This window comes from Streptomyces sp. BB1-1-1 (genome assembly GCF_031597775.1).
Classification (GTDB): Bacteria; Actinomycetota; Actinomycetes; order Streptomycetales; family Streptomycetaceae; genus Streptomyces; species Streptomyces thinghirensis.
This window is the reverse complement of record NZ_CP134203.1, coordinates 5992171-6047684: the sequence shown is the minus strand read 5'-3', so window position 1 is coordinate 6047684 and position 55514 is coordinate 5992171. Positions and strand designations below refer to the sequence as shown.

General features: G+C 71.2%; 56 protein-coding genes and 1 tRNA gene (2 of these 57 only partly in view). 33 read left to right on the top strand and 24 right to left on the bottom strand.

The window, feature by feature from the left end; genetic code table 11:
- From RI578_RS27675 to RI578_RS27660, 4 genes are all read left to right on the top strand, one after another.
- On the top strand, positions 1-53 hold the final stretch of the coding sequence (locus tag RI578_RS27675) for an HNH endonuclease family protein (protein WP_310873601.1). The gene continues 592 nt to the left of window position 1, outside the view; only the last 53 of its 645 coding nucleotides appear in the window; its start codon lies off the left edge, out of view; its stop codon occupies positions 51-53.
- 88 nt (positions 54-141) lie between these two features.
- Positions 142-1776: an alkaline phosphatase D family protein gene (locus RI578_RS27670; RefSeq protein WP_310873600.1), complete on the top strand. Its 1635-nt coding sequence runs from the start codon at positions 142-144 to the stop codon at positions 1774-1776.
- 230 nt (positions 1777-2006) lie between these two features.
- Positions 2007-2462, top strand: coding sequence for a DoxX family protein (locus RI578_RS27665; protein ID WP_310873599.1), 456 nt, complete (start codon positions 2007-2009; stop codon positions 2460-2462).
- 282 nt (positions 2463-2744) lie between these two features.
- Positions 2745-3383 (top strand): DedA family protein, encoded by a 639-nt coding sequence (locus tag RI578_RS27660; RefSeq protein WP_210958613.1) that lies wholly within the window; start codon positions 2745-2747, stop codon positions 3381-3383.
- A 61-nt stretch (positions 3384-3444) separates the two neighbouring features.
- Here RI578_RS27660 and RI578_RS27655 read toward each other — a convergent pair whose 3' ends face one another.
- Together RI578_RS27655 and RI578_RS27650 are read right to left on the bottom strand one after the other, a co-directional pair.
- Positions 3445-3672 (bottom strand): DUF2277 domain-containing protein, encoded by a 228-nt coding sequence (locus RI578_RS27655; RefSeq protein ID WP_310873598.1) that lies wholly within the window; start codon positions 3670-3672, stop codon positions 3445-3447.
- Positions 3673-3676: 4 nt separating this feature from the next.
- Complete coding sequence (locus RI578_RS27650) at positions 3677-4222, bottom strand: GNAT family N-acetyltransferase (RefSeq protein ID WP_310873597.1); 546 nt, start codon at positions 4220-4222, stop codon at positions 3677-3679.
- Positions 4223-4338: 116 nt separating this feature from the next.
- On the opposite strand from RI578_RS27650, the gene RI578_RS27645 reads away from it, so the two are divergent.
- A complete protein-coding gene (locus tag RI578_RS27645) occupies positions 4339-4695 on the top strand; it encodes a hypothetical protein (protein ID WP_310873596.1) in 357 nt (118 codons plus the stop codon).
- Positions 4696-4802: 107 nt separating this feature from the next.
- On the opposite strand, the gene RI578_RS27640 is transcribed toward RI578_RS27645, so the two are convergent.
- Positions 4803-4877: transfer RNA gene (locus tag RI578_RS27640), tRNA-Val, on the bottom strand.
- Positions 4878-5099: 222 nt separating this feature from the next.
- On the opposite strand from RI578_RS27640, the gene RI578_RS27635 reads away from it, so the two are divergent.
- The 3 genes from RI578_RS27635 to RI578_RS27625 all read left to right on the top strand — a co-directional run bounded on the left by RI578_RS27635 (position 5100) and on the right by RI578_RS27625 (position 7659).
- A complete protein-coding gene (locus RI578_RS27635) occupies positions 5100-5870 on the top strand; it encodes a DUF4097 family beta strand repeat-containing protein (RefSeq protein WP_310873595.1) in 771 nt (256 codons plus the stop codon).
- A gap of 71 nt (positions 5871-5941) precedes the next feature.
- The gene (locus RI578_RS27630) at positions 5942-7348 is read left to right on the top strand and encodes a hypothetical protein (RefSeq protein WP_310873594.1); all 1407 of its coding nucleotides are present in this window, start codon (positions 5942-5944) and stop codon (positions 7346-7348) included.
- Between the two features lie 92 nt (positions 7349-7440).
- Entirely contained in the window at positions 7441-7659 is a 219-nt protein-coding gene (locus tag RI578_RS27625) for a zinc ribbon domain-containing protein (protein WP_164410144.1), read from the top strand.
- Positions 7660-7745: 86 nt separating this feature from the next.
- Here RI578_RS27625 and RI578_RS27620 read toward each other — a convergent pair whose 3' ends face one another.
- Both RI578_RS27620 and RI578_RS27615 read right to left on the bottom strand, forming a co-directional pair.
- Entirely contained in the window at positions 7746-8390 is a 645-nt protein-coding gene (locus tag RI578_RS27620) for a response regulator transcription factor (protein WP_193776226.1), read from the bottom strand.
- Complete coding sequence (locus RI578_RS27615; protein WP_310873593.1) at positions 8381-9523, bottom strand: sensor histidine kinase; 1143 nt, start codon at positions 9521-9523, stop codon at positions 8381-8383. Before RI578_RS27615 ends, RI578_RS27620 begins: the two co-directional genes overlap by 10 nt.
- Before the next feature lie 132 nt (positions 9524-9655).
- Between RI578_RS27615 and RI578_RS27610 the strand changes: the two genes are divergently transcribed.
- Positions 9656-10498, top strand: coding sequence for a DedA family protein (locus RI578_RS27610; RefSeq protein WP_310873592.1), 843 nt, complete (start codon positions 9656-9658; stop codon positions 10496-10498).
- On the opposite strand, the gene RI578_RS27605 is transcribed toward RI578_RS27610, so the two are convergent.
- From RI578_RS27605 to RI578_RS27595, 3 genes are all read right to left on the bottom strand, one after another.
- Positions 10416-11228: an HAD family hydrolase gene (locus RI578_RS27605; protein ID WP_310873591.1), complete on the bottom strand. Its 813-nt coding sequence runs from the start codon at positions 11226-11228 to the stop codon at positions 10416-10418. The genes RI578_RS27610 and RI578_RS27605 overlap by 83 nt on opposite strands.
- Positions 11228-13738: a phosphoribosyltransferase gene (locus RI578_RS27600; protein ID WP_310875874.1), complete on the bottom strand. Its 2511-nt coding sequence runs from the start codon at positions 13736-13738 to the stop codon at positions 11228-11230. Before RI578_RS27600 ends, RI578_RS27605 begins: the two co-directional genes overlap by 1 nt.
- 81 nt (positions 13739-13819) lie before the next feature.
- Positions 13820-14986 carry an HpcH/HpaI aldolase/citrate lyase family protein gene (locus RI578_RS27595; RefSeq protein ID WP_310873590.1) on the bottom strand — a complete coding sequence of 389 codons (1167 nt, stop codon included), beginning with the start codon at positions 14984-14986 and terminating at the stop codon, positions 13820-13822.
- A gap of 208 nt (positions 14987-15194) precedes the next feature.
- On the opposite strand from RI578_RS27595, the gene RI578_RS27590 reads away from it, so the two are divergent.
- Positions 15195-16127, top strand: a complete 933-nt coding sequence (locus tag RI578_RS27590; RefSeq protein ID WP_310873589.1) for a TerD family protein — start codon at positions 15195-15197, stop codon at positions 16125-16127.
- A gap of 46 nt (positions 16128-16173) precedes the next feature.
- Here the strand turns inward: RI578_RS27590 and RI578_RS27585 are convergent, their stop codons facing one another.
- The 6 genes from RI578_RS27585 to RI578_RS27560 form a co-directional block, all read right to left on the bottom strand.
- Positions 16174-16911, bottom strand: coding sequence for a Tellurium resistance (locus RI578_RS27585; RefSeq protein ID WP_310873588.1), 738 nt, complete (start codon positions 16909-16911; stop codon positions 16174-16176).
- Between the two features lie 167 nt (positions 16912-17078).
- Positions 17079-18221: a DUF475 domain-containing protein gene (locus tag RI578_RS27580; RefSeq protein WP_310873587.1), complete on the bottom strand. Its 1143-nt coding sequence runs from the start codon at positions 18219-18221 to the stop codon at positions 17079-17081.
- A gap of 49 nt (positions 18222-18270) precedes the next feature.
- Entirely contained in the window at positions 18271-18846 is a 576-nt protein-coding gene (locus tag RI578_RS27575) for a TerD family protein (protein WP_121746764.1), read from the bottom strand.
- A gap of 109 nt (positions 18847-18955) precedes the next feature.
- On the bottom strand, positions 18956-19531 hold the full coding sequence (locus tag RI578_RS27570) for a calcium homeostasis/redox stress adaptation protein (RefSeq protein WP_310873586.1): 576 nt from the start codon (positions 19529-19531) through the stop codon (positions 18956-18958).
- A 138-nt stretch (positions 19532-19669) separates the two neighbouring features.
- Positions 19670-20128: a peroxiredoxin gene (locus RI578_RS27565; RefSeq protein ID WP_310873585.1), complete on the bottom strand. Its 459-nt coding sequence runs from the start codon at positions 20126-20128 to the stop codon at positions 19670-19672.
- Positions 20129-20254: 126 nt separating this feature from the next.
- Positions 20255-20692: a DUF3052 domain-containing protein gene (locus RI578_RS27560; protein ID WP_055416717.1), complete on the bottom strand. Its 438-nt coding sequence runs from the start codon at positions 20690-20692 to the stop codon at positions 20255-20257.
- Positions 20693-21078: 386 nt separating this feature from the next.
- Between RI578_RS27560 and aceE the strand changes: the two genes are divergently transcribed.
- Both aceE and RI578_RS27550 read left to right on the top strand, forming a co-directional pair.
- Positions 21079-23835 carry a pyruvate dehydrogenase (acetyl-transferring), homodimeric type gene (aceE, locus tag RI578_RS27555; RefSeq protein WP_310873584.1) on the top strand — a complete coding sequence of 919 codons (2757 nt, stop codon included), beginning with the start codon at positions 21079-21081 and terminating at the stop codon, positions 23833-23835.
- Positions 23836-23918: 83 nt separating this feature from the next.
- A complete protein-coding gene (locus RI578_RS27550) occupies positions 23919-24779 on the top strand; it encodes a potassium channel family protein (protein ID WP_310873583.1) in 861 nt (286 codons plus the stop codon).
- Here RI578_RS27550 and RI578_RS27545 read toward each other — a convergent pair.
- Both RI578_RS27545 and RI578_RS27540 read right to left on the bottom strand, forming a co-directional pair.
- A complete protein-coding gene (locus tag RI578_RS27545; RefSeq protein WP_310873582.1) occupies positions 24764-25069 on the bottom strand; it encodes a small hydrophobic protein in 306 nt (101 codons plus the stop codon). The genes RI578_RS27550 and RI578_RS27545 overlap by 16 nt on opposite strands.
- Before the next feature lie 310 nt (positions 25070-25379).
- Entirely contained in the window at positions 25380-27002 is a 1623-nt protein-coding gene (locus RI578_RS27540) for an MFS transporter (RefSeq protein ID WP_310873581.1), read from the bottom strand.
- A 145-nt stretch (positions 27003-27147) separates the two neighbouring features.
- On the opposite strand from RI578_RS27540, the gene RI578_RS27535 reads away from it, so the two are divergent.
- From RI578_RS27535 to RI578_RS27525, 3 genes are all read left to right on the top strand, one after another.
- A complete protein-coding gene (locus RI578_RS27535) occupies positions 27148-27840 on the top strand; it encodes a TetR family transcriptional regulator (RefSeq protein WP_310873580.1) in 693 nt (230 codons plus the stop codon).
- Between the two features lie 72 nt (positions 27841-27912).
- Positions 27913-29130 carry an alpha/beta hydrolase gene (locus tag RI578_RS27530; protein ID WP_310873579.1) on the top strand — a complete coding sequence of 406 codons (1218 nt, stop codon included), beginning with the start codon at positions 27913-27915 and terminating at the stop codon, positions 29128-29130.
- 65 nt (positions 29131-29195) lie between these two features.
- On the top strand, positions 29196-30044 hold the full coding sequence (locus RI578_RS27525) for a DUF4429 domain-containing protein (protein WP_310873578.1): 849 nt from the start codon (positions 29196-29198) through the stop codon (positions 30042-30044).
- Here RI578_RS27525 and RI578_RS27520 read toward each other — a convergent pair whose 3' ends face one another.
- Both RI578_RS27520 and RI578_RS27515 read right to left on the bottom strand, forming a co-directional pair.
- Positions 30045-31061 (bottom strand): aldo/keto reductase, encoded by a 1017-nt coding sequence (locus RI578_RS27520; RefSeq protein ID WP_310873577.1) that lies wholly within the window; start codon positions 31059-31061, stop codon positions 30045-30047.
- Positions 31058-31543, bottom strand: coding sequence for a MerR family transcriptional regulator (locus RI578_RS27515; RefSeq protein WP_310873576.1), 486 nt, complete (start codon positions 31541-31543; stop codon positions 31058-31060). The genes RI578_RS27520 and RI578_RS27515 overlap by 4 nt, the downstream gene beginning before the upstream one ends.
- 124 nt (positions 31544-31667) lie before the next feature.
- On the opposite strand from RI578_RS27515, the gene RI578_RS27510 reads away from it, so the two are divergent.
- Positions 31668-32135 (top strand): GNAT family N-acetyltransferase, encoded by a 468-nt coding sequence (locus tag RI578_RS27510; protein WP_310873575.1) that lies wholly within the window; start codon positions 31668-31670, stop codon positions 32133-32135.
- A 17-nt stretch (positions 32136-32152) separates the two neighbouring features.
- Entirely contained in the window at positions 32153-32977 is an 825-nt protein-coding gene (locus RI578_RS27505; protein ID WP_310873574.1) for a serine hydrolase domain-containing protein, read from the top strand.
- On the opposite strand, the gene RI578_RS27500 is transcribed toward RI578_RS27505, so the two are convergent.
- Positions 32974-33624 carry a pirin family protein gene (locus RI578_RS27500; protein WP_310875873.1) on the bottom strand — a complete coding sequence of 217 codons (651 nt, stop codon included), beginning with the start codon at positions 33622-33624 and terminating at the stop codon, positions 32974-32976. The genes RI578_RS27505 and RI578_RS27500 overlap by 4 nt on opposite strands.
- A 62-nt stretch (positions 33625-33686) precedes the next feature.
- Between RI578_RS27500 and fasR the strand changes: the two genes are divergently transcribed.
- The 5 genes from fasR (at position 33687) to RI578_RS27475 (ending at position 38684) form a co-directional block, all read left to right on the top strand.
- Entirely contained in the window at positions 33687-34892 is a 1206-nt protein-coding gene (fasR, locus tag RI578_RS27495) for a fatty acid biosynthesis transcriptional regulator FasR (RefSeq protein ID WP_375919894.1), read from the top strand.
- Between the two features lie 89 nt (positions 34893-34981).
- Positions 34982-35911 carry an ACP S-malonyltransferase gene (locus RI578_RS27490; protein WP_310873573.1) on the top strand — a complete coding sequence of 310 codons (930 nt, stop codon included), beginning with the start codon at positions 34982-34984 and terminating at the stop codon, positions 35909-35911.
- A 16-nt stretch (positions 35912-35927) separates the two neighbouring features.
- Positions 35928-36959 (top strand): ketoacyl-ACP synthase III, encoded by a 1032-nt coding sequence (locus RI578_RS27485; RefSeq protein ID WP_219177424.1) that lies wholly within the window; start codon positions 35928-35930, stop codon positions 36957-36959.
- Between the two features lie 102 nt (positions 36960-37061).
- The gene (locus tag RI578_RS27480) at positions 37062-37310 is read left to right on the top strand and encodes an acyl carrier protein (RefSeq protein WP_310873572.1); all 249 of its coding nucleotides are present in this window, start codon (positions 37062-37064) and stop codon (positions 37308-37310) included.
- An 87-nt stretch (positions 37311-37397) separates the two neighbouring features.
- On the top strand, positions 37398-38684 hold the full coding sequence (locus RI578_RS27475) for a beta-ketoacyl-[acyl-carrier-protein] synthase family protein (protein ID WP_310873571.1): 1287 nt from the start codon (positions 37398-37400) through the stop codon (positions 38682-38684).
- A 152-nt stretch (positions 38685-38836) separates the two neighbouring features.
- Here RI578_RS27475 and RI578_RS27470 read toward each other — a convergent pair whose 3' ends face one another.
- Entirely contained in the window at positions 38837-39331 is a 495-nt protein-coding gene (locus RI578_RS27470) for a DUF3145 domain-containing protein (protein WP_121746779.1), read from the bottom strand.
- A gap of 257 nt (positions 39332-39588) precedes the next feature.
- On the opposite strand from RI578_RS27470, the gene RI578_RS27465 reads away from it, so the two are divergent.
- The 3 genes from RI578_RS27465 to RI578_RS27455 all read left to right on the top strand — a co-directional run bounded on the left by RI578_RS27465 (position 39589) and on the right by RI578_RS27455 (position 43201).
- Positions 39589-40536 (top strand): SGNH/GDSL hydrolase family protein, encoded by a 948-nt coding sequence (locus tag RI578_RS27465; RefSeq protein WP_310873570.1) that lies wholly within the window; start codon positions 39589-39591, stop codon positions 40534-40536.
- Between the two features lie 49 nt (positions 40537-40585).
- The gene (locus RI578_RS27460) at positions 40586-41572 is read left to right on the top strand and encodes an aldose epimerase family protein (RefSeq protein WP_310873569.1); all 987 of its coding nucleotides are present in this window, start codon (positions 40586-40588) and stop codon (positions 41570-41572) included.
- 291 nt (positions 41573-41863) lie between these two features.
- Positions 41864-43201, top strand: coding sequence for a pyroglutamyl peptidase (locus RI578_RS27455; RefSeq protein WP_310873568.1), 1338 nt, complete (start codon positions 41864-41866; stop codon positions 43199-43201).
- Here RI578_RS27455 and RI578_RS27450 read toward each other — a convergent pair.
- A complete protein-coding gene (locus RI578_RS27450; RefSeq protein WP_310873567.1) occupies positions 43137-43997 on the bottom strand; it encodes an EI24 domain-containing protein in 861 nt (286 codons plus the stop codon). The two genes, RI578_RS27455 and RI578_RS27450, sit on opposite strands and share 65 nt — an antisense overlap.
- A 146-nt stretch (positions 43998-44143) precedes the next feature.
- On the opposite strand from RI578_RS27450, the gene RI578_RS27445 reads away from it, so the two are divergent.
- Positions 44144-45310 (top strand): serine hydrolase domain-containing protein, encoded by a 1167-nt coding sequence (locus RI578_RS27445; RefSeq protein ID WP_310873566.1) that lies wholly within the window; start codon positions 44144-44146, stop codon positions 45308-45310.
- A 13-nt stretch (positions 45311-45323) separates the two neighbouring features.
- Here the strand turns inward: RI578_RS27445 and RI578_RS27440 are convergent, their stop codons facing one another.
- Both RI578_RS27440 and RI578_RS27435 read right to left on the bottom strand, forming a co-directional pair.
- Positions 45324-45743, bottom strand: coding sequence for an organic hydroperoxide resistance protein (locus tag RI578_RS27440; protein ID WP_310873565.1), 420 nt, complete (start codon positions 45741-45743; stop codon positions 45324-45326).
- Positions 45744-45871: 128 nt separating this feature from the next.
- On the bottom strand, positions 45872-46894 hold the full coding sequence (locus RI578_RS27435) for an NADP-dependent oxidoreductase (RefSeq protein ID WP_310873564.1): 1023 nt from the start codon (positions 46892-46894) through the stop codon (positions 45872-45874).
- A 101-nt stretch (positions 46895-46995) separates the two neighbouring features.
- Between RI578_RS27435 and RI578_RS27430 the strand changes: the two genes are divergently transcribed.
- Positions 46996-47436 (top strand): MarR family transcriptional regulator, encoded by a 441-nt coding sequence (locus tag RI578_RS27430; protein ID WP_310873563.1) that lies wholly within the window; start codon positions 46996-46998, stop codon positions 47434-47436.
- Between the two features lie 35 nt (positions 47437-47471).
- On the opposite strand, the gene RI578_RS27425 is transcribed toward RI578_RS27430, so the two are convergent.
- Complete coding sequence (locus RI578_RS27425; RefSeq protein ID WP_310873562.1) at positions 47472-48311, bottom strand: hypothetical protein; 840 nt, start codon at positions 48309-48311, stop codon at positions 47472-47474.
- Between the two features lie 215 nt (positions 48312-48526).
- Here RI578_RS27425 and RI578_RS27420 point away from each other — a divergent pair, with 215 nt between their 5' ends.
- From RI578_RS27420 to mmsB, 6 genes are all read left to right on the top strand, one after another.
- On the top strand, positions 48527-49693 hold the full coding sequence (locus RI578_RS27420; protein WP_121746787.1) for a mandelate racemase/muconate lactonizing enzyme family protein: 1167 nt from the start codon (positions 48527-48529) through the stop codon (positions 49691-49693).
- On the top strand, positions 49690-50694 hold the full coding sequence (locus tag RI578_RS27415; RefSeq protein WP_310873561.1) for an alcohol dehydrogenase catalytic domain-containing protein: 1005 nt from the start codon (positions 49690-49692) through the stop codon (positions 50692-50694). Before RI578_RS27420 ends, RI578_RS27415 begins: the two co-directional genes overlap by 4 nt.
- A 135-nt stretch (positions 50695-50829) precedes the next feature.
- Positions 50830-51801: a hypothetical protein gene (locus tag RI578_RS27410; RefSeq protein ID WP_310873560.1), complete on the top strand. Its 972-nt coding sequence runs from the start codon at positions 50830-50832 to the stop codon at positions 51799-51801.
- A gap of 142 nt (positions 51802-51943) precedes the next feature.
- Positions 51944-53056 (top strand): multiple monosaccharide ABC transporter substrate-binding protein, encoded by a 1113-nt coding sequence (gene chvE, locus RI578_RS27405; protein WP_310873559.1) that lies wholly within the window; start codon positions 51944-51946, stop codon positions 53054-53056.
- 31 nt (positions 53057-53087) lie between these two features.
- A complete protein-coding gene (gene mmsA / locus RI578_RS27400) occupies positions 53088-54647 on the top strand; it encodes a multiple monosaccharide ABC transporter ATP-binding protein (protein ID WP_310873558.1) in 1560 nt (519 codons plus the stop codon).
- Positions 54644-55514, top strand: the 5' portion of a protein-coding gene (mmsB, locus tag RI578_RS27395) for a multiple monosaccharide ABC transporter permease (RefSeq protein ID WP_310873557.1). 374 nt of this gene lie beyond the right edge of the window; only the first 871 of its 1245 coding nucleotides appear in the window; it begins with the start codon at positions 54644-54646; the stop codon falls past the right edge of the window. The genes mmsA and mmsB overlap by 4 nt, the downstream gene beginning before the upstream one ends.

Genomic DNA, 55514 nt, shown 5'->3' with positions numbered 1-55514 from the left:
CGGTCGACTCCGCCGAGAAGTCGGCGCTCCAGAACAACCTCGCGAACTGCTGACGCCCCGTCCATCGCGTGTTCGGCGCGGAGCCTCCCCGCCGGCCTCCGTCGTTCCGTACCGTACGGGGCGACGGAGGAGGGGATCACCATGGCCGGACTGCGCCTGGGACCACTGCTGAGATACACCGACGGCTCGTCGGCGACCATCTGGGTCGAGACGAACCGGCCCTGCACCACCGAGGTGCGCTGCGCCGACGGCTCCCGCGGCACGACCCGCACCTTCCAGGTCGCGGGCCACCACTACGCCCTGGTCCCGGTGACCGGCCTGACACCGGGCACGGCGACCGAGTACGAGGTGCTCCTCGACGGAGCCCGCGTATGGCCGCCGCCGGACTCGCCGTTCCCTCCCTCGGTGATCGCCACGCCCCCGGCGGACGAGGGCATGCGCATCGCCTTCGGCTCCTGCCGCTGGGCGTCGCCGCCGGCCGGCGAGAAGGACCCGGTGGGCCCGGACGCGCTGGACACCCTCTCCGGCCGCATCGCGGCCGACCCGGAGGGCACCCGCCCCGACGTGCTGCTCCTGCTCGGCGACCAGGTGTACGCTGACGAGATCTCTGACGCCACGCGCCGCTGGATCGCGGGCCGCCGCGACCTGGCGGAGCCTCCCGGCGAACAGATCGCGGACTACGAGGAGTACACCCGCCTCTACGACGAGTCGTGGAGCGACCCCCAGGTGCGCTGGCTGCTGTCCACCGTGCCCAGCTGCATGATCTTCGACGACCACGACGTCATCGACGACTGGAACACCTCCGCCGCCTGGCTCGCCGACATGCGGGCCACGGACTGGTGGCGTGAGCGGCTGCTGAGCGGGCTGATGTCCTACTGGGTGTACCAGCAGCTGGGCAACCTCTCCCCGGACGAGCTGGCCGCCGACCCCCTCTACGCGGCCGTCCGCGAGGCCCCCGACGGCACCGACGTGCTCCGTACGTTCGCCGCGCGGGCCGACGCCGACCCGGCCTCCGTCCGCTGGAGCTACCGGCGCGACTTCGGCCGCGTACGGCTGGTGATGGTGGACTCCCGCGCGGCCCGCGTCCTCCAGGAGGACCGCCGCACGATGCTCGACCCGGGCGAGGCCGCCTGGCTGCGCGAACAGGTCATGGAGGAACGCGACTCCTACGACCACCTGCTGATCGGCACCTCCCTGCCCTGGCTGCTGCCCCACCTCGTGCACGACGTGGAGGCGTGGAGCGCCGCGATGTGCGTCGGCGAACGGGGCGCACGCTGGGCACGGCGCGGGGAGCGGATCAGGCGCGGGGCCGACCTGGAGCACTGGTCGGCCTTCCCGACCTCCTTCGACTCCCTCGCGGACCTGATCGCCGAGGCCGGTACGGGGCCCGGGGCGCCCGCGACCGTGAGCGTGCTGTCGGGCGACGTCCACCACGCCTACGTGGCCGAGCCGTCCTGGCCCGGCCGCGCGCCCGACGCCACGGTGGCCCAGCTGACCTGTTCCCCCGTCCACAACTCCGTGCCGCTCTCCATCCGTCTCGGCTTCCGCTTCGGCTGGAGCGCCCCGGCACGTGCCCTCGGGCGGCGCATCGCCCGGCACGGACGCTGTGGGCCGCCGGCGGTGGGCTGGCGCAAGACCGGCGGGCCCTGGTTCGGCAATCAGCTCATGACGCTGACCCTGCGGGGGAGATCGGCCCGGCTGCGCCTGGAGCAGGCGCGGGCGGAGCGCGACGGGACGACCGCCCTGCGGACGGTCACGGAGAGGGAGCTGGCGTAGGCGGGGGGCGGAGCCGGGTATGAATCAAGACACACCGGCGGGCTCCGCTGTCTGCGTGGGAGCGCTCCCACCTGCGGCGGCCGTCGCGGCGGAAGGGTGACCATGCGCCAAGCCATGGCCAAATGTTGAACTTGCAAGTACTCGTTAGGCTCACCTAACGTGGGCGGCCCACTCGGTTTCGTCCCCCACCGGCCTCGACGGGCCGGCCCGACCGAAGGAGCTCCCCCCACATGTCCGGACGCCTCAACAGCGCCCAGCCCTACGCCCTCGGCCTCTTCCGCATCGTCGTCGGCCTCCTCTTCGCCTGCCACGGCGCCGCCTCCCTGTTCGGCGTCCTCGGCGGCGCGTCGGGAAGCGGCGGCACGATCGAGACCGGAACCTGGCCGGGCTGGTACGCGGCCGTGATCCAGTTGGTCGGCGGCGGCCTCGTCATGCTCGGCCTCGGCACCCGCGCCGCCGCGGTCGTCTCCTCGGGCTCCATGGCCTACGCGTACTTCAAGGTGCACCAGCCGGGCGCCCTGTGGCCGATGGAGAACGGCGGCGAGGCCTCCGCCATGTTCTGCTGGGCCTTCCTGCTGCTGGCCTTCACCGGCTCCGGCGCCTTCGGCCTGGACCGGCTGTTCGCCCGGCGCACGTCGGAGCAGGAGAAGACCTCCACCGAGAGGCAGACACCGGTCGCGGCCTGACCCGGACAGGAGCGGCGCCTTCCCCGAACCGGGGGGCGCCGTTCACGCTCTTCCCGGCGACCGGCGACCGGCGACCGGACGACCGCGGGGGCGCGGGTACCGAGGCCGAGCGTCGGGCGTGAACGCCCACTCGCGAGTGAACGCTCCGTGGCGAACACACGAGGCCCCTGTGAACCGTCCGTCACACCCCCGGCGTACGCTGTATGGCTGTCATCGGCCGCTCCTGCCGTCCCCGCGTCTCGCGGCATGGCCCGGCCCACGGGGGAGTAACGGGGAGTTGTGGTGGTCGAGAGTCTCGGCAGTATCGGTTCGCTGGTCAGCAGCCCATGGATCTATGCGCTGGTCGCCGTCTCGGTGCTCCTCGACATCTTTCTGCCGGTGCTGCCGAGCGGTGTCCTTGTGATCACGGCGGCCACGGCGGCGGCCGCGGGCTCGGGCGCGGCGGCCGCCGGGCGGGTTCCGGACGACGTCCCCGACATCCTGGTCCTGACGCTGTGCGCGGCGACCGCCTCGGTCCTCGGCGACCTGGCGGTCTACCGCCTCGCGTGGCGCGGCGGGCCTCGCCTGGACCGCGCGATCGCCCGTTCCCGTCGGCTGACCACGGCGCAGGAACGTCTCGGCGGGGCTCTCGCCCGAGGCGGCGGCGCCCTCGTCGTCCTGGCCCGGTTCGCCCCCGCCGGCCGCTCGGTCGTCTCTCTCGTCGCCGGTACCGCCCACCGCCGGATCCGCGAGTTCCTCCCCTGGTCCGCCCTCGCCGGACTGGCCTGGGCCGCCTACAGCGTGGCCCTCGGCTACTTCGGCGGTCAGTGGCTGGGGGCGACCTGGCTGGCGGCGGGGGTGTCGCTGGTGGCGCTGTTCGGCGCGGGGGCGGGGGCCGCGTACCTGATGCGCCGCCAGCCCCGGGCGACGGAGGCTTCGTGATCGCCGAGGCCGGCCGCCGCGCGGCGCGCGTGTAGGCCTCGCGGCAACGGACCAGGGGATGTCACGAGGCCCGTCGCGCGCCTCCCCGCACCTCCAGGCCGGCCAGCAGGTCAGCCGTGGCCCCGGCGACGGCCTCCACCGCCTGTTCGAAGACCTCCCGGTTGTGCGCGGCCGGCGCACGGAACCCGGAGATCTTGCGCACGTACTGCAGGGCGGCGGCCCTGATCTCGTCCTCCGTGGCCTCCTCGGCCAGCACGGGCGGACGCAGTGTCTTGATGCTGCGGCACATGACGTCAGTCTCCCTTCTCCAGGTCCACCCGCCAGTCGTTCGATCTGATCCAGTGGCCCTTCGGATACTCGAAGTCGGCCTGTCCGAGCAGGGCGAAACCGGCCCCGCGGCAGACCGCGTTGGAGGCGGCGTGGTCGACGCTCGGGAACGCGTGCAGATAGCGGTGCGTCCCCTCGGCACGGGCCGCCTCGCGCACCGCACGGGCCGCCCGCACGGCGAGCCCCTTCCCCTGGAACTCCGGCAGCACCGCCCATCCGGTCTCCCAGACCTCCGCGCCCTGCCAGGTCCGCTGCCAGTACCCGATCGAGCCGACGGTCTCACCGCCGTCCGCCAGGGCGACCCGGTACATCCGCCCCGGGCCCGGCTCGGCGTACCGCCGATGCCGGGCCGCGAGCTGCTCCTCGGTCTCCGGGCCGCCCAGGTGCGCGGTCATCTCGGGGCTGTTGGTCCTGCGCAGCAGCCACAGATCCGCCTCCGCCCAGGGGACCAGACACACCCGCTCCCCGCCCCGCGCCCTGTCCTCCACCGCCCGCTCGTCCACGCCTTCCATGCTCTTCACGGTAGGGCAGGGGTCTGACAGTCGGCCCCGGCGGCGACGGCCACACTTTCGCGTGAACCATCGAAGGGAACGCGCGCCTCAAAATCGAACAGGCGTATCATTGGCGCGTGGCTACGACCTATGATTTCCCCAGTGACCTCCTCGCCGGTCAGGAGGAACTGCATCAGGTCCGGGCCGAGCTGTCGGCCCTGCTGAAGAGACTTCCCTGGTCCGTCGAACCGCTCGACGGATTCAGCGACAAGAACGGCTGGCGCAAGGTCGAGCGCCCGGCCTCCCCCGGCTGGTCGGCGGACGAGCAGGCCGAGGTGGAGAAGCTCCGGCGGCGCGAGCGCGAACTCGCCGTGTTCGTCAGCACCCATCGCTACTGGTCGGAGATCACCGGCCCGGACCAGGTGAGCGCCCGCTCGGAGCTGAAACGCGCCCACGAGGCCCCGGCCGGGGAGACCCCGCCTGCGTCTCAGTGATCTCGGTGCTGTGGGGTTCATCCGGGAAAGACCGCCGGCGGGCACACGCGAGAGGCCCCCGGAAGATCTCCGGGGGCCTCTGGCACCGACGACAGCGGCGCCGGTCCTGGTGGGCGCGGACGGTTTCGAACCGCCGACATCCTGCTTGTAAGGCAGGCGCTCTACCCCTGAGCTACGCACCCAGGACGAGTCGACAGCCTACATGGCCCGGGCCACTGCCCGGCAAACGTGTTGACGCCGCTACCGCCTCGGCCGGGGGTTAACCCCACCCCCGATCCGGTAGTGGCCCGGATCCCGGCGCGGGCCCGTGCTCCGTACGGTCGAAGAGCCTCGTCGACGAGGGCCGCTTCCGCTCCGGGAGGGCCGGGCGCGGCACCTCGTAGCCGTCCCAGGGGGAGATCGTCATGGCCGCCCGCACCGTTTCCGTTCGCACGTTCGCCGCCGTCGGCGCCGTCGCCGTTCTCGTGGCGGGTCTCGGCGCCTGTGCCTCCGCCTCGGACGACAAGGACCCCGAGCACCGGTCCTTCGCCCTTCAGGGCCGCACCCTCACCGTCGACTCCGACGACTCCGCCCTGGAGATCGTCGCCTCGGACGACCACACGTCCGGGAAGGTCGAGGTCACCCGGTGGTTCTCCGGATCGGTCGCCGTCGGTTCGGATCCCGAAGTGACCTGGAAGATGGACGACGACCGGCTGGTGCTGCGCATGGACTGCTCCGGCGTGGTCGCCGACTGCGCGGCCAGGCACCGCATCGAGGTGCCGCGGGGCATCGCCGTCCAGGTGAAGGAAGGGGACGGCAGCGTACGGGCGCGGGGCTTCCGGGACGCGCTGAACATCCGTACCGGCGACGGGTCCGTGCACGTCACCGACTCCACCGGCCCTCTGGAGCTGCGCACCGGCGACGGATCCGTGCGCGCGGAGGTCTCTTCGCGCCGGGTGAACGCGCACACCGAAGACGGCTCGGTCCGTCTCGAACTCGGCACCGTTCCCGACCTGGTGGAGTCCCGCACCGGCGACGGTTCCGTGACGATCACGCTGCCCCGGGCCACGTACAAGGTGTCCACCGAAACCGGTGACGGCGGGGTCGACGTGTCGGTGCCGCGGGACGACGCCAGCAGCCATGTGGTGAGCGCCCGAACCGGTGACGGCAAAGTCACGGTCCGAACCGCGAACTGACCGGCCCGTGTGTTCGTCCCTTACGGGTGGGAGAATGAACCCGGGCAGGACGGACGACACGGGAGAGGGATGTGACGGCGACACCATCGCAGCCGTACTCGCCGATGGTGGCGCGCGCGCAGCGCCTGCCGCACCGCTCCCACCGCCGTCGCGCGCCCGGCGCGGGCCGTGATGTGCTCTTCCTCGTGGGCCTGCCGCTGCTCGCCGTGCTCGCGCTGCCCGCAGCGTTCGCCGGGGGCGGCACCCGGCGCTGGTTCGGCGGGCGGGCCGAGAGCCAGCGGGCGGAGGCGCAGGCCGCGAAGGACGACGCGGCGGCCGCCTTCTACGACCTGGACACCGCTCAACGGGACCTGCGGATCTCGATAGAGACGATCGCCGCCGTCGATGCCTCCCCCGCCGCCCGGCGCGCGGTCACCGACTTCGAGGCGCTCGGCCGGCGGATCGACGAGGTCAGCCACCAGTACATCGGCGCCGTCGACGCCCATGACCTGGACCGGGACGATCTGGAGGCGTCGGCCGCCTCCCGCGCCCGCGGCGAACTGACCGCCGCCAAGAACGAGCTGGGCCGCGTCAAGCAGGAACTGGACCGCTTCGCCGACGGCCTCGGCCCGCTGCTCGGCAAGGCCGAGACCCAGCTGGCCCGGCTGGCGCCCACCGTCGAACGCGCCCGGCAGGCCCTCCTCGCCGCCTCCAACGCCTTGGACGCCGCGCGGGAAGCCGGGCTGAGGGCGGACGACCTCGCCGCCCGGCTCGCCGCCCTCGGTCCGGAGCTGACCCGGCTGAACCAGGGCGCGGGACAGCACGGCGTGCCACAGACCCTCGAGCGGGCCGAACGGGTCACCCGAGCGGCCGAGTCGGTCCGCGCCGAGGCCGAGCGCCTGCCCGAGCACGCCGCCGAGATCGACCACCGGCTGGTCTCCCTGCGTACCCGCGCCCAGGCCCTGACCACCCGCACCGAACAGGTCGAACCGGTCCTGAGCGAGCTGCGGCGGCGCTTCACCGCGGCCTGCTGGCAGGACCTCCAGCAGGTGCCGGACCAGGCCACCGAATCGGTCCGGCAGGCCGAGCGGAAACTGACCGAGGCCCAGACCGCCCGCGACGAACAGCGCTGGCCCGACGCGACCGCCCTCCTGTCGACGGTGCGGGCGCTGCTGAATGGCACCGACGAGGCCGTCTCGGCCGCCGGAGACCGGCTGCGGCAGCTGAACGCCGTGCAGAAGGACCCCCAGCAGGAGATCGAGCGCACCCGTTTCGCCATCCGTGACGCCCAGCGGCTGGCCATGGCGGGCCGCAACACCCCCGACCCCCGTCACGCGCGCCCGCTGGACGACGCCGTGGCCCGGCTGGAACGGGCGATCACCACGCTGGAGGGCCGCCACCCCGACTACTGGCACTTCCTGACGGAGACCGAAGCGGTCCGGCAGACGGTGGCCGGCGTGGTCACCCGGATCCGGGAGGAGCGCGGGGCCGGCCACTGACCGCCGAGCGACTGACGGTGATCAGGCTCCGGACCGGACCGGGTTTTCGCCGTCGGGCCTGGCCGCTGGGCCGGGCCGGTTAACCTGTGCGCATGCCTCGCTACGAGTACCGCTGCCGGAGCTGCGGCGACACCTTCGAACTGAGCCGTCCCATGGCCGAGTCCTCCGCTCCCGCCGCCTGTCCGGCGGGCCACGACGACACGGTGAAGCTGCTGTCGACGGTCGCGGTCGGCGGGTCGGCCTCCGCGTCGGCCCCGGCACCCTCGTCGGGTGGCGGAGGCGGCTGCTGCGGCGGAGGCTGCTGCGGCTGACCCACCGGCCCGGGTGATGGCCCGCGCCGGTGCGACCGCGCCGGCGCTTCGGCCCCGCTCGGCTGCCTCCGGCCCCTTCCCCCCTCTCAGCTCCCCAGATAGCGCAGCACCGCCAGAACTCTGCGCGAATAGCCCTCACCCCCGGTCAGCTCCAGCTTGTCGAAGATCGCGTTGATGTGCTTCTCCACCGCGCTCTGGGAGATGTGCAGCCGCCGCGCGATCGCCGCGTTGGTGTGGCCCTGCGCCATCTCGGCCAGCACGTCCCGCTCCCGCGCGGTGAGCCGGGCGAGCAGGTCGGTGTGTGTCGTGCGGCCGAGCAGCTGGCGGACGACCTCCGGATCGAAGGCCGCGCGGCCGGCGGCCACCCGCTCCAGCGCGTCCAGGAACTCGTCGACCTGGACCACCCGGTCCTTGAGCAGATAACCCACTCCTTCCGTCTCACCGGTCAGCAACTCCGTCGCGTACCGCTTCTCGACGTACTGCGAGAGCACCAGCACCCCGACTTCCGGCCAGCGCTCGCGTATCTCCAGGGCCGCGCGCAGGCCCTCGTCCGTGTGCGTGGGCGGCATCCGGACATCGGCGACGACCACGTCCGGCGGGTCCTCGGCGACCGCCTTCAGCAGCAGCTCGGCATTGCCGACGGCCCCGAGCACCTCGTGCCCCTCCTCCGCCAGCAGCCGCACCAGCCCCTCCCGCAGCAGGGTCGAGTCCTCGGCGAGGATCACCCGCATGGCAGCTCCGCGGCCACGAGGGTGGGCCCGCCCGGCGGACTGACCACACTGAGGCTGCCGTCGAGAGCCGCGACTCGCCGGGCGAGCCCGAACAGTCCGCTGCCGGCGGCGTTCGCCCCACCGCAGCCGTCGTCCTGGACGCTCACGAACATCCGTTCCTCCTCCGCTCTGACCGCGACGCTTATCCGGGTCGGCGCCGCGTGTTTGACCGCGTTCGTGACCGCCTCGCAGACGACGAAGTACGCGACGGTCGCCACGGCCTGCTCGGGCTCCTCGGCCAGGTCGTACTCCACCCCCACCGGCACGGACGCCCGCTCGGCGACCGTCTCCAGTGCCGCGCGCAGCCCCGCCTCGTCCAGCGTGGTCGGATAGATCCGCCAGGCCACCTCACGGAGCTCGTCCAAGGCGCGGCGACTCTCGTCGTGTGCCTGGCCCAGCAGCCGGTCCCGACGATCGGCGTCCTGGCTGCGGCGGGCCCGGCCGAGCAGCATGCCCAGGGCGACGAGACGCTGCTGAACGCCGTCGTGCAGGTCCCGCTCGATGCGGCGTCGTTCGTCGTTCACCGCGTCGACGACGGCGGCGCGGCTGGCGGACAGCTCGGCGATCCGCCGCTCCAGCTCCTCCTGGTGGCGGGGGCCGAGGAAATGACGCGCCAGCTGCCCCTCCAGTCCGACCACACCGAATATTCCTTGCACGGCGAGGAACACGAGGAAGAAGCCACCGAGACTGCCGAGGACGAACGATCCGGGGTTGCGTATGCCGTCCAGCAGGATCCAGCCGTACAGCCCGAAGGTGCCGTACCCGAGGCCGATGGCGGCGGTCAGCATCACCACCCCACCCAGGACGCCCAGGGCCCAGTGGCAGGCCACGTACCGCAGCGCCCGCACGTCCTCGTACGCGGGCGTGACACGGAGGTCCAGCCACATCGCCAGCCGACTCCGCTCCAACTCCGCCAGTCTCCGCGCGCCCGCGAGGACCGGGCGCAGTACGGCACGCCGGCCGGCCGGCCAGGCCGCCACCGGCAGCAGGGCGGCGCCGGCGAGCAGGGCGAAGAGCAGCTCGACGGCGGCCGCGGCGGCCCCCATGATGAGGCCCACCCCGCACCGCACTACGCGTCGCGCCATGTCTCGCATGATCGCGAGGCTAGCCGGGCGCGGCAGCGGCGCACACTGCGGAAAACCGCAATTCCCGACTGCGGTGCACCGCAGTCGATCCTGCGGTCTTCCTCAGTCTCCCTTCAGCTGCGATTTTCTAGCGTGGTCGTCATGACAGCCATCGCAGCGCAGACGGCCGCGGACAGCGGTGCGGCACCGCAGTGGATCAACGACCTCATGGACGCGCTCGGCGCACCGGGCGCCGGCCTCGCCATCGCTCTGGAGAACCTCTTCCCTCCCCTGCCGAGCGAGGTGATCCTGCCGCTCGCCGGGTTCGCGGCGAGTTCCGGCCGGATGAACCTGATCGCCGTCCTGCTGTGGACGACGGCGGGTTCGGTGATCGGCGCGCTCGCGCTGTACGGGGTCGGCGCGCTGCTCGGCCGGGACCGGACGGTGGCGATAGCGGGGAAGCTGCCACTGGTGAAGGTGTCCGACATAGAGAAGACGGAGGCCTGGTTCCTGAAGCACGGGACCAAGGCGGTGTTCTTCGGCCGGATGATCCCGATCTTCCGCAGTCTGATCTCCGTACCGGCGGGTGTGGAGCGGATGCGGCTGCCCGTCTTCCTCGCTCTGACCACGCTGGGCAGCGCGATCTGGAACACCGTGTTCGTCCTCGCGGGCTACGCGCTGGGGGACAACTGGTCCGAGGTCTCGGGCATCGCCTCCACGTACTCGAAGGTGATCCTCGCGATCGCCGCCCTGGCGCTGCTGGTCTTCATCGGCATGCGTCTGATGCGGCCGGGGGCCGGCCACCGCAGGCGGGGCCGGGGCCGCGACCGCGACCGCGGACAGGACATACGGCCGTCGGCCGATGACGACGACCACCCCGGCACCCGGGGCGGGGCCGGTGCCGGGGTGGCGGACGGAGGGGTCAGCGAGCCGGGCTCACCGCACGCAGGAACTCCCGAAGGATCCGCTCACCGGCCAGGACACCGCGCTCGGGCAAGGCGCTGATCGCCGGAGCCGTCCAGTCGGAGTCGGCCAGCTCGCCGTGGCCGGGGCGCCATCCCCGGTCGGCGGCGAGCAGCAGGTCGGCGTCGAGGAGGGAGTCGCCGGCGGCGAGGGTGAGATCGGCGCCCGTGCGGCGGGCGACCTCGTACACGGCGGCGCTCTTGGTGAGCGGCTTGGGGACGGCGTAGATCTTGCGGCCCTGGAGGGACACGGTCCAGCCGCGGTTCTCGGCCCACACGGCGAGTTCTTTCACCCACTCCTCGGGCAGCAGTTCGCGCTCGACGACGAGGTAGGCGAAGAGGTCCTCGGCGACCCGGTGCTTGCGCACCCACAGCGGGTCGGCGGTGTTCATCAGGTGGTCGCGGACCTCGGCCAGCGAGGCGCACTCGTCGGCCAGCCGCGCGGTCACCCGCGCGTGCCAGTCGGGGTCGGAGACGCCGTCCACGAGCAGGTGACCGCCGTTGGCGCAGATCGCGTACTTCGCCGGAGGGCCGGGGAGGTTGATGCGCTGGTACTGCTTGCGGGTCCGGGTCGTGGTCGGCACGAAGACCGCCGTGTCACCGAGGTCGGTCAGCAGCCCGGCCGCCGTCTCGGTCATGTAGGAGAGGGGCTTGCTCTCGTAGACCTCGACGCACAGCAGCCGGGGTGCCCGCAGGTCGGGCATGGTCAGCCCGAGTGCGGCGGCCGAGTAGATGAGCGTGCGGTCGAGGTCGCTTGCGACGAGCACCGGCATCAGAGTGCCACCGCCTTGCCGTCGGCGCCGGTCGCGCCCCGCGTGTACTTGGGGTGGATCAGCCCGACACAGGTGTAGGGGAGGTCATCGACCTCCTCGACGGGTACGCCCCGCTGTTCGGCCAGCAGGCGTACATGGTCGAGGTCGGCTCCGGCGCCGGCCCGGGCCAGGACCTTCCACGGCACGCGGCGCAGCATCACGCGAGTGGTCTCGCCGACGCCGGGCTTGACGAGGTTCACGTCGTGGATGCCGTACTCCTCGCTGATGCGCTCGACGGCGGCCCAGCCCTCCCAGGTAGGGGTGCGGTCGGCGGAGAGCAGCTCCTTGGCCTGGGCGTCGACCGTGTCGGCGACGTCCGGGAAGCGGGCGGAGACGGCGTCGAGGAAGTCCGGTGACAGGTCGGCGCCGGCGAGTTCACGGTAGAACTTCGCGCCGTGGAAGTCGTGCGGGCCGACCAGGTCGGCGCGGAGCACGGTGCGGGATATCAGGCCGGAGACGGTGGAGTTGAGGCAGGCGGAAGGGATGAGGAAGTCGTCGCGGGTGCCGTAGGTGCGTACACAGGAACCGGGGTCGGCGAGCACGGCGATCTCCGGGTCGAAGCCGGTGACGCCGTCGGAGACCTCGAAGTCGCTCAGGGCGGCGGCGAGTTCGCGAGTGATGGCGCCCTTGCCGGTCCAGCCGTCGACGAAGACGACGTCGGCGGGGTCGTGACGGTCGGCCAGCCAGCGCAGCGCGTTGGCGTCGATGCCGCGGCCCCGGACGATCGACACGGCGTAGTGAGGGAGGTCGAGACCATGACGGAACTGCGCCCAGCGGCGCATGAGAACCCCGACGGGTGTGCCCGCGCGGGCGAGGGAGACCAGGACGGGGCGGGGCGACCGCTCGGCGAGCACGATCTCCGTGACGGCGCCGACCGCGCGGGCCAGCCGGGTCGCGGACGTCGCCAGCGCCGCGTGGAACAGCTCCTGGTACTGCTCGCTGGGCTGGTACTCCACGGGGAGCGACTCCGCGTAGTGCGCGCCGCCGCTCTGGATCGCCTCCTCGCGCTCCTCGGTGGGTGCCTCCAGCGTGACGTCCGAGAGGTCCTGGAGCAGCCAGCCGACCTCGTCGGGCGCGTACGAGGAGAAGTCGGGGCCGCGCAGGGGCTCGGGCAGCATGGAGGGCCTTTCGGAGACGTGCGGGGCTTGCGGGGCCTCTGGGACGTACGACGGGACGACCGCCAGCAGCACGTGCGGGACGTGGGCGGCGAGCCGGGCCAGCAGTCCGTCGGGCGCGTGCAGCGCGGACGTGTCGGCGGCCGAGTCGACGACGGCGACGACGGCGTCGAAGCCGGCGCCCGCGACGTTGTAGGCGTAGCGCTCGCCGGGGCCGTCGGCCGGGTCGTCGTGTGCGGGGAAGACCAGGCGGGTGCGTATCGCGTAGCCGGGGTCGTCGACCGCGAGGACGGGAGAGCGGGTGGTGGTGGAGTAGCGCACGTCGGCGTCGGTGGTCTGCTCCAGCGTGTGGGCCAGGCGCAGCGGGGCGTACATCAGTTCCTCGAAGCCGAGGACGAGCACGCGGCGGGCGCCGGTGGGCAGCGCTTCGGCGATCCGTTCGGCCATGCCGGGCAGGGCGCTCTCCAGCCGGTCGCGCTGGGCGGCCGTGAACCCGTGCCGTCCACCGTCGGGGACCCCGCCGGGCCAGCGCAGGTCGACGCGCCCGACGGATCCGGACGGGCGGGCCGGGCCGGGCTCGGCGGCAGAGCCGGACGGGCGGGCCGGGGCCGGCTCGGCGGTTCGCGTCTCGTACCGGGCGACGAGGTCCTGTCCCTTCTCCAGTACGCCCTCCGGCAGCCGGACCGTGCCCGAGGCGGCCGTCACCAGGTCCACGCGGGCGCCGATGTCGTGGGCGAATTCCTCCAGCCGGCCGGCGTCGGCGGGCGAGCGCATGTCGACGAGGGCCACCACGACGTACCGCTTGCGGGGATAGCGCTCGTGCAGAGCGCGGACGGTGTTGAGCACCGTGTTGCCGGTGGAGAACTCGTCGTCGACGAGGACCAGCGGCCCGTCGCCGGCCAGCAGCGCCGGGTCCTCGGGCAGCAGGAGGTGGGAGGTCGCGTGCGAGTGGGACTCCTCGAAGCCGCCCGCCCGGACGACGCCGGTGACCGGACGGCGGGTGGAGTGCAGGTACGGGGCGGGGCCGAGGCCGTCGGCGACCGAGTGGCCGAGGCCGGTGGCGGTCTCCGCGTAGCCGAGGACGACCGCGCGCGCGGCCGCTTCGGCGCCGAGCAGTTCGCGGACGCGCCTGCCGAGGGCGACGCCGTGGCCGTACACGACGGAGGGCGACTGCGGGACGTGCTTGCCGAGCACGTTCGAGACGAGCAGGTGCGCCCGCTTGGGGTTGCGGCGCAGGGCGAGCCCCAGCAGGCCGGTCAGCGTGTCGTCACCGGCGAGCTCGACGCCGAGCCGCTCGGCGACCCAGCTGCCGGACCAGACTCCGGCGCGCCCCTCGGCGCGCGCCCTCTCGGTCATGTACTCGTGCCTCCCGTTGTCCACCGCGGCGTGGGCCCTTGCGTCGGTCATGGATTCCTTGCGTTCAGTCGGACAGGGCGGTCAGTCGGACAGGCCGGCGGCGAGGAGTTCCACGAAGCCGATGTCCTCGTTCGCCACCCCGAAGACCTCCGCCCGCAGCAGCGTGCGCTCGGCCCAGGCGCGGTGGGGTTTCACCTCGTTCATCTTGTTCGTGTAGGCGGACCTCAGTACACCCCCGCCGCCGCGTTCCGGCCGCAGGATGTCCTGGGCGTCGCTGAACTCCTCGTGGCTGACCACGGACAGGGCGTGGACGGGGAGCACGTGCGAGGGATGGATGCAGGTCTTGCCCAGCAGGCCGTTGGCGCGGTCCAGGGAGATCTCCCGCAGCAGACCGTCCATGGCGTGTGCGATCAGCTTCTGACGCAGTTCGACCGCCTGCACCTCCAGGAAGGGGCTCTGCCGCAGCTGCGGTTTGAACATCCTCTCCTGGACGCGGAAGTACTCCCATACCGGCCCGGTCACCGTGAACCCGGTGCCGTCGGCCCGGGCGAGCATGTTCACCACGTCGGAGATCACGGAGGCGACGATCTGGACGTCGTACGCCGTCATGTCGGGGCCCCTGCGCAGCCCGTACGAGGAGCAGAAGTCGGTGACGCCGAGACGCAGGGCGAGCACGCGGTCGCGGTACTTGTCGACCGCGCGGAAGATGCCCTCCAGCGTCTGCACGCGGGACTCCCGGTACAGCAGGTCCGGCGACTCCAGTACAGGCATGGCGAAGAGCCTGTGGCCGGCGGCCGCCTCGGCAGCGGAGAGCGCCTCCAGGAAGGGCACGCCGCGTTCCTCGGTGAACTTCGGCAGCACGAATCCGGACAGCAGCCGCACGGCGGGACCGAGGCGCCGCACGAGGTCGGGTATCTGCTCGGGGGTGCGGACCCGGACGAAGAGCAGGGGGACGTCGGCGGCGGAACGGGCCGCCAGGTCCGTGAGCTGGGCGACGAGGTTCGCCTCGCCGACCGGCACGTCGGCGTCGTCGATCGAGTCCTCCAGGCACAGCACCATCGACACCACACCGCTCACGCCCTGCTTGAGGATGTCGTCGGCGAGCCTGGGGCGGGTGGCGGGGCTGTAGAGCGTGGCGCCCAGGGCCGCGGACAGCAGCCGGGCCGGAGAGTCCGCCGTGAAGGCGCAGGGCTCCTGGTGGAAGAGACGCTTCCGCACATCAGGGGCAATCTGTCCGAAATGATGCATTAAAACTCCCCCGCGGTGTCTGGGCGACCTGTGAAGTGTCCAAAGGTGGCCGGTAATAGTACGTACGTATCCATGTCGGAGGTTCCCACTGGGCATGAATTCCAGGTAACCCGGCCGTGTCGACGGCGGCGACCCGAGGTGAGCGGACACGGCCCGAGTACCCGCCCCCGCGTTGTCGTGACCAGGACCGAGAGGGCAGGATGACGGCATGACGCACGCGATGCTGAAGGGGTCGAACGTCCCGCTGCAAGCCACCACGGTACGCGCCGTGCTGCGCTGGACACCCGGGCAGGGGGTCCCCGACATCGACGCCTCCGCGCTGCTGTTGGGGCCCGACGACCGCGTGCGTTCCGACGAGGACTTCGTCTTCTACAACCAGCCCCGGCATCCCTCGGGTCAGGTCTGGCGGCTCGGCAAGAAGCGGGTCGACGAGGGCCTGACCGACACGATCCAGACAGATCTCTCCGGGGTCGAGCCGTCCGTGGGCCGCATCCTGCTGGTCGCCTCGGCGGACGGCGTCGCCTTCGACCGGGTCCGGTCGCTGCGCATCCTGCTGCACGACGCCACGGCCGCGGACGCGGAGCCGCTGGCGTACTTCGACGTCAAGCCGGAGACGGGCCAGGAGACGGCGCTGATCTGCGGCGAACTGTACCGGCGCGGGGAGGGCTGGAAGTTCCGGGCGCTGGGCGAGGGCTACTCGAACGGGCTCAAGGGCCTGGCGACCGACTTCGGCATCTCGGTGGACGAGTCGGAGGGGGCGGACGACCCCGTGTCGGCCCCCCGGCCGGAACCGGTCCCGCACACGCCCGCCCAGTCCACGCCCGCCCCGCCGGCGGTCGGCCCCGACGAGCCGACGACCGTGCAGCCCCTCCCGGAGGTCTCGCGGCCGCTGCCCCCGGAGCAGCCCGCCGGAGTGCCGGCACAGCCCGCGTACGGCTATCCGCAGCAGCCTCCGACGACACAGCCGGCGTACGGCTACCCGCAGCCGGCCGGGCGGCCCGGGTACGGATATCCGCAGGCGCCCGCCGCGGCGGGGGTCACCGGCGCGCAGCCCGGCTACGGCTACCCGCCACCGGTCACCGGGGCACCCGACCCGGACTTTCGGCTGCCGCCGCAGGGACCGCAGTTCGTCGGCCGGTAGCCGCCCGGGCGATCGCGGTACGGCCCTCAGCAGGGCAGGCGGAGCCTCAGCGCTCCGCCTTGCTCTTGTGCCCGCGGCCCCATTGCAGGCCCCACCCGTACAGCCGGTCCAGCTCGCCCTGGAAGCCGTACACGAACTTCACCTCGCGACGGACGAAGATCTCGCCCTTGATGTTCTCGATCATCACCACGGCGCAGGACCGGGCCTGCGGATGGCGCTCGTCGAGGCCTATCTCGATGCGGGGGCCGTTGCTCGGGTAGAGCGTGACGATGGCGTGCGTCCGGTCGAAGGCCGGGGTCTGGTCGTAGATGTAGGCGAAGAGCAGGAGCCGCTTTATGGCGTCCTTGTGGTCGAGATTGACGTAGATCGTCTCGCCGGAGGCCGAGCCGAAGCGGTCGTCGCCGCTGAGCTTGACGTACGGCGGGCCGTTGACGTCGCCGAGGAAGCCGCCCAGCGGCTGGACGACCCCGCGGGTGCCGTCCTGTAGCTCGTAGAGGCAGCCGAGGTCGAGGTCGACGTTGACCATGCTCTGGCTGTGGCCGACGACCTCGGGGGGCTTGAGCGCCTTGAAGGGGTGCCGCAGCAGGCTCTCGCGCTGTGAGCCCATGATGTCCGAGGTCCGCATCCGCCAGGAGAGGTTGATGCGCAGGTTGCCGGTCGCCGCGCCCTGTTTGGTCAGCGAGACCTGGCTGTGCCGTTTGGTCAGCTGGATGGAGTTGGTCGCCGCGCTGCCCGAGTCGAACTCGGACTCGCGACCGCGCCACAGACCGTCCAAAAAGCCCATTCCCGCCCCCACCTTCGCTCGAACCACCGACCGCGGACCGCCGACGGGGCGGCCCCGAGGAGTCGTCCTCGTCGGCCGCCCCGCACAGAGCGTTCCTCGTCCGGGCCGTGTTCACACCGCAGGAGCAGGCGCACCGGGAGCGAACCCGGCCCGGGAACAATGGGGTTTCACACCCCGGAGGAGACCTCCACCTTCTCCTTGCCGCCGTCTCCCCCGGCCTCGGCGAGCCGCTTGTTGCGGCGCACGGAGGACCAGAAGGAGGCGCCGATCAGGACCACGCCGATCATGCCGGTGATGAACTCGTTGATCTCGTACTGGATGGTCACCAGGAGGACGACGGCGAGGGCGCCGATGGCGTAGTGGGCGCCGTGCTCCAGGTAGACGTAGTCGTCGAGGGTGCCCTCGCGGACCAGGTAGACGGTCAGCGACCGGACGTACATGGCGCCGATGCCGAGGCCGAGGGCCATCAGGACGATGTCGTTGGTGATGGCGAAGGCACCGATGACGCCGTCGAAGGAGAAGGACGCGTCCAGGACCTCCAGGTAGAGGAACATGAAGAACGCGGCCTTGCCGGCCAGCTTGACGGCCGACTTGGGCTTGCCGGCGCGCTCGGCCTGCTCCTCGGCCTCGTGCTCCCGCTCCTCCTCCTCTTCGAGCTTGTCCTCGAAGAAGCCGGAGAGGCCACCGACGACCAGATAGGTGATCAGGCCCGCGATACCGGAGAGCAGGACCGTCTCCGCCTTGTCGGCGTGGGTGCCGCCGTGCTGGTGGGCGTGGGCGCCGAAGGTGATCGCGGAGACCAGCAGCACGATCAGGGCGATGCAGGCCGACAGCATGTCGACCTTGCCCAGCTTGGACAGCGGGCGCTCCAGCCAGCCCAGCCACTTGATGTCCCGGTCCTCGAAGATGAAGTCGAGGAAGATCATCAGGAGGAACATGCCACCGAAGGCGGCGATCGACGGATGGGCGTCCGTCACGAGCTCCTGATAGCGGTCCTTGTCGGTGAGGGCGAGGTCGACGGCCTCGATCGGCCCGAGCGACGCGCTGACCGCCACGATCACGACCGGGAAGACCAGGCGCATGCCGAAGACGGCGATCAGGATGCCGATGGTGAGGAAGATCTTCTGCCAGAAGGCATTCATCTTCTTCAGGATCCCGGCGTTGACCACCGCGTTGTCGAAGGACAGCGAGATCTCCAGGACGGACAGGATCGCCACGATGCCGAAAGCGGCCCACCCCCCGTAGAAGATCGCGGCCACCAGGCCGAGCGCGGTGACCGCGAACGACCACCCGAAGGTTTTCAGAACCACTGGCTACCCAATCGTGTGTGTACGGGGCTCCCCCGCGCCGTACGCGGCTTTACGAAACGTTGACTCCGAAGTCTAGAGCGATGCCCCGGAGCCCCGACGCGTACCCCTGTCCCACCGCCCGGAACTTCCATTCGCCCTGGTAGCGGTAGAGCTCACCGAAGATCATCGCGGTCTCCGTGGAGGCGTCCTCGCTCAGGTCGTAGCGGGCGAGTTCCTGGCCGTCGGCCTGGTTGACGACCCGGATGAAGGCGTTGCTGACCTGGCCGAAGGTCTGGCCGCGCTCGTCGGCCATGTGGATCGATACCGGAAAGACGATCTTGTCGCAGTGGGCCGGCACCCCGGAGAGGTCGACCAGCACCGACTCGTCGTCGCCGTCACCCTCACCGGTGAGGTTGTCGCCGGTGTGCTCGACCGACCCGTCCGGGCTCTTGAGCTGGTTGTAGAAGACGAACCACTCGTCGCCGAGCACCCGGCCGCTGCTGCACACCAGTGCGCTGGCGTCCAGGTCGAAGGGTGCTCCGGTGGTGGAACGCGCGTCCCAGCCCAGTCCGACCAGTACCTGTGTGAGGTTCGGTGCGGCCTTGGACAGGGAGACGTTGCCCCCCTTGGCAAGCGTGACGCCCATGGTGATCCCTCCCCGGGTGATGGTTCTCGGGTTTCCTGCACGTCCGGCGCCGCACGTAAACCGTGCGGCGCCGGACGGTCGAGGCGGTGGCCTCGGACGTATCGGTGACTCAGACGTTCACGCCGAAGTCCTGCGCGATGCCGCGCAGGCCGGAGGCGTAGCCCTGGCCGATGGCGCGGAACTTCCACTCCGCACCGTGCCGGTACAGCTCACCGAAGACCATGGCGGTCTCCGTGGACGCGTCCTCGCTCAGGTCGTACCGGGCGATCTCGGCGCCGCCGGCCTGGTTGACGACGCGGATGAACGCGTTGCGCACCTGGCCGAAGGACTGCTGGCGGTTCTCGGCGTCGTAGATCGAGACCGGGAAGGTGATCTTCTCGACGTCGGCGGGGACGGTGGCGAGGTCGATCTTGATCTGCTCGTCGTCGCCCTCGCCCTCACCGGTGAGGTTGTCGCCGGTGTGCTCGACCGACCCGTCCGGGCTCTTGAGGTTGTTGAAGAAGATGAAGTGCGCGTCACTCGAGACCTTGCCGCCGCTGTTCAGCAGCATCGCGCTGGCGTCGAGGTCGAAGTCGGTGCCGGTCGTGGTGCGGATGTCCCACCCCAGACCGACGATGACCGCGGTCAGGCCGGGGGCCTCCTTGGTCAGCGAAACATTGCCGCCCTTGCTGAGGCTGACTCCCACGAGTCCTCCATTTGGTGTCCTGGGGCGGGGAGCCCCGTGGTGCGTGGATATCGGATCAACGATTCGATCCTAGTGACGGGTTCCCGCCCCCCGCAGGCCCTGGAACCGACAAATCACACGGTGTCGATCACGTCTCGATCACAGAGTGTCGAGCGCCTTCACGTACTCGGTCAGGTCACGGGCGTCCGGCAGGCCGTTGACGACGGTCCAGCGGACCACGCCCTCCTGGTCGATGATGAAGGTGCCCCGGACGGCGCAACCCTTGTCCTCGTCGAAGACGCCGTACGCGCGCGAGACGTTGCCGTGCGGCCAGAAGTCGGACAGCAGCGGGTACTCCAGGCCCTCCTGCTCGGCGAACACGCGCAGGGTGTGGATGGAGTCGTTGGAGACGGCGAGCACCTGGGTGTCGCGGTCGGAGAACTGCGGCAGGTTGTCGCGCACCTCGCACAGCTCGCCGGTGCACACGCCGGTGAAGGCGAACGGGTAGAAGAGCAGCACGACGTTCTTCCGGCCGCGGAAGTCGGACAGCCGGACGGTCGCGCCGTGGTTGTCCTTGAGTTCGAAGTCGGGGGCCTTGTCGCCGACCTGGAGCGTCATGTCCTGTTCGTCCCTTCGTAGGGTGGTTCGCTGGAACCACCCTACGCAGGGATCATCGCGGGTCCGCGGACGGGCCGACGGCGGTCGGCCCGTACGGGGTCCGGGTGTGGTGCGGAGCCTGGGCGGCTACCGCTTGGACTTGGCGGCCTTGGGCGTAGCCAGCCGGCTGCCGCTCCAGTCCTTTCCGACGCTGACGCTCTTGGACGCCGTCAGTCCGGCCGTCGTCGCGGCTTCCGAAATGTCGCTGGCCTCGACGTACCCCGAACGGCCGGTCTTCGGCGTGAGGAGCAGGATCGCCCCGCCCTCTTCGATGTACGTGGTGGCATCCACCAGCGCATCCGTCAGGTCGCCGTCGTCGTCACGGAACCACAGCACGACGGCATCGGCCACGTCCTCGTAGTCCTCGTCCACCAGCTCGCCCTCGACGGCGCCCTCAATGGCCTCGCGGAGCTCCTGGTCGACGTCGTCGTCGTAGCCGATCTCCTGGACCACCTGCCCGGGCTGGAACCCCAGCCTGACGGCAGGGTTCGTCCGCTCCTCCGCGTGGTCCGCGGTCGCGCTCACGGGTTGCCTCCTGATCATGTCTTGGTGAATATCTCAGCCACGCGCGTGCGCGAAGCATTGGCCGTAGTCCACACGGGCGGGACGGATCGCGCAAGTACCCGGCGACTGGGACCGCCGAAACGGTGACGATCCCGGCCGTGTCGCCGCAACTCCAGCCATGCCGTCCAGACCGAAGGTGACGTACACCACACCTTTCTGCCCCGTTTGCGTATTTGGGAACCACGTGTGGGTACGAGACTCGAATGAACGTGCCCCCGATCCCCATGGGGGAACCGGTTACCCCACGGTACAGATGACGTTTGCCCCCGCGAGGTACACGATGGGGAATCGGCGGGGAATCGGCGTGGACACCCGGCAATGTGGCCCTCTGACAGCGAAGGAACAGCGTGGCTTCCGCATCCGATCGCAGTGATCGCAATCCGATCATCATTGGCGGCCTTCCGAGTCAGGTTCCTGACTTCGATCCCGAGGAAACCCAGGAGTGGCTCGACTCCCTCGACGCCGCCGTCGACGAGCGCGGCCGGGAACGGGCCCGCTATCTGATGCTGCGGCTGATCGAGCGGGCCCGCGAGAAGCGCGTGGCCGTGCCCGAGATGCGCAGCACGGACTACGTCAACACCATCCCGACCAAGAGCGAGCCGTTCTTCCCCGGCAACGAGGAGATCGAGCGCAAGATCCTCAACGCCACCCGCTGGAACGCCGCGGTGATGGTCTCGCGCGCGCAGCGGCCGGGCATCGGCGTCGGCGGCCACATCGCCACCTTCGCCTCCTCGGCCTCCCTGTACGACGTGGGCTTCAACCACTTCTTCCGGGGCAAGGACGAGGGCGACGGCGGTGACCAGGTCTTCTTCCAGGGTCACGCGTCGCCGGGCATCTACGCGCGCGCGTACCTGCTGGACCGGCTCAGCGAGCAGCACCTCGACGGCTTCCGGCAGGAGAAGTCCGCGGCGCCCAACGCCCTGTCGTCGTATCCGCACCCGCGGTCGATGCCGGACTTCTGGGAGTTCCCGACGGTCTCGATGGGCCTCGGCCCGATCGGTGCGATCTACCAGGCGCGGATGAACCGCTACATGCACGCGCGCGGGATCGCGGACACCTCGAAGTCGCACGTGTGGGCCTACCTCGGCGACGGCGAGATGGACGAGCCGGAGTCGCTGGGCCAGCTGTCCATCGCCGCCCGCGAGGGCCTGGACAACCTGACCTTCGTCGTCAACTGCAACCTCCAGCGCCTCGACGGCCCGGTGCGCGGCAACGGGAAGATCATCCAGGAGCTGGAGTCGGTCTTCCGGGGCGCCGGCTGGAACGTGATCAAGCTGGTGTGGGACCGCACCTGGGACCCGCTGCTCGCCCAGGACCGCGACGGCGTCCTGGTCAACCGCATGAACACGACCCCGGACGGCCAGTTCCAGACGTACGCCACCGAGTCCGGCGCCTACATCCGCGACCACTTCTTCGGCGACGACCACCGGCTGCGCGCCATGGTCGAGAACATGACCGACGACCAGATCCTGCACCTGGGGCGCGGCGGTCACGACCACCGGAAGATCTACGCGGCGTACAAGGCGGCCCTGGAGCACAAGGGCCAGCCCACCGTCATCCTGGCCAAGACGATCAAGGGCTGGACGCTGGGCCCGAACTTCGAGGGCCGCAACGCCACGCACCAGATGAAGAAGCTGACGGTCGACGACCTCAAGCGCTTCCGCGACCGGCTGCACCTGCCGATCTCCGACAAGGAGCTGGAGTCCGGCCCCCCGCCGTACTACCACCCCGGCCGGGACACGGAGGAGATGCAGTACATGCACGACCGCCGGCTCGGCCTCGGCGGCTACGTGCCGACCCGCGTCGTGCGGTCGAAACCGCTCGCGCTGCCGGACGACAAGACGTACGCGACCGTGAAGAAGGGGTCGGGCCAGCAGTCCATCGCGACGACGATGGCGTTTGTGCGACTGCTCAAGGACCTCATGCGGGACAAGGAGCTCGGCAAGCGATTTGTGCTGATCGCGCCGGACGAGTACCGCACGTTCGGCATGGACTCCTTCTTCCCGAGTGCGAAGATCTACAACCCGCTCGGCCAGCAGTACGAGTCCGTGGACCGGGACCTGCTGCTCGCCTACAAGGAGGCGCCGAACGGGCAGATGCTGCACGACGGCATCTCGGAGGCCGGCTGCACGGCCTCGCTGATCGCGGCCGGGTCGGCGTACGCCACGCACGGCGAGCCACTCATCCCGGTCTATGTCTTCTACTCGATGTTCGGTTTCCAGCGCACCGGCGACCAGTTCTGGCAGATGGGCGACCAGTTGTCGCGCGGTTTCGTGCTGGGCGCGACCGCGGGCCGTACGACTCTGACCGGCGAGGGCCTCCAGCACGCCGACGGCCACTCGCAGCTGCTGGCCTCGACCAACCCGGCGTGCGTCGCGTACGACCCGGCCTTCGGCTTCGAGATCGCGCACATCGTCAAGGACGGGCTGCGCCGGATGTACGGCGCGGACGAGCAGCACCCGCACGGCGAGGACGTCTTCTACTACCTCACCGTCTACAACGAGCCGATCCGGCACCCCGCCGAGCCTGCGAACGTGGACGTCGAGGGCATCCTCAAGGGCATCCACCGCTTCAGCGAGGGCACGGACGGTTCGATCCCGGCACAGATCATGGCGTCCGGGGTCGCGGTGCCGTGGGCGGTGGAGGCGCAGCGGATCCTCGCTGAGGAGTGGAACGTACGCGCCGACGTCTGGTCGGCGACCTCCTGGAACGAGCTGCGGCGCGAGGCGGTGGCGTGTGAGGAGCACAATCTGCTGCATCCCGAGGAGGAGCAGCAGGTGCCGTACGTGACGCGGAAGCTGGCCGGTGCGCAGGGACCGTTCGTGGCCGTGTCCGACTGGATGCGGTCGGTTCCGGACCAGATCGCGCGATGGGTGCCGGGGACGTACCAGTCGCTGGGCGCGGACGGGTTCGGTTTCGCGGACACGCGCGGTGCGGCACGGCGCTTCTTCCACATCGACGCGGAGTCGATCGTGGTGGGGGTGCTGAGCGAGCTGGCGCGCGAGGGGAAGGTCGACCGGTCGGTGCTGAAGCAGGCGATCGACCGGTATCGGCTGCTCGACGTGGCGGCGGCGGACCCGGGGGTCGCGGGCGGTGACGCGTAGCACGTCGGCGGTACGCGGGGAGGCGGCGGGCTTCGGAGTCCGCCGCCTCCTGGCCGTCCGGGTGGTGGACCTACGATGCGGGGATGAGCACCGACGCGGACACAAGGCGGCAAACGGCGCAGGAACGCTGGGAGCGGCACACCCAGCGGCCTCTGCTGGCGCTGGCCGTGCTGTTCGCCGTCGCCTACGCGACGCCGATCGTCGACGGCTCGGCGAGCCCGGCCGTGACGCGGGCGTGCCTGGTCACCGAGTGGGTGGTGTGGGGGGCGTTCACGTTCGACTATCTGGTGCGGCTGCGCCTCGCCCCGCACCGCATGAGGTTCGTCCGCACCCACTGGCTGGACCTCTGCGCGGTGGTGCTGCCGCTGCTGCAGCCGCTCAGACTGCTGCGACTCGTCTCGACGCTGCTCCTGGTGGGGCGGCGGGCGCGGATGGCCTCGCAGATCCGGCTGACGACCTATGTCGCCGGCTCGGTGGTCGGGCTGCTGATCTTCGGGTCGCTGGCGGTGCTGTCGGTGGAGCGAAGCGCGCCGGACGGGAACATCCGGACTCTGGGTGACGCCATGTGGTGGTCCTTCACGACGATGACCACCGTGGGGTACGGGGACCTGGCGCCGACCACGGCGATGGGACGGGTGCTGGCCGTCGGCCTGATGCTGTCCGGGATCGCGCTGCTCGGTGTGGTGACCGCGAACATCGCGGCATGGTTCATCGCCAGGTTCGAGCGGGACGACGTGGAGGGGCGGCGGCGGACCGAGGCCCTTCAGGCGCTGACGGAGGAGGTCCGGGCGCTGCGGACGGAGGTGGCCGAGTTGCGGAGATCCGGCGGCGCGGTGCCGGACTCGTCCAGGGACGACGCCGTACCCGGCGGCCCCGCCGACGGGGAACCGGCGAGCCACCGGCGTCGGGAACCGCTGGCCGTGCCGGGTCAGAACATGCCATAGCCCGGGGTTGCCGCTCCGATGAGCCAGAGGGCTGCCAGGACCGTGTCGATGATGCCCAGGACCAGGGCGACCACGGCCGGGACCGGGCGGGAACCCGCCCAGCTTCGGCCCATGGCGAGCCAGCCGCAGACGATCGCGACGGGGCCGAGGACGATCCCCAGCACGAAGAACCCGGCGACCGCGCAGATGACTCCGACAACCGCGAGCGTCGCGCGATCCGGCCCGGTCCGTGACCACGTCCGGCCACGTGAGCGGGGGTGCCCGCGCGATCCCTGTCCGAAGCTCGCCATCGTCAACTCCCTGAACTCCTCGTAGAGTTCGGGTACCCCGGTGCGGCGCCTTATGCCTGCCGCGAACGCGCTGCCTGCGCGCTGCCCCCCTCCAGCAGCGCGCCGCAGCTTCTCGCCCCCCGTGCCCTGCGGAGGACTTGACCCACTGTGACCTGCGGGGTCCGTCGAAGGGGAGGGTTCTCCGGCCCTGTCACCCGGATAGGCGAACAGGGCCGGAGACGGGCCGGAGACGTACGGAGCGGACCGGAGACGTACGGACCGGAGCGGGCCGGAGACGGACGGAGCCGGGCCGGACGCGCCCGGTGTTCCGTCAGATGTGGCCCACGCCCGCGCCGGCCTCCGCGTTCTCCCCACGCTTGGTGAGGAACGCGACCAGCACGGCGACGGCCGCGACACCGGCGGCGACGAGCGAGGCCAGGCTCATGCCGGAGATGAAGGTGTCGTGCGCGACTTCCGTGACCTTCGCGGCCATCTGCTCCGGCATGCCCTCGGCCACCGGCGCCACGCCGACCTGGACCGCCTCGGAGGCCTGGCCCAGCTGCTCCGGCGGCAGTTCCGGAAGGCCGGCGTCCGCCCAGTTGCCGGCCAGGTCGCTGTCGACCTTGGACGCCATCACGGCACCCAGTACGGCCGTACCGAGGCTGCCGCCGATCTGCATCGCCGCCTGCTGGAGGCCGCCGGCGACGCCGGACAGCTCCATCGGCGCGTTGCCGACGATGACCTCGGTGGCGCCGACCATGACCGGCGCGAGACCCAGGCCCAGCAGGGCGAACCAGAGCGACATGATGCCGCTGCCGGTGTCCGTCTCCAGCGTGGACATCCCGTACATGGCGAGCGCGGTGAACGCCATGCCGCCCGCGAGCGGGATGCGCGGGCCGACCTTGGTGATCATCGCGCCGGCGAGCGGCGAGCCGACGATCATCATGCCGGTGAGCGGCAGCAGGTGCAGGCCGGCGTCGATCGGGCTCATACCGTGCACGTTCTGGAGGTAGAACGTCACGAAGAACAGGCCGCCCATGAAGGCGATGGCCATCATGACCATCAGCACCACACCCGCCGACAGCGGCACCGACCGGAACAGCGCCAGCGGGATCAGCGGCTCCTTGACCTTCGTCTCCCAGAAGGCGAACAGTCCGAAGCCCGCGACGGACGCGACGAGGAACAGCCACGTCTTGCCGTCGCCCCAGCCCCACTCGGGGGCCTTGATGAGCGCCCAGACCAGGCAGAACATCGCTGCGGAGAGCAGCGCGATGCCCAGGACGTCGAAGGAGCGCGGTGCGTTCTCCGCGCGGTGGTCCAGCAGGATCATGACGCCGAGGACGACGGCGATGACGCCCACCGGCACGTTGATGAAGAACACGGACTGCCAGTTGACGTGCTCGACCAGCACGCCGCCGAGGATCGGACCGCCCGCGGTGGAGGCGCCGATGACCATGCCCCAGATGCCGATGGCCATGTTGAGCTTCTCGGCCGGGAAGGTGGCCCGCAGCAGGCCGAGCGCGGCCGGCATCAGCAGGGCGCCGAACACGCCCTGGAGCACACGGAAGGCGACGACCAGCGGAATCGTGTCGGACAGGCCGATGGCACCGGAGGCGGCGGCGAAGCCGACCACTCCGATGAGGAAGGTCTGCCGGTGCCCGAAACGGTCACCGAGCTTGCCCGCGGTGATCAGGGAGACCGCGAGGGCGAGGAAGTAGGCGTTGGTGATCCACTGGACGTCGGCGAAGCTGGCCTTCAGGTCGACCTGGATCGCCGGGTTGGCGATGGCCACGATGGTGCCGTCGAGGGCCACCATCATGACCCCTACAGCGACGGTGATGAGGGTGAGCCACGGGTGGCCGCGCAGTCCGCTGGCCGGCGCCGGGCCCAACGGGCCGGACGACGCTCCCCCGCCCCCCGCCCCCGTCTTGTCGATGGTGGTCTGACTAGTCATACATTCGAGGCTAATGACAGCCACTGACAGTTGACAAACCATTTCACTAGTCGGTAACTGACACGACATCTCCCGATAGCCTGAACTGCGAAAACGAACGGCGAGGCAACACGCCGGCGCCGATCCGAGGAGCGAACCTTTGAACATGGCGGACACAGCCACCCCTTCGGGCCTGCGCGAACGCAAGAAGCAGCGCACCCGGGACACGCTGCTGCGTTCCGCTCTCGAACTGTTCACCGAGCGTGGCTACGAGGAGACGACCGTCGACGACATCGCCGAGACGGCCGATGTCTCGCAGCGCACCTTCTTCCGCTACTTCGCCAGCAAGGAGGAGGCGGCCTTCTTCGTGTCGCGGCTCGCGGAGTCGCACTTCGTCGAGGCCGTACGCGGCCGGCCGCCCGTCGAGGCACCGCTGGACGCGCTGCGCCAGGCCCTCGTGGCGAGCTGGGACACCATCGGCGAGTCCGTCGAGCAGCTGGTCCCGCTCGAACTGCACATGCGCTTCTACCGGGTGATCGAGTCGACGCCCGCGCTGCTCGCCGCCCATCTGCGGCGCGCGACGGAGCTGGAGGAGGAGATCGCGCTCGTCATCGCCGACCGCGAGGGACTGGACGTGGACACGGACCCTCGGCCCCGCGTGGTAGTGGCCGTCTTCGGAGCGGTGATGCGGGTGACCGAACGGATCTGGTCGGCGCGGGACGACGCCAGTCTCGCGGCGCTGCGCGACCTGACCTCCTCCTACCTCGACCAGGTGGAGCCCGCCCTCACCGGGAACTGGCGGGGCCGCCCCGGTTCCGGACGGGCCGAACAGCCCGGACCGGCGGACCCAACCCCGTAGCACACGCCCGAAACGTGATCCGTGTCACTGGATTCACGCGAGACCGTCCCGTTCTCCTAGTGTGTCCTCCCAGTGACTTCCTTCGACACCTCCCCGCAGCTGAACGTCTGGCGCGCACTGCTCGCCCTGGCCGTGGTGTTCGTGATGCTGGCCACCACCGGCTGGACCGCCCTGCGCAACCAGCGGGGACCCACGGCCCTCGAAGCGTCGGTCTCGGCATGGGAGCACGGCCGGATCGACGGACGCCGGCTGCCCGACGCGCAGGCGGCCCCGTCCCGGCTGGCCCGCTTCTTCGCCTCGCTCACCGAATGGCAGCGCGCGAGCCTGGCCCGGCGCTACCCGCTGGCCGTCGGCAACATGAACGGCGCCCCCGTCGAGCTGCGCTACCTCGCCAACCGCGCGGCGATCCGCAAGGCACGGGCCGTGGAGCGACTGCGCATGCACGACAAGCGCCTGTCCCTGTCCGGGCAGCGCGAGGCGGGCCGGCGCGCGCACGGCTACGACTCGCTGCTGAACCCCGGCCGCCACATCCTCGCCTTCGACCCGACGGGCTCGGGCAAGGTCGCCGAGGTGTTCGGGAACCTGAACCGCGCCGAGCGCGTCTCCGTAATCGTGCCCGGCGTCGACACGGAACTGCTCACCTTCCAGCGCACCGACCGCAAGTACTCGGCGCCCGTCGGCATGGCCGAGTCGCTGTACACGGCCGAGCGCACGGCGAGCCCCGACACGCGTACGGCCGTGATCGCCTGGGCCGACTACACCTCCCCCAGCGGCCTCGGCATGGAGGCGGCGACGGCGACGCGCGCCGAGCACGGGGCCGTCCGGCTGAACGCGCTGCTGCGCGCGCTGCCCGGCCGGTCCCCCGTCTCGCTGTTCTGCCACAGCTACGGCTCGGTGGTGTGCGGCCTCGCCGCCGACACGCTGCCCGGCCGGGTCAAGGACATAGCGGTGGCCGGCAGCCCCGGCATGCGCGTCGAGAAGGCCACCGGCCTGCGCACCTCCGCCCGGGTGTGGGCGATGCGGGACGCCGACGACTGGATCCAGGACGTGCCCTACCTGGAGGTCGGCGGCCTCGGGCACGGCGCCGACCCGGTGTCCGCGGCGTTCGGGGCGCGGGTGCTGTCCGCGCGGGGCGCCGAGGGGCACGGCGGCTACTTCGTACCGGGCACGGAGAGCCTGCGGAACTTCGCGCAGATCGGCGTTGGCGCATACCGCACGCTGGCCTGCGCCAAGGAAGACGACACATGCCGGGCGGATTTGTCCGCAGCAGCGACGGCCGGACGCGCGTAGAGGCGCAGAAACTCCGGTTTGCACGGGGAGGGACGGAGGAGCTCGTGCCGCATACGATGAGCCGCATGGGTGACGTACTGGCCGGATTTCATGCCGCCTGGGAGTTCGAGTCCGACTCCGTGCTCATCCGCTACGAACGGGGGATTCGAACACCCAAGCTGTTCCAGGCGCTGGGGGAACGCCGCGTCCCCCTGGAGGCGATCGCCGGGGTGACGCTCACGCCCGGCAGGCGCGGCACCGTCGTGCTGCGCGTCGAGCCGCGCCCGGGCGCCGATCCGCTGATGGAGGCGGCGGCCGGACAGCTGAAGGAGGGCAGCGACCCGTACCGGCTGGTGCTGCCCGCCGAGCGGGAGACGCTCGCGGAGTACTACGCCGACGAGCTGCGCGGTCTGCTGAGCGAGTCCGGCAAGACCGAGCGGTACCTGGTCCCGGCGCCCGAGGCACCGCTGCACTTCAAGGCCTACGACGGCAAGGCGTCCTTCGACGGGACGTCGGTGACGTTCCGGTGGTTCTGGACGGGCGCGTCGTCGGCGAAGTGGAAGGCCGGCGACCAGACCTTCCCGGTCGCCGGCCTGGGCGGGGTGGAGTGGCGGTCCCCCGAGATGTTCGAGGGGTATCTGCGGCTGCTGCCGCGGGACGCCGCGGCGGTCGCTCCGCAGGCCGACCAGGACCCCGCCTCGGTCGTGTTCGGGCTCGGGTACGGGCCGGTGCACGAGTCACTGCCGTTCGCGGCGGCGGTGCTGGCGGCGGTGCGGGACCGCGGCCCGGCGGTGCCGGTTCCGGTGCCGGCCCCTCGGCGTGACCCCGCGGACATCGCCGAGCGGATCCGGCACCTCGGGGAGTTGCATCAGGCGGGGCTGGTCACGGACGAGGAGTTCTCCTCGAAGAAGGCGGAGTTGCTGGCGGAGCTGTGACTACTCGCGTCCGGCGGACGTGAACGACATGTCCGCGTAGCGGTCCCCCGCCACCTTGTCCGCGATCGGCTCCAGCAGGGACAGCTCCTGCTCGGTGAGGACGATCCGCGTAGCACCCGCGTTCTCCGCCACCCGCGTCGGCTTCCGGGTGCCCGGGATCGGGATCACCGGCAGGCCGTGCACCCGCGCCCGCTGCTGGGCCCAGGCCAGGGCGATCTGCCCGAGGGTGGCGTCGTGGGCCTCGGCGACCGTGCGGACCGGGTCGAGCAGGGCCGCGTTGGCCGCCGCGTTGCCGCCGGTGAAGCGGGGCTGCTGCCGACGGAAGTCGCCGGCTGTGAGGTCCTGGTCGGCGTCGGCGAAGGCGCCGGTGAGGAAGCCCCGGCCGAGCGGCGAGTACGGGACGAGGGCCACGCCGAGTTCGCGGGCGGCCGGCACCACGCCCGCCTCGATGTCCCGGCTGAACAGCGACCACTCCGACTGCACGGCGGCGATCGGATGCACCGTCTGCGCGGCCCGCAGCTCGTCGCCCGTCACCTCGCTCAGCCCGAGGTGCTTCACCTTGCCCTCGCGGACCAGGTCCGCCATGACGGCGACGGTCTCCTCGATCGGCACGTTCACGTCGCGCCGGTGCATGTAGTAGAGGTCGATCACGTCGACGCCCAGGCGGCCCAGACTCGCCTCGACCGCCCGGCGGATGTACGGCGGGTCGTTGCGGATGATCCGCTTCGTCGGCTCGTCCGGCGGGATCGACAGGGCGAACTTGGTCGCGATGACCACCTCGTCGCGGTGGGCCTTGAAGAACGGCGACAGGAACCGCTCGTTCTCACCGGCGCCGTACGCGTCGGCCGTGTCGTAGAGCGTGACGCCCAGCTCCAGCGCCCGTTCCAGGGTCGCCCGCGACGCGTCGCCGTCCGACGGGCCGTATCCGAAGCTCATGCCCATGCAGCCGAGGCCCTGGACTCCCACCTCCGGGCCGTCGTCGCCGAGCCGCACCGTCGGGATCCTGCTGTCGGTCATCGGGTCCTCTCTCCTTCACGGGCGCGTCCGGCGTCCCCGTAGAAGCTGATCTTCCGGTCGAGTACGGCGAGGGTGTCCTGGAGCTCGGCCATCCGCGTCAGCACGTCGCGGCGCGTGGACTCCAGCAGTTCCCGCCGGTCGAGGTAGGTGCTCTCGCCCTCGCGCACCAGCTCCGCGTACCGGACCATGTCGGCGACCGGCATGCCGGTCAGGCGCAGTTTGCCGACGAAGTCGAGCCAGTCCAGGTCGCGGTTGCTGTAGCGGCGCTGCCCGGTGTGCGAGCGGTCGATGTGGGACATCAGGCCGATCCGCTCGTACCAGCGCAGCGTGTGGGCGGTCAGTCCGGTGAAGGCGACGACCTCGCTGATGGTGTAGTGGTCCTGCCCGTCGGGGCGCGGGTGGCGCCGGGGCGGGGCGGAGCAGATGTCTGTTCTGGTGGCGTTCGGCCCGAGGGTCCCGGCAGTGGTCTGCATCACCGTCATGCGCTCCACGCTATGGCCTTGGAGTGCACTCCAAGCAAGCGGCCACGGTGAGAAGGCGACGGTGAGCGGGCCACCGCGGGAAATCCCCAGGACACGCGCTGCGGCCGGTCATTAGCGTGCCGGCATGAGTCTCGTACGTCGTGCCCTGGCCGAGGACGCGGAGGAAGTGCTCCGTCTGCGTCAGGTGATGATCGATTCGGTGAGTCCCGCCGCCCCCACCGACTGGCAGGCCGCCTCCCTGCCCGGCCTGCGGGAGCGGCTGGCCGACCCGGACGGGGAGTTCGCGGCGTTCGTCGTCGACCACCCCGAGCGGCAGGAGGCGCTGGCGGCGCTGGTGGTGGGCACGCTGGAGTACCGGATCGGGGGGCCGAACAGGCCCGGCGGGCTGCTCGGGTACGTCTTCAGCGTCGCCACCGACCCGGACGCCCGGCGCCGCGGGTATGCCCGCGCCTGCATGGACGAGCTGCTGGAGTGGTTCCGCGAGCGGGGCGCGGGGCACGTCATGCTCACCGCGTCCCCCGACGCGGAGCCCCTCTACGAGTCCCTCGGCTTCACCCGCGACACGACCCCCTCCATGAGGCTGTACCTGTGAGGCTTAGGCTCGGTGGCATGTCCTTGAAGAGCCTCGCGTTGATCGAGAACTGGCCGGTCTCCGGCGCCGCGGCGGGTGTCGTACGAGCCGACGGCACGATCCTGGGAACCCACGGCCCGGTCGGGCAGCGGTTTCCCCTCGCCTCGGTCACCAAGCCGCTCGCGGCGTACGCGGCACTCGTCGCGTACGAGGAGGGTGCCGTCGAACTGGACGAGCCCGCCGGTCCCGCCGGGTCGACGGTCCGTCACCTGCTCGCGCACACCTCGGGTCTGGCCTTCGACGAGCACCGGGTGACCGCCCCGCCCGGGGAACGCCGGCTGTACTCCAACGCCGGTTTCGAGCAGCTCGGCGACCACATCGCGAAGGCGGCGGACATCCCGTTCGCCGAGTACGCGCGGCAGGCCGTGCTGGAGCCGCTGGGCATGACGGCCACCACCCTCGACGGCTCCCCGGCGAAGGACGGGGTGTCCACGGTCGAGGACCTGCTGCGCTTCGCCGCCGAGGTGCAGGCGCCGCGGCTGCTGGACCCGCGCACGGTCGCCGAGGCGATGACGGTGCAGTACCCGGGCACGAAGGGCGTGCTGCCGGGCTACGGGCACCAGAACCCCAACGACTGGGGGCTGGGCTTCGAGATCCGCGACTCCAAGTCCCCGCACTGGACGGGCGCGTCGTCCTCTCCGCGCACCTTCGGGCACTTCGGTCAGTCCGGTACGTTCCTGTGGATCGACCCCGATGCCCGGCTCGCCTGCGTGGCGCTCACCGACCGGGCGTTCGGCCCCTGGGCGGCCGAGGTGTGGCCGCCCTTCACCGATGCGGTCCTCGCCGAGGCCGCCGAGGTCTAGGACATCTCCCAGAGGAGCAGCTCGGCCGGGGTCACCGCCACCGCGTCCACGCCGTCGGCGTCCGTGACGCGGGCCGCGTCGCCCGGGCCCAGTTCCTCGCCGTCCAGGCGTACGTCGCCGCGCACGACGTGGACGTAGACGTACGCCCCGTCCGGCACCGCCGTCCGCTCCCCCGCCGTCAGGCGGCGCACGTGCAGCATCGCGCCCGCCTCGGGCACGGCGTACGGGGTGGAGTCGGCGATGCCGCGGACGATCTCGTAGGCGGGGTCGCCGCCGGGGTCGCGCGGGGCCAGCCACATCTGCACGAAGGTCAGGGGCGCGGCGCCGTCGTTGCGCTCGACGTGGCGGACGCCGCCCGCCGAGCTGAGGCGTTGCACGTCCCCGGCCCGCACGGTCGTCTCGTGGCCCGCGGTGTCGCGGTGGGTCAGTTCCCCCTCGGCCACCCACGTGACGATCTCGGTGTGGCTGTGCGGGTGCTCGTCGAAGCCGGCGCCGGGCGCGAGGCGCTCCTCGTTGCAGGCGATCAGCGCCCCGAAGCGCAGGTTGCCGGGGTCGTAGTGGGGTCCGAAGGAGAAGGCGTGCCGCGACTCGATGCCGGCCGCCGCGTCGCCTCCGGGGTAGCGCTCGTCGGCGCGCCGTACGTCCATCACGTCGTCCACCGTAGACCCGGCGACACGCTCACCCGTCCCGATAAGGCAGTCTTGTCCACGTGCCCGAACCCGAAACAAGCATGCCCGAGCCCGGGGCGCACGCCGTCCACCCGCACACCGCGACCCTGAAGCGGCTGGAGCAGTCCTCCGGGTCGCTCGCCGCGCAGGCCATCGCGCGGATGGACGAGACGCTGCCGTGGTACCGGGCCATGCCACCGGAGAACCGCTCCTGGATCGGGCTGGTGGCCCAGGCGGGCATCGCCGCCTTCACCGAGTGGTTCCGCCGCCCGGACGCCCCCCAGGCCATCTCCACCGACGTCTTCGGCACCGCGCCGCGCGAGCTGACCCGGGCGATCACGCTGCGGCAGACCGTCGAGATGGTGCGGACCACGATCGAGGTCATGGAGTCCGCGATCGACGAGGTCGCCGCCCCGGGCGACGAGTCGGTGCTGCGCGAGGCGCTGCTCGTGTACGCCCGGGAGATCGCCTTCGCCACCGCCCAGGTCTACGCGCAGGCCGCCGAGGCACGCGGTGCCTGGGACGCGCGGCTGGAGTCCCTGGTGGTGAACGCCGTGCTCAGCGGGGAGGCCGACGAGGGGGCCGTGTCCCGGGCCGCCGCCCTGGGCTGGAACTCGCCCGAGCACGTGTGCGTGGTGCTGGGCACCGCCCCCGACGGTGACTCCGAGCTGACCGTGGAGGCCATCCGGCGCGCGGCCCGGCACGCCAAGCTCCAGGTGCTGACCGGGGTGCTCGGGGACCGGCTGGTGGTGATCGCGGGTGGCAGCGACAATCCGCTGGCGGTCGCGAAGTCGCTGATCGGACCGTTCGCGCAGGGCGCCGTGGTGGCCGGCCCGGTGGTGCCGGACCTGCTGGCCGCGACCCGGTCCGCGCAGGCCGCCGCGGCCGGGCTCAAGGCGTGCACCGCCTGGCCGGACGCGCCGCGTCCGGTGCTGGCGGACGATCTGCTGCCGGAGCGCGCGATCGCCTCCGACCCCTCGGCCCGCGTGCAGCTGGTGGAGGAGATCTACAGACCACTGGAGGAGGCCGGGGCCGCGCTGCTGGAGACGCTCAGCGTCTATCTCGAGCAGGCGAGCAGCCTCGAGGGCGCCGCCCGGATGCTCTTCGTTCACCCGAACACCGTGCGCTACCGGCTCCGACGTGTGACTGACGTCACCGGATGGTCACCCTCTGATGTACGGTCTGCGTTCACACTGCGGATCGCGCTCATCCTGGGGCGTCTGGCCGATGGAGATCAGCAACTCTAAGCTTTTGTCGGGGGTCCACAAAACACCCTCGTGTTCTTCGTCCCTGTCCCCACGGGCGGTCGTGGCCGTCCTCAAGAGAGAGTGTGAGAGTGCTCGTACTCGTCGCTCCCGGCCAGGGCGCCCAGACGCCCGGCTTCCTGACTGACTGGCTCGCCCTTCCCGGTGCCGCGGACCGCGTCGCCGCGTGGTCCGACGCCATTGGACTCGATCTCGCCCACTTCGGCACGAAGGCCGACGCGGACGAGATCCGTGACACGTCCGTCGCCCAGCCGCTGCTGGTCGCCGCCGGAATCCTCTCCGCCGCGGCACTCGGTGACATGGCCGAGATCGCGCCGGGCGCGGTCGCGGGCCACAGCGTCGGTGAGATCACCGCCGCCGCGTTCGCGGGCGTCCTCGACGACACCGCCGCGCTGACCCTCGTACGCCGTCGGGGCCTGGCCATGGCCGAGGCCGCCGCGGTCACCGAGACCGGCATGTCGGCGCTGCTCGGCGGCGACCCCGAGGTGAGCGTGGCCCATCTGGAGAAGCTCGGTCTGACCCCGGCGAACGTGAACGGCGCCGGTCAGATCGTGGCGGCCGGCACCATGGAACAGCTGGCCGCGCTGAACGACGACAAGCCCGAGGGCGTGCGCAAGGTCGTCCCGCTGAAGGTGGCCGGCGCGTTCCACACGCACCACATGGCCCCCGCGGTGGACAAGCTCGCCGAGGCCGCGAAGGCGCTCACGCCGGCCGACCCGAAGGTGACGTACGTCTCCAACAAGGACGGGCGGGCCGTCGCCACCGGCGCCGAGGTGCTGGAGCGCCTCGTCGGCCAGGTCGCCAACCCGGTCCGCTGGGACCGGTGCATGGAGACGTTCAAGGAGCTGGGCGTCACCGCGTTGATCGAGGTGTGCCCGGGCGGCACGCTGACCGGGCTGGCCAAGCGCGCGCTGCCCGGGGTGAAGACGCTGGCCCTCAAGACACCCGCCGACCTCGACGCGGCCCGCGAGCTCGTCGCCGAGCACGGCCAGCAGGCCTGACAAGGAGCGCGAGAGCATGTCGAAGATCAAGCCCAGCAAGGGCGCCCCGTACGCGCGCATCCTCGGCGTCGGCGGTTACCGCCCGACCCGGGTCGTGCCGAACGAGGTGATCCTCGAGAAGATCGACTCGTCCGACGAGTGGATCCGCTCGCGCTCCGGCATCGAGACGCGCCACTGGGCGGGTCCCGAGGAGACCGTCGCCGCGATGTCGATCGAGGCGTCCGGCAAGGCCATCGCGGACGCCGGTATCGACGCCTCACAGATCGGCGCCGTGGTCGTGTCGACCGTGTCGCACTTCAGCCAGACCCCGGCCGTCGCCACCGAGATCGCCGACAAGCTGGGCACGGACAAGGCCGCGGCCTTCGACATCTCGGCGGGCTGCGCGGGCTTCGGCTACGGTCTGACCCTCGCCAAGGGCATGATCGTCGAAGGCTCGGCGGAGTACGTCCTGGTCATCGGCGTGGAGCGGCTCTCGGACCTGACCGACCTGGAGGACCGGGCCACGGCCTTCCTGTTCGGCGACGGCGCCGGCGCGGTCGTGGTCGGCCCGTCCCAGGAGCCGGCGATCGGCCCGACCGTCTGGGGCTCGGAGGGCGACAAGTCCGAGACGATCAAGCAGACGGTGCCGTGGGACCGCTTCCGGATCGGCGACGTCTCCGAACTGCCCCTCGACTCCGAGGGCAACGTCAAGTTTCCTGCGATCACGCAGGAGGGCCAGGCGGTGTTCCGCTGGGCCGTGTTCGAGATGGCGAAGGTCGCTCAGCAGGCGCTGGACGCGGCCGGGATCAGCCCGGACGACCTGGACGTCTTCATCCCGCACCAGGCCAACGTGCGGATCATCGACTCGATGGTGAAGACGCTGAAGCTGCCGGAGCACGTCATGGTCGCCCGTGACATCCGCACCACCGGCAACACCTCGGCCGCCTCGATTCCGCTCGCGATGGAGCGGCTCCTGGCGACCGGCGAGGCCAAGAGCGGCGACACCGCGCTCGTCATCGGCTTCGGGGCGGGTCTCGTCTACGCCGCGACGGTCGTTACCCTCCCCTAGGCACTCCGTGCCGGATCACTCGGTCCGGAACGGAGACCAGCAACACCTGCCGCTGACGCGGCGGGCCGCCACACCCTCTGAAAACAACGAAGGAGCGCCATCATGGCCGCCACTCAGGAAGAGATCGTCGCCGGTCTCGCCGAGATCGTGAACGAGATCGCCGGCATCCCGGTTGAGGACGTCCAGCTGGACAAGTCCTTCACCGACGACCTGGACGTCGACTCGCTGTCCATGGTCGAGGTCGTCGTCGCCGCCGAAGAGCGCTTCGACGTCAAGATCCCGGACGAGGACGTCAAGAACCTCAAGTCGGTCGGCGACGCGACCGACTACATCCTCAAGCACCAGAGCTGATCACCCGATCACTGCCTCTGGGCTGACTGCCCCGCCACCCGGCGGTGGCGCCGTACGAATCCGTATCCCGTTGGAGAAAGAATTCCCGTGAGCTCGACCAATCGCACCGTGGTCGTCACCGGTATCGGCGCAACCACACCGCTGGGTGGCGACGCAGCCTCTACCTGGGAGGGCCTGGTCGCCGGCAAGTCCGGCGTCAAGCCCCTGGAGCAGGAGTGGGCCGCCGACCAGGCCGTCCGCATCGCCGCACCGGTCGCCGTGGACCCCTCCGAGGTCATCCCGCGGCCCCAGGCCCGCCGACTGGACCGTTCGGCTCAGTTCGCGCTGATCGCCGCGCAGGAGGCCTGGAAGGACGCCGGTTTCACCGGCAAGGCCGGCGAGGCGACCGAGGGCGAGGGCGCCGGCGTCGACCCCGACCGGCTCGGCGCGGTCATCGCCTCCGGCATCGGCGGCGTGACGACCCTGCTCGACCAGTACGACGTGCTCAAGGAGAAGGGCGTCCGCCGCGTCTCCCCGCACACCGTCCCCATGCTGATGCCGAACGGCCCGTCGGCCAACGTGGGCCTCGCCGTGGGCGCCCGGGCGGGCGTGCACACGCCGGTCTCCGCCTGCGCGTCGGGCGCCGAGGCCATCGGCTACGCCATCGAGATGATCCGCACCGGCCGCGCCGACGTCGTCGTCGCGGGTGGCACGGAGGCGGCGATCCACCCGCTGCCCATCGCCGCGTTCGGCAACATGATGGCGATGTCCAAGAACAACGACGACCCGCAGGGCGCCTCCCGCCCCTTCGACACGGGTCGCGACGGCTTCGTCCTCGGTGAGGGCGCCGGCGTCCTCGTCCTGGAGTCCGCCGAGCACGCCGCGGCACGCGGTGCCCGGGTCTACGCGGAGGCGGTCGGCCAGGGCATCTCCGCCGACAGCCACGACATCGTGCAGCCGGAGCCGGAGGGCCGCGGCATCTCGCACGCCCTGCAGCACCTGCTGGACAACACCGACCTCGACCCGGCCGAGATCGTGCACGTCAACGCGCACGCCACCTCGACGCCGGCCGGCGACATCGCCGAGCTGAAGGCGCTGCGCAAGGTCCTCGGCGACGACGTCGACCACATGGCGGTCTCCGGCACCAAGTCGATGACCGGTCACCTCCTCGGTGGCGCGGGCGGCGTGGAGTCCGTCGCGACGGTGCTCGCCCTGTACCACCGGGTGGCGCCGCCGACCATCAACGTCGAGAACCTCGACCCCCAGGCCGAGGCCGCCGCGGACATCGTCCGGGGCGAGGCCCGGAAGCTGCCCGTCGAGGGCCGGATCGCCGCGCTGAACGACTCGTTCGGCTTCGGCGGCCACAATGTCGTACTCGCGTTCCGGACGGTCTGAGCGGCTGATCCGAACGTTTGATGGCCCGGGCCCCCTCGGAGGGGCTCGGGCCATCGTCGTCCGTGGGTTGCCGGGTGCGGGTCGTACGTGGCTGGTCGCGCCCACGCGGCGGAGCCGCACATCGGCAGAGACCCGCGCCCCTTCGGGGCGCTTCAGACCACCTGGTGCAGCCAGCGGACCGGGGCGCCCTCGCCCGCGTAGCGGAAGGGCTCCAGTTCGTCGTCCCAGGGCTTGCCGAGGAGCTTGGCGATGTCGGACTCCAGGTCGGTCTCGCCGCGCTGGGAGCGGACCAGGGCGGCGCGCAGCCGGTCCTCGGGGATGAGGATGTCGCCGTGGATGCCGGTGACGGCGTGGAAGATGCCGAGGTCGGGAGTGCAGCTGTAGCGCTCGCCCTCGGCGTTCGCGGACGGCTCCGCGGTGACCTCGAAGCGCAGCAGTTGCCAGCCGCGCAGTGCGGAGGCGAGCTTGGAGGCGGTGCCGGCCTGGCCCTGCCAGGAGAACTCCGAGCGCCAGGTGCCGGGCGCGGCGGGCTGCCGGATCCAGTCCAGGCCGACGCGCGTGCCGAGCACCCCGGCGATGGCCCACTCGACGTGCGGGCAGAGCGCGCGCGGCGCGGAGTGCACGTACAGAACTCCACGTGTCGTCACCGGAACCTCCGGGCTGAGCGGGACATCTCGGAACGGGCGGAACGGTCGCGGCCGGGCGGGCCGCGTTGATGGCGAGGCTACCGTGCGACCGGGCAAGGAGTGTGACGTACCGTCGGTCCCGGTGCCGACAAACCTCTGCCATTCACCCGGCAGGACGCTTGTACGGGTGTGAGCCGTTGCATCTCCGCCCTCGGGAACCCTGGCGCGGTGTCATGGGTTGAGGACGTTGGAGGCACGAGGCGAGGGGTGGGACCGGTATGGGTCAGCGGACGGGCCGGCGGACGCCTGTCGAACGTGGACGTTCCGAGCGTGGACGTTCGCGTGTCGGCCGCCGCCGTTCGCGTGCCGCGCTCGCCGTCCTGACCGCCGCCGTCCTGGGCGTGACCGGCTGCGACGCCGTGGGCGGTGACTCCGCCGACCCGTCCCGCTCCGCGTCGAAGCGGCCGAAGCCCACCCCTGCCTGGGACACGAGTCCCGACTCGGTCGCCGCCGTGGGCGACTCCATCACGCGCGGTTTCGACGCCTGCTCGGTCCTGTCGGACTGCCCGGAGGTCTCGTGGGCGACCGGCGGCAGCGCCGAGGTCGACAGTCTCGCCGTACGGCTGCTGGGGAAGGCGGAAGCGGCCGAGCGGAGCTGGAACTACGCGGTCACCGGAGCCCGGATGGCCGACCTGACCGGGCAGGTGACCCGGGCGGCGGCGCGGAAGCCGGAGCTGGTCGCGGTGATGGTCGGGGCGAACGACGCCTGCCGGGCCACGACCTCGGCGATGACGTCGGTGGCCGACTTCCGGGACCGGTTCGAGGAGGCCATGGGCACGCTGCGCGAGAAGCTGCCCAAGGCGCAGGTGTACGTGGCGAGCATCCCGGATCTGAAGCGGCTCTGGTCGCAGGGGCGCACCAACCCGCTGGGCAAGCAGGTGTGGAAGCTGGGCATCTGCCCGTCGATGCTGGGCGACGCGGACTCCCTGGACTCGGCTGCGACGCTGCGCCGGAACACCGTGCGGGACCGGGTGGAGGACTACAACGAGGTACTGCGCGAGGTCTGCGCGAAGGACCGGCTGTGCCGCACCGACGGCGGCGCGGTGCACGAGTACCGGTTCGGGACCGGCCAGTTGAGCCGCTGGGACTGGTTCCACCCGAGTGTGGACGGCCAGGCCCGGCTGGCCGAGATCGCGTACCGCGCGGTCACCGCGAAGCAGCCCTGACTCGGCCCGACCAGGGCTTGACCTGGGCGGGTGTCCTAGAGTTCCGCACATGAACGAACTCTTCGGCACACTTTCCGACGGCACCCCCGTCCACCGCTGGACCCTGGAGCGGGGCGGCGTGCGGGTACGGGTCCTGTCGTACGGCGGGATCGTGCAGTCGGCCGAGGTCCCGGACCGGGACGGGAACACCGCCGACGTGGTGCTGGGGTTCGCGGACCTGGACGGCTATGTGACGCACCCGGAGCCCTATTTCGGCGCGCTCGTGGGGCGGTACGCCAACCGGATCGCGGGCGGCCGTTTCCAGTTGGACGGGCGGACGTACGAGCTGGCGCTCAACAACGGGCCGAACTCGCTGCACGGCGGTGAGCGCGGCTTCGACAAGCGCGTGTGGGACGCGGAGCCGGCCGGGGACGGCACGCACGGCGTCCGGCTCAGCCGCGTCAGCCCGCACGGCGAGGAGGGGTTCCCGGGCCGGCTGGAGATCTCGGTGACGTACACGCTGGACGAGTCGGGTGCGCTGCGGATCGCGTACGAGGCGGTCACGGACGCGCCGACCGTGCTGAACCCGACGAACCACAGCTACTTCAACCTGGGCGGGTCGGGCTCCGGGCACGCGGGCGGCCATGAACTGCGGCTCGCCGCCTCCCGGATCACGCCGGTCGACGCGGACCTGATCCCGAGGGGCCCCACGGAGGACGTGGCGGACACGCGTTTCGACTTCCGGCGGGCGCGCAAGGTCGGCTCCGGCTACGACCACAACCTCGTCCTCGACAAGGGCGTGACGGACACCGCCGTGGAGGTCGCCGAGCTGTACGACCCGGCGTCGGGGCGTGTACTGACGGTGGCGACGACCGAGCCCGGCCTCCAGCTGTACACCGCCGCCCACCTGGGCGAGCCGTTCGCGCCCGGGGACGGCATCGCGCTGGAGACGCAGCACTTCCCGGACTCGCCGAACCGGCCGGAGTTCCCGAGCACGGTGCTGCGGCCGGGCGAGGTCTTCCGCTCGGAGACGGTGTACGGCTTCTCGGTGCGGTAGCCCGTACGGTGCCCTCCCGGTACTGAGCCCCGGGTACTGAGCCCCGGCCCGGATGTCAGGTCCCGGGCCGGGGCTGTTCGTGGGGGCACGCCGTGAGCGGTCCCGAGTCAGACGGTAATCGCCCCGGAGATCCGGTGGTCCACGATCGGGCGTCCGGTCACCGGTTCGTACGAACCCTTCACAAACGGCCACGAGCCGGTCGTCACGCGCCATGGCGCACGGCCCTTCCGTCACGGGATACTGCCGCCGTCCCACAGCGCACCCCACGGCGACGGAAGGACCTGGACTCCCTTGACACACATACGCGTTCGGATCGGCGTACTCGGACTGGCCCTGGTGGCGGGGCTCGCGGCCCCGGCGACGGCCACGGCGGCGCCCCCGGCCACCGCCTCCGCACCGACCGTGGAGGAGCTGCGGCTCGACGGGGACGTGCCCCAGGAGATCCTGCGGCGCTCCGGCTTCGCCTCGGCGGGACCGGCGTTCGCCCGCGGGCTCGGACGGGCGGACTCCTACCGCGAGGCCCGCCGCATCGTCGCGCGCGAGGGCTCGGCGCTGTGGCGGCGGGCCGTGGACCGGGTGCAGGGCCGGGGCCCGGCCCGCGGGGACCTCAGCCGGGACGACGACCGCCCGCTGTACTGGGCACGGCTCGGGATGACGCGGGAACTGCGTACTTGGGAGCCGGGGTTCGGGCTGACCGGGCGGCAGCGGGCCGCGCTGCTCGGGGAACTGGAGCGCGCCTCGCGCGGCCAGAGCGACATCCGCCTGCCGCACGACAGGCACGGCGAGGACGGCAAGGGCAGCGAGGGCGGCAAGGGTATGAAGCGGGTGCTGCTCACCGGTTTCGACCCCTTCACCCTCGACCGCGACATCCGGATCTCCAACCCGTCCGGCGCCGCCGCGCTCGCCCTGGACGGCACGGTGATCGACACACCGGACGGGCCCGCCCGGGTGGAGACGGCCGTGTTCCCGGTGCGCTGGCGAGACTTCGCGGACGGGGCGGTGGAGCGCGCCCTGCGGCCGCACCTGCCGAGGGTGGATCTGTTCACGACCGTGAGCCAGGGCCGGGTCGGGCGGTTCGACGTGGAGCGGACCAACGGGGCCTGGCGGGGCGGCTTCCCCGACAACGAGAACGTCTCCCGCACGGAGACGGTGCCCGTCACCGACCCGGCCTCGCAGCCGCAGTGGACGACGACCACACTGCCGTACGAGGCGATCACGGCCGCGGACACCGGGCGCTTCCCCGTGTACGACAACACGAGCGTGACCGAGATCCCGGCAGGAGGCACCGAGCCGGTCGTACGGCCGGACGGGCCCACGCCCGGCTCGACGGCCCGCGCCGGGGGCGGCGGGGACTACCTCTCCAACGAGATCGCCTACCGGGCGACGCTGCTGCGGGACCGGCTCGGGCTCGCCGCCACCCTGCCGGGCGGGCACGTCCACACGCCGGTGCTGCAGTTCGGGGCCGGGAACACCGATCCGGCGACCGGGGCGGTCACCGATGCCGCGTTCGTGCGGAACCGGCTGGACATCGTGGCGCAGGTGCGGGCGATCGTGGCCGTGGCGGTCAGTGCCTCGGAGCCGGACCGGTCGGACCGGTCGGACCGGCCGGGCGTGCCGGGCCGGAGCTGACCGCCGGGTCGGCGGAGCCGCCGTCGGAGCGGTCGTCGCCGCCGTCGCGGGTCTCCTCGCCCAGCAGTTCGCGGGCGAGGAGCGTGGCGCCGGCGACCGCTCCCGGCATCAGGAACACCGCGACGAACGGCACCAGGAAGGACACGCTCAGCGGTGTGCCGAAGCCCCAGACCAGCATCTTGCGGGAGCGCAGGAGGGCGAGGCGGTCGCGCAGTTCGACCCCGCGGCGCTGGAGGGCGACGGAGGCCAGTTCCTCGGTGAGGAAGAAACCGGTGACGAAGAAGCCGATCACCGGGACCACCGTCTGCCCGACGACCGGGATGAAGCCGAGGGCGAAGAGCAGGACGCCCCAGACGGCGGCGCGGAGCAGGATCCGGAGGCTGTCGCGGCCGGAGATCCACAGCTCGCGCCAGAGCGGCAGGTTCGACTCGGGAGTGGTGCCGTCCGGGGAGACGTCGCGGTCGACGCGCTCGGAGAGGCTCTCGTAGAAGGGCTGGCCGACCAGCAGCGTCACCGCGGTGAAGGTGAGGACGGCCAGGAGCAGGGCGAGGGCGAACAGGACGGCGGTGAGGAAGCCGCGGAACAGTCCGAGCCAGGGGCTCGACCAGTCGTCGGCGAAGGGGGTCGCCCAGGCGACGAAGTCCGTGCCCCACAGCGCCAGCCCGACCAGGGCCGCCGCGTACAGCACCAGTGTGATCAGGCCCGGGAGGAGCCCGAAGCCGTAGCTCTTGCCGTGCCGGGCCACCCAGCGCTGGCCCTTCAGGAGATGGCCGAATCCCGCCCCAAGATCGCGCATGGGCGGAACTCTACCGGTCGGCACCGACACCACCCTGCTCGGATGAGGGCTCCGATGGAGCCGCGATTGAGTCGAACGCGCTCATCGCGCCGTACCGATCGGCGAACGGCCCCGCAGAGGTCCGCCGAGTTGGTGAGGAGAAGCGGATGACGCAGAAGATCCACGGCACCGTCGCCGACGGCTTCGAGGCGGTGCGTGAGGAGTTCGCGGCGGTCGTGGCCGGCGAACGGCCGGACTACGAGGGTCAGCTGTGCGCCTACGTCCACGGTCGCCGGGTCGTCGACCTGTGGGCCGGTGACGGCGCCGACGCCGGCTCGCTGTACGGGGTGCACTCGGCCACCAAGGGAGCGGCCCATCTGGTGGTCGCCATGCTGGTGCAGGAGGGCACCCTGGAGCTGGACCGCAGGGTGACCTACTACTGGCCGGAGTTCGCGGCCGAGGGCAAGGGCGCGCTGACCCTGCGCGACCTGCTCGCGCACCGCGCGGGCGTGATCGGCACGGACACCGGATTCGGCACGGCGGAACTGGCCGACGACCGGGTGATCGCCGAACGCCTCGCCGACCAGCGTCCGTACTGGCGTCCCGGCACCGCCTTCGGGTACCACGCGCTGGTCCTCGGCGCCCTCGCGGGCGAGGTGGTGCGCCGGGCCACCGGCCACACCCTCCAGGAGGTCTACGAGGACCGGGTCCGCGCCCCGCACCACCTGGACTTCCACCTGGGTCTGCCGGCCTCGCTGGACCACCGCTTCCGCACCGCGCGGGCGGTGGTCCGCACCCCGGTGCAGCAGGTGGCGCCGGAACCGCTCCCGGACGGCCCGCACACGCTCGCCGCGATCGCCTTCAACCGCAACGCGGCGCACCCCACCGACCTGGCGACCCTGCCCAACGAGCCGGTCGTGCGCGCCCGGGGCCCGGCCTCGGTGGGCGGCGTGGCCTCGGCGCGCGGGCTGGCCGGGCTGTACGCGGCGGCCATCGGCGAACTGGACGGCAGGGCGCCGCTGCTGAAGCCGGACACGGTGGCGGAGTTCGGGCAGGTGCACTCGGTCGGTCACGACCTGGTGACCCGGACGCACCGCTCGTACGGCCTCGGCTTCGAGGCGACGGCGGACACCTGGCACCCGTTCCTCGGCGCCGGGGCGATCGGGCACAGCGGCGCGGGCGGCTGCCAGGCCTTCGCGGACCCGTTCAGCGGGCTGGCGTACGGCTACACCAGGCGCCGTTGCGCCTACCCGGGCGGGGCGGCGCCGGAGAACGGGCGGCTGGTGGCGGCGGCGCACGGTGCGGCGCTCGCGTGCGAGCACCGCACCGCGTGAGACCGGGTACCGGTCAGACGAGCGTCACGGTGATGTTGCCGCGGGTCGCCTTCGAGTACGGGCAGACCTGGTGGGCCTTCTCCACCAGCGACCGCGCGGTGGCGGCGTCCACCGAGGGGATCTCGGCGGAGATCTCGACGATGATCCCGAACCCGTCGTCGTTCTTGCCGATCCCGACCTTCGCGGTGACGGTCGAACCGGTGATGTCGGCGCCCTCCTGGCGGGCCACCACGCCGAGCGCGCCCTGGAAGCAGGCGCTGTACCCGGCGGCGAACAGCTGCTCCGGGTTGGTGCCGGCGCCGTTGCCGCCCATCTCCTTGGGCGGGTTCACGACCAGGTCGAGCTTGCCGTCATCGGTGGCCACCCGTCCGTCGCGGCCGTTCTCGGCGGTGGCGACGGCGGTGTAGAGGACCTCGGACTGCTGAATCGGCATGCGGTTGTCTTCCTCCTCGGTCCGCCGTGACTCGCGCCCACGATCACGACGGATTTCGGAAAGACGCTACCGCATGCCGGAAACTCCGTGAAGGCCCGCCCTGCCCCGAAGGGAGCTGGAGCAGGGGCTCAGAGCTTGACGATCATCTTGCCGGTGTTGTCGCCGCGCAGGACGCCGAGGAAGGCCTCCAGGTTGTTCTCGATGCCCTCGACGACCGTCTCGCGGTACTTCAGCTCGCCGGAGCGGACCCAGGGGCCGACCTCCTGGACGAACTGCGGCTGGAGGTCGTAGTGGTCGCCGACCAGGAAGCCCTCGATGCGGCCGCGGGTCTGGATCAGACGGGCGAGGTTCTTCGGGCCGGGGGCGGGCTCGGTGTTGTTGTAGACGGAGATCGCTCCGCAGATCGCGATGCGGCCGTTCAGGTTGAGGGAACCGACTGCGGCCTCCAGGTGGTCGCCGCCCACGTTGTCGAAGTAGACGTCGATGCCGTCCGGGGCGGCGGCGCGCAGCTGCTCGCTCACCGGGCCGTCCTTGTAGTTGAAGGCGGCGTCGAAGCCGTACTCGTCGACGAGCAGCTTGACCTTCTCGTCCGAGCCGGCGGAGCCGATGACCCGGGCGGCGCCCTTCAGCTTGGCGAGCTGCCCGACCTGGCTGCCGACGGCACCGGCCGCGCCGGAGACGAACACCGTGTCGCCCTCCTTGAGCGCGGCGACGCGCAGCAGGCCGGCGTAGGCGGTGAGCCCCGTCATGCCGAGCACGCCGAGGTACGTCGACAGCGGCGCCGCCTCCGGGTCCACCTTGACGGCGTTCTTCGCGTCCATGGCGGCGTACTCGCGCCAGCCGAAGAAGTGCAGGACGTGGTCGCCCACGGCGAAGCCGTCGGCGTTGGAGGCGACGACCTCGCCGACCGCGCCGCCCAGCATGGGCTTGCCCAGTTCGTAGGGGTCGGCGTAGGACTTGGCGGCGCTCATGCGGCCGCGCATGTAGGGGTCGACGGAGACGAACAGGTTGCGCACCAGCACCTGGCCCGCACCCGGGGTGGGGACCTCCGCCTCGACGAGGGCGAAGTCCTCGGGCTTGGGCCAGCCGACCGGGCGGCTGACCAGGTGCCATTCGCGGTTGACGGTGGGGAGGGCGGGGGAGTCGCTCATGGGGGCACCTTTCCTGGCGCTTGCCGGGGATGTTTCAGGCTCTGAAACAACCATGCGGCTGAACATTTCAGGTTGTCAAACAAATGGGTACCCTGGATTCCATGGCCACACCACGCGACACGACCCGCCGACCCGACGCGCTCACCCTCGAAGTCGTCGAACTGATCGGCGAGGTCGTGGCCCGCTTCCACGCCGACTACGAGGAGGCGGCCGCGGAACGCGCCCTGACCGGCGCGCAGGCCAAGCTGCTCAGTCTGCTGTCGCTGGAGCCGCTGCCGATGCGGAAGCTGGCCCAGAAGCTGAAGTGCGAGCCGTCGAACGTCACCGGGATCGTGGACCGGCTGGAGGCCCGGGGACTGGTCGAGCGGCGGCCCGATCCCGGCGACCGGCGGGTCAAGGTCGCGGCGGCGACGGAGGAGGGCCGACGGGTTGCGCGGGGGCTGCGCGAGTCACTGCGGTTCGCCCGGGAGCCGCTCGCCGGGTTGTCGGAGGACGAGCGGGTGTCCCTGCGGGACGCGTTGCGGAGGATGCTGGCGGAGTGAGCGCGGCGGGGCGGGCGTGGTGGGCCGGAGAGCGCCTACGTACACCACCACAGGAAGCGGTCGCACGTTTCGGTGGGGGCCGGGTCCGGTGAGGTCGTCGGGGTGGGAGTCGTGGTCGGGGGCGGGTCGTCGTCCGGCCCCGTGGCAGGCGGGTCGGCGGTCGGGGTGGCCTCCGGGGCCTGCGAGGAAGGTGCCGACGGGGTCTCGGTCTCGTCCGCCGTCTCCGTCTTCTCCGCGTCCGGGGACTCCGAGGCCGACGCCGTCGCCGAGGCGGACGCGTCGGGGGACGGCGTGCCGGAGGCCGAGGTCGTCCTCGACGTCTCGTCGACCGGGACCGCCGACGAATCCCCCACCTCGCGCGTCGCCCCGCCGTCCGTCGTCTCGCCCCCGGCGGCGGCCGGCTTCGCCGGGGAACCGGGGGCGTCCATGCCGAGTTCCGCGAGGCTCAGTCCGCCGGCCGCCAGGGCGAAGCCCGCGGTGATCAGCAGGGTCCGGCGCCGGCGCCGGCGGTGCGCGGCGGCCTTGCGGTCACGGCGACTGCCCCGGCCGCCGCGGGAGCCGTCGGCGGACGCGACGGCGGGCGCGTCGACCTCGGCGGGCGCGCCGGCCTCGTCGGGCACGGGGGCCTCGTCGGGCACGGGGGCCGGGCCCGGCGCGTAGGCCTGGTCGGGCACATAGGACCGGTCGGGCGCGGGGGCCCGGTCGGGCGGATAGGGCCGGTCGGGTGTGCCGGTCTCGTCGGCGACTCGGGGCGGGGGTCCCGCACTCGTCGGCAAGTGTGCGTCGGGTGGGCCGAGTTGTTCGGCGAGTGTGCCGCACCCCGGGCAGGCGAGGGCGCCGTTGAGGTGCCGTCGGCACGGGTCGCAGTAGTCCATGACGCGGGAAGGTTAAGTTCCGCGACGGGCGCGTTCCTAGACGTGGCTGTGAAGGTTGTGTGGGAAAGCGGCCGGAACCACTCCGCTCCGCACTTTCGAAACTGTCGAAACCGTTATGTGTCCGACCCATTGACACCCCGACCGCCGCCTCCTTACTGTCACGCCAGCATTTCGAACGAGTGCCGAAATATCGAACATAGTGAAGGGCAGCTGCCGTGCGCATCACCGGAATCAGCACACACGTGGTCGGGACGCCGTGGCGCAACCTGACGTACGTCCAGGTGCACACCGACGAGGGGATCACCGGAGTCGGCGAGACCCGGATGCTGGGGCACACCGACGCCCTCCTCGGCTATCTGAAGGAGGCCGAGGCCAACCACATTCTCGGTTCCGACCCGTTCGCTGTCGAGGACCTGGTCCGCCGCATGAAGTACGGCGACTACGGCCGCGCCGGCGAGATCGTGATGTCCGGTATCGCCGTCGTCGAGATGGCCTGCTGGGACATCAAGGGCAAGGCGCTCGGCGTCCCGGTCTGGCAGTTGCTCGGCGGCAAGGTCACCGACAAGGTGAAGGCGTACGCCAACGGCTGGTACACGACCGAGCGGACGCCGGAGGCGTACCACAAGGCCGCCCAGGGGGTCATGGAGCGCGGGTACCGGGCGCTGAAGATCGACCCGTTCGGCACCGGGCACTTCGAACTCGACCACGCGCAGAGCCTGTACGCCGTGTCGCTGATCGAGGCGGTGCGGGACGCGATCGGGCCCGACGCCGAGCTGATGCTGGAGATGCACGGGCGCTTCTCCCCCGCCACCGCCGTCCGGCTCGCGCGCGAACTCGCGCCCTTCAAGCCGGCCTGGCTGGAGGAGCCGGTCCCGCCGGAGAACCTCAAGGCGCTGCGGAAGGTCGCCGAGAAGGTCGACATCCCGGTCGCCACCGGTGAGCGCATCCACGACCGGATCGAGTTCCGGGAGCTGTTCGAGGACCAGTCCGTGGACATCATCCAGCCCGACGTCGGCCACATCGGCGGCATCTGGGAGACCCGGAAGCTCGCCGCCACCGCCGAGACCCACTACACGCTCGTGGCCCCGCACAACGTGGGCGGGCCGGTGCTGACCGCCGCGAGCCTCCAGGTCGGCTTCACCTCACCGAACTTCAAGATCCTGGAGCACTTCAACGACTTCGCGGACGCGGAGATCAAGAAGGTGGTCAAGGGCGCGCCGGTGGTGGACCCGGAGGACGGGTGCTTCCACCTGTCCGACGCGCCCGGCCTCGGGGTCGAGCTGGACGTCGACGCGGCGGCCGAGTTCCCGCAGCAGCAGGCCCGGTTCGACCTGTGGGCCGAGGGCTGGGAGCAGCGCAAGCCCAAGGGGACCGAGGGATGAGCGACGCGGTCGTCATCGAGGCGCCGGGCGAGCACCGGCTGGTGCCGCACGAGCCGCGTGAGCCCGGTCCCGGCGAGGCGCTGGTGCGGGTGCACGCGGCCGGGATCTGCGGCAGCGACCGCGAGGTCTACCAGGGCAACCGGCCCGAGGGGTACGTGCGTTACCCGCTCACCCCCGGGCACGAGTGGTCCGGGACCGTGGCGCGGGTCGGCGCCGGGGTGCCCGCGTCCCTCGTCGGGCGCGGGGTGGTCGGCGAGGGGTTCCGCAACTGCCAGGTGTGCGACCGCTGTCACGCGGGCGAGACGACGCTGTGCACGGCGGGGTACGAGGAGACGGGGTTCACCCAGCCGGGGGCCATGGCGCCCACGCTGACGCTGCCCGCCCGCCTCCTGCACGTCCTGCCCGACGACGCCGACCTCACCGCCGCCGCACTGCTGGAGCCCGCCGCCTGCATCGCCGCCGCCGCGCTCAGGGCGAACGCCCGCCCCGGTGAGCGGGTCGCGGTCGTCGGGACCGGGACGCTCGGCATGTTCGCCGTGCAGTTCCTGCGCGCCGCGTCCCCGGGCGAACTGCTGGTCGTCGGCACGCGCGGGGACCGGGAGGCACTCTCCCGGCAGTACGGGGCGACCGACTTCCGGACGAAGGACCAGCTCCTCCCCGATGACTTCGACGTCGTCATCGAGACCGCCGGGTCCGCCGCCGCCGCCCGCACCGCCGCCGCGCTGCTCCGCAGGGGCGGGCGGCTGGTGCTGACCGGTATCCCGGCGCCGGGCGCCGACGGGCTGGACCCGACCGACCTGGTCGTACGGCAACTGGAGGTGCAGACCGTCTTCGGGGCGCCGCCGGACGCCTGGGCGCACACGGTGCGGGTCTTCGCGGCCGGCCTGCTCGATCCGCGGCCGCTGGTGACGCACGAGCTGCCGCTCGCGGAGTTCGCCGAGGCCATCGAGCTGGTGGGGTCCGGCGACCCGAAGGTCGGCAAGGTGCTGTTGCGTCCCTGACGCCCGCCCCTGAGCCGTACGCCGGTACGGGGGCGACCTGACGGCCTCCGTACCGGCGTACACCCATCCGCACGGGCTCCTCCCCTGCCTGTAGCCGCGAACTTCGTCCGAAATACCGAACACTAAGGACAGCTTGTGACCGACGCTTCCGCCAAGGCCGCCGCACGCAGGCCCGGTGAGCAGGCGCTCACCGCCCTCGGCCTGGCCGCGCCCGCACTCGACCCCGCCGACGCCTCGCCGCACTCCTTCCCGGGCGGCGGCCGCTGGCGCACCGAGATCCCCTCCTGCGAGGGGCCGGAAGCGCTGGGGGTGGTCCTGAAGGAGTCCTCGCGGCTGGATGTGCCGATCCACCGGATCAGCCAGGGCAGCGGCGTGTGGATGCTGACCGACGCCGAGATCACCGAGATGGTCGAGGCCACCGCCGAACGCGACATCGAACTCTGCCTGTTCACCGGCCCGCGCGGCACCTGGGACATCGGCGGCTCCACCCGGACCGACTCGGGCGGCGCGGGCCTGCGGGCACGCGGCCACGACGCGGTCGCCGGTTGCGTCGAAGACGCCGTGCGGGCCACGGAGTTGGGCGTCAAGTGCCTGCTCGTCGCCGACGAGGGCGTGCTGTGGACGCTGCACCGGGCGCGGTCGGCCGGGATCATCCCCACCGACACCACGCTCAAGCTCTCGGCGCTCGTGGGGCCGGTCAACCCGGCCTCGTACGCGGTGTACGAGCGGCTCGGCGCCGACTCCATCAACGTGCCGAGCGACCTGACGCCCGATCACCTGACCGAGATACGGCGGGTTTCGGCCGCGCCCATGGACATGTACATCGAGGCTCCCGACGACCTCGGCGGCTATGTGCGGATGTACGAGGTCGCCGAGCTGGTCCGGCGCGGCGCCCCGCTGTATCTGAAGTTCGGCCTCTCCAAGGCGCCCGGGATCTACCCGTACGGCCACCACTTGCGCGAACTGACGCTGACCACCGCCAAGGAGCGGGTGCGGCGCGGCCGGCTCGCACTGGACCTGCTCGCGCGGCACGGGGCGGACGGCGACATGGCTCCACTCGGCACGCGTGATCCGGGCTCGCTCAACCGGTTCGAGATCTCGTCATAACGTTCCGGAAACTTCCTTCACAAAAGAAGACACGACCGCGCACAATCCCACACACCTGCTCTCGGTCGATCCACCCTCAGCGTTTCTTGCGTACTGGCGACACCAGACCGAGCCCGGCACCCACCTCACAAGGATGATGACCATGCGCAACCGCAGAGCCGCACTCGCAGCCATAGCCTCCGCCGCCTCCCTCGCCCTCACGCTGACCGCCTGCGGTCAGAGCAGCGAGGGCGGCAGTGAGGAGGACAAGGGCGGTGCCGAAGGCGGCACCATCGGCATCGCGATGCCGACCAAGTCCTCCGAGCGCTGGATCTCCGACGGCGCCAACGTCGAGAAGGAGCTGAAGGGCAAGGGGTACGAGACCAAGCTCGTCTACGGCGAGGACGACCCGGACCAGCAGGTCTCCCAGATCGAGAACATGATCACGCAGGGCGTGGACGCCCTGGTCATCGCCGCGATCGACAACAAGTCCCTGGGCAACGTGCTTCAGCAGGCCAAGGACGCCGACATCCCGGTCATCTCCTACGACCGGCTGATCCTCGGCACGGAGAACGTCGACTACTACGCCTCGTTCGACAACAGCAAGGTCGGCGAGCTGCAGGGCACGTACATCGTCGAGAAGCTCGGTCTGAAGGACGGCTCCAAGAAGGGGCCCTTCAACATCGAGCTGTTCGCCGGCTCCAACGACGACAACAACACGAAGTACTTCTTCAACGGCGCGATGAGCGTCCTGAAGCCGTACATCGACAAGGGCGACCTGGTCGTCAGGTCCAAGCAGACCGACCTCAACCAGGTCACCACCCTGCGCTGGGACGGCGGCACCGCGCAGAAGCGCATGGACGACCTGCTCACCTCCAGCTACCGCAGCACCCGGGTCGACGCGGTGCTCTCGCCCTACGACGGCATCTCCATCGGCATCCTGTCCGCCCTGAAGTCGGACGGCTACGGCTCGGGCAGCAAGCCCATGCCGGTCGTCACGGGCCAGGACGCGGAGGTCGCCTCGGTGAAGTCGATCATCGCGGGCCAGCAGACCCAGACCGTCTTCAAGGACCTCCGCGAACTCGCCAAGGTCGCCTCGAACATGGTCGAAGCCTCCCTCAACGACAAGAAGCCCGAGGTCAACGACACCAAGTCGTACGACAACGGTGCCAAGGTCGTCCCCGCCTACCTGCTCCAGCCGGTCAGCGTCGACAAGAGCAACTACGAGAAGGTCCTCGTCGACGGCGGCACCTACTCCGCGGACGACCTCAAGTAACCGGGCCCCACAAGGATTGGAAGGCACGACCATGGCGGGACCCGTCCTGGAAATGCGCTCGATCGTCAAGACCTTTCCCGGTGTCAAAGCGCTGTCGGACGTCACGCTGACCGTCCGCCAGGGCGAGGTCCACGCCATCTGCGGCGAGAACGGCGCCGGCAAGTCGACCCTGATGAAGGTGCTCTCCGGCGTCCATCCGCACGGCAGCTACGAGGGGGACATCCTCTTCGAAGGCGAGACCTGCCGGTTCAGGGACATCCGGGCGAGCGAGCGGCACGGCATCGTGATCATCCACCAGGAGCTGGCGCTGGTGCCGTACCTGTCCATCGCGGAGAACATCTTCCTCGGCAACGAGCACGCCAAGCGCGGACTGATCAACTGGCACGACACCCTCAAGCACGCCACCGAACTGCTGCGCCGGGTCGGCCTCGACGAGCACCCGGAGACCCGGGTCGCCGACATCGGCGTGGGCAAGCAGCAGCTGGTGGAGATCGCCAAGGCGCTGTCGAAGAAGGTGAAGCTGCTCATCCTCGACGAGCCGACGGCGGCGCTCAACGACGAGGACAGCGGCAAACTCCTCGACCTGATCCTTCAGTTGAAGGAACAGGGCATGACCTCGATCATCATCTCGCACAAGCTGAACGAGATCCGCCGGGTCGCCGACTCGGTCACGATCATCCGCGACGGGCAGTCCATCGAGACGCTCGACGTGAAGGCCGAGGAGACGACCGAGGACCGGATCATCAGCGGGATGGTCGGCCGCGACCTGGAGAACCGCTTCCCGGAGCGGACCCCGCACCACCCGGAGGAGGGGACCGCGCCCGCCCTGGAGATCCGCAACTGGACCGTGCACCACCCCATCGACCAGCAGCGCAAGGTCGTCGACGACGTCTCGATCGAGGTGCGGCGCGGCGAGATCGTCGGCATCGCCGGGCTCATGGGCGCCGGCCGCACCGAGCTGGCGATGAGCGTCTTCGGCCGCACCTACGGCCGGCACGCGGGCGGCACGGTCCTGCGGGACGGCACGGAGATCCGGACGAAGACCGTCCCGGAGGCGGTCAAGCACGGCATCGCGTACGTCACCGAGGACCGCAAGCACTACGGCCTCAACCTCATCGACACCATCAACCGGAACGTCTCGCTGACCGCGCTGGGCAAGGTCGCCAAGCGGGGCGTGGTCGACGAGCACGGGGAGCGGCAGGTCGCCGAGGACTTCCGCAAGTCCATGAACATCAAGGCGCCGACCGTCTTCGAGCCGGTGGGCAAGCTGTCCGGCGGCAACCAGCAGAAGGTCGTCCTCAGCAAGTGGATCTTCGCGGGTCCCGAGGTGCTGATCCTGGACGAGCCCACGCGCGGCATCGACGTGGGCGCCAAGTACGAGATCTACACGGTCATCGACCGGCTGGCCGCCCAGGGCAAGGCGGTCGTCTTCATCTCCTCCGAACTGCCGGAGCTGCTCGGCATGTGCGACCGCATCTACACGATGGCCGCGGGGCGGCTGACGGGTGAGTTCTCGCGGGCCGAAGCATCGCAGGAAGCGCTGATGCGTCGGATGACGAAGGACAAGAAGGACAAAGAGGTAACCCGATGAGCACGGACGTGACCGCCAAGACCCCGGCCCCCGCGCCGCCCGGCAAGAACGGGACGGCCTCCGGCGGCGGCCTGCTGCGGCTGATGCTCGACGGCATGCGCCGCAACATGCGCCAGTACGGCATGCTGATGGCCCTCGGCCTGATCGTGGCGCTGTTCGCGGTGTGGTCCGACGGCGACCTGCTGCTGCCGCGCAACGTCTCCAACCTGGTGCTGCAGAACAGCTACATCCTGATCCTCGCGATCGGCATGATGCTCGTCATCATCGCGGGCCACATCGACCTGTCGGTCGGCTCGCTGACGGCGTTCATCGGCGCGATGGCCGCCGTACTGATGGTCGACAACGACCTTCCCTGGCCGCTCGCGGTGGTGCTCTGCCTGGCCATCGGCGCGGCCGCGGGCGCGGTGCAAGGGTTCTTCATCGCCTATCTCGGCATACCGTCGTTCATCGTGACCCTGGCGGGCATGCTGCTCTTCCGCGGCCTGACGGAGATCTTCCTGAAGGGCCAGACCCTCGGCCCGTTCCCGAAGGACCTGCAGAAGATCGCCAATGGCTTCCTGCCCGAGGTCGGCCCGAACACCAACTACCACAACCTCACCCTGCTGCTGGGCTTCGCGCTGATCGCCTTCGTGGTGTTCCAGGAGGTCCGGGACCGCAAGCGGCAGCAGGAGTTCGCCCTGGAGGTGCCGCCGGCCAAGCTGTTCCTGCTCAAGCTGGTCGCGCTGGTCTCCGCCGTCCTGGTCGTGACCCTGCTGCTCGCCAGCTACAAGGGCGCCCCGGTCGTGCTGCTCATCCTGGGCGTGCTGGTCGTCGGGTTCGGCTACCTGATGCGCAACGCGATCATCGGCCGCCACATCTACGCCATCG

What these genes read in the sequence shown, in the direction of transcription:
- RI578_RS27670 (WP_310873600.1), top strand. Translation starts at nt 142, where the DNA reads ATGGCCGGACTGCGCCTGGGACCACTGCTGAGATACACCGACGGCTCG.
- RI578_RS27665 (WP_310873599.1), top strand. Translation starts at nt 2,007, where the DNA reads ATGTCCGGACGCCTCAACAGCGCCCAGCCCTACGCCCTCGGCCTCTTC.
- RI578_RS27655 (WP_310873598.1), bottom strand. Translation starts at nt 3,672, where the DNA reads ATGTGCCGCAGCATCAAGACACTGCGTCCGCCCGTGCTGGCCGAGGAG.
- RI578_RS27650 (WP_310873597.1), bottom strand. Translation starts at nt 4,222, where the DNA reads ATGGAAGGCGTGGACGAGCGGGCGGTGGAGGACAGGGCGCGGGGCGGG.
- RI578_RS27635 (WP_310873595.1), top strand. Translation starts at nt 5,100, where the DNA reads ATGGCCGCCCGCACCGTTTCCGTTCGCACGTTCGCCGCCGTCGGCGCC.
- RI578_RS27625 (WP_164410144.1), top strand. Translation starts at nt 7,441, where the DNA reads ATGCCTCGCTACGAGTACCGCTGCCGGAGCTGCGGCGACACCTTCGAA.
- RI578_RS27620 (WP_193776226.1), bottom strand. Translation starts at nt 8,390, where the DNA reads ATGCGGGTGATCCTCGCCGAGGACTCGACCCTGCTGCGGGAGGGGCTG.
- RI578_RS27615 (WP_310873593.1), bottom strand. Translation starts at nt 9,523, where the DNA reads ATGCGAGACATGGCGCGACGCGTAGTGCGGTGCGGGGTGGGCCTCATC.
- RI578_RS27610 (WP_310873592.1), top strand. Translation starts at nt 9,656, where the DNA reads ATGACAGCCATCGCAGCGCAGACGGCCGCGGACAGCGGTGCGGCACCG.
- RI578_RS27605 (WP_310873591.1), bottom strand. Translation starts at nt 11,228, where the DNA reads ATGCCGGTGCTCGTCGCAAGCGACCTCGACCGCACGCTCATCTACTCG.
- RI578_RS27600 (WP_310875874.1), bottom strand. Translation starts at nt 13,738, where the DNA reads ATGACCGAGAGGGCGCGCGCCGAGGGGCGCGCCGGAGTCTGGTCCGGC.
- RI578_RS27595 (WP_310873590.1), bottom strand. Translation starts at nt 14,986, where the DNA reads ATGCATCATTTCGGACAGATTGCCCCTGATGTGCGGAAGCGTCTCTTC.
- RI578_RS27590 (WP_310873589.1), top strand. Translation starts at nt 15,195, where the DNA reads ATGACGCACGCGATGCTGAAGGGGTCGAACGTCCCGCTGCAAGCCACC.
- RI578_RS27585 (WP_310873588.1), bottom strand. Translation starts at nt 16,911, where the DNA reads ATGGGCTTTTTGGACGGTCTGTGGCGCGGTCGCGAGTCCGAGTTCGAC.
- RI578_RS27575 (WP_121746764.1), bottom strand. Translation starts at nt 18,846, where the DNA reads ATGGGCGTCACGCTTGCCAAGGGGGGCAACGTCTCCCTGTCCAAGGCC.
- RI578_RS27565 (WP_310873585.1), bottom strand. Translation starts at nt 20,128, where the DNA reads ATGACGCTCCAGGTCGGCGACAAGGCCCCCGACTTCGAACTCAAGGAC.
- RI578_RS27550 (WP_310873583.1), top strand. Translation starts at nt 23,919, where the DNA reads ATGAGCACCGACGCGGACACAAGGCGGCAAACGGCGCAGGAACGCTGG.
- RI578_RS27545 (WP_310873582.1), bottom strand. Translation starts at nt 25,069, where the DNA reads ATGGCGAGCTTCGGACAGGGATCGCGCGGGCACCCCCGCTCACGTGGC.
- RI578_RS27540 (WP_310873581.1), bottom strand. Translation starts at nt 27,002, where the DNA reads ATGACTAGTCAGACCACCATCGACAAGACGGGGGCGGGGGGCGGGGGA.
- RI578_RS27535 (WP_310873580.1), top strand. Translation starts at nt 27,148, where the DNA reads ATGGCGGACACAGCCACCCCTTCGGGCCTGCGCGAACGCAAGAAGCAG.
- RI578_RS27525 (WP_310873578.1), top strand. Translation starts at nt 29,196, where the DNA reads ATGGGTGACGTACTGGCCGGATTTCATGCCGCCTGGGAGTTCGAGTCC.
- RI578_RS27520 (WP_310873577.1), bottom strand. Translation starts at nt 31,061, where the DNA reads ATGACCGACAGCAGGATCCCGACGGTGCGGCTCGGCGACGACGGCCCG.
- RI578_RS27515 (WP_310873576.1), bottom strand. Translation starts at nt 31,543, where the DNA reads ATGACGGTGATGCAGACCACTGCCGGGACCCTCGGGCCGAACGCCACC.
- RI578_RS27510 (WP_310873575.1), top strand. Translation starts at nt 31,668, where the DNA reads ATGAGTCTCGTACGTCGTGCCCTGGCCGAGGACGCGGAGGAAGTGCTC.
- RI578_RS27505 (WP_310873574.1), top strand. Translation starts at nt 32,153, where the DNA reads ATGTCCTTGAAGAGCCTCGCGTTGATCGAGAACTGGCCGGTCTCCGGC.
- RI578_RS27500 (WP_310875873.1), bottom strand. Translation starts at nt 33,624, where the DNA reads ATGGACGTACGGCGCGCCGACGAGCGCTACCCCGGAGGCGACGCGGCG.
- RI578_RS27485 (WP_219177424.1), top strand. Translation starts at nt 35,928, where the DNA reads ATGTCGAAGATCAAGCCCAGCAAGGGCGCCCCGTACGCGCGCATCCTC.
- RI578_RS27480 (WP_310873572.1), top strand. Translation starts at nt 37,062, where the DNA reads ATGGCCGCCACTCAGGAAGAGATCGTCGCCGGTCTCGCCGAGATCGTG.
- RI578_RS27465 (WP_310873570.1), top strand. Translation starts at nt 39,589, where the DNA reads ATGGGTCAGCGGACGGGCCGGCGGACGCCTGTCGAACGTGGACGTTCC.
- RI578_RS27460 (WP_310873569.1), top strand. Translation starts at nt 40,586, where the DNA reads ATGAACGAACTCTTCGGCACACTTTCCGACGGCACCCCCGTCCACCGC.
- RI578_RS27450 (WP_310873567.1), bottom strand. Translation starts at nt 43,997, where the DNA reads ATGCGCGATCTTGGGGCGGGATTCGGCCATCTCCTGAAGGGCCAGCGC.
- RI578_RS27445 (WP_310873566.1), top strand. Translation starts at nt 44,144, where the DNA reads ATGACGCAGAAGATCCACGGCACCGTCGCCGACGGCTTCGAGGCGGTG.
- RI578_RS27440 (WP_310873565.1), bottom strand. Translation starts at nt 45,743, where the DNA reads ATGCCGATTCAGCAGTCCGAGGTCCTCTACACCGCCGTCGCCACCGCC.
- RI578_RS27435 (WP_310873564.1), bottom strand. Translation starts at nt 46,894, where the DNA reads ATGAGCGACTCCCCCGCCCTCCCCACCGTCAACCGCGAATGGCACCTG.
- RI578_RS27430 (WP_310873563.1), top strand. Translation starts at nt 46,996, where the DNA reads ATGGCCACACCACGCGACACGACCCGCCGACCCGACGCGCTCACCCTC.
- RI578_RS27425 (WP_310873562.1), bottom strand. Translation starts at nt 48,311, where the DNA reads ATGGACTACTGCGACCCGTGCCGACGGCACCTCAACGGCGCCCTCGCC.
- RI578_RS27415 (WP_310873561.1), top strand. Translation starts at nt 49,690, where the DNA reads ATGAGCGACGCGGTCGTCATCGAGGCGCCGGGCGAGCACCGGCTGGTG.
- chvE (WP_310873559.1), top strand. Translation starts at nt 51,944, where the DNA reads ATGCGCAACCGCAGAGCCGCACTCGCAGCCATAGCCTCCGCCGCCTCC.
- mmsA (WP_310873558.1), top strand. Translation starts at nt 53,088, where the DNA reads ATGGCGGGACCCGTCCTGGAAATGCGCTCGATCGTCAAGACCTTTCCC.